Origin of the sequence: Paraburkholderia sp. HP33-1 (genome assembly GCF_021390595.1) — a bacterium.
Classification (GTDB): domain Bacteria; phylum Pseudomonadota; class Gammaproteobacteria; order Burkholderiales; family Burkholderiaceae; genus Paraburkholderia.
In genome coordinates this window covers 575,446-633,116 of the sequence record NZ_JAJEJR010000003.1, presented here as the reverse complement: position 1 = coordinate 633,116, position 57,671 = coordinate 575,446, and the positions used below count along the sequence as shown (strand labels likewise).

The window sequence follows — 57,671 nt, the reverse complement described above, 5'->3', positions numbered from 1 at the left end:
AACCCGCCGCGCTCCACCAACGCCGACAGATCGCAATTGGCCGCCGCGACCAGCCGGACATCGGCCCTGATGCTTTCGGGTCCGCCCAATGGTCGGTAGTGCTGATCTTGCAGGAAGCGCAATAGCGACACTTGCGCCTTGAGCGGCAACGCGTCGATCTCGTCGAGAAAGAGCGTACCGTGACGCGCGTGCGCAACCAGCCCGAGCTGTTCAACGTTGGCGTCGGTGAAAGCCCCTCGCTTGTGGCCGAATAGTTCGTTCTCCACCAGATCGCCGGGCACTGCGCCGCAATTGACCGGCACGAACGGTCCATCGCGCCGGCTTCCACCGTAATGGATCGCGCGGGCCGCGAGTTCCTTGCCCGTGCCGGTTTCTCCTTCAATCAGCACGGGCGCCTCGCAGCGCGCGATTCTCTCGATGAGCCTGCGCGTGTGGACAAAGGCTGACGATTGACCAATCATCGGAGGTCGCTCCCGCTATTGGGCTCGTCCGTCCCGCCTTGCCGCCCATTGCATCGGACCGTTCGAAACGCGCGAGTTAGCGTGAATTATTCTGGCCCGGAACTTTACGTGGACAACCGCTCCGTGCAATCTTCTTTTTGCCTCCGCCAACACTCGCAATTGCCCATGCGGATGGCAAAATCAGTCTAGTACGCAAATTTGCGATTATCCAGCAAGTCCGGCCTTCCCGAGAAATCGAATCGAGTGGAAATCCCGATACGAAGACGAGCTGACTCTGGAGTTTTTTAACGCGGTCACCGGTGAATTGATGGCATCTGCACGGGGCATTAGCGGGAATCCGCCAATCCGTTGTTTATCTGGCCTTGATTGCCTGGCCATGCGTATCAACGGGGTCCGATGCGAGTGCGGCGCAGCGCAGCGCAACAATCAAACAACGAAAGGAGCGAATCGCCGGGCAGTATCACGATAGAAGCGCTTCCATCCATCGCTGCGCTAACCTTAAGCAATACCCGCGCATTTTATGACTGCATTTTCTGACACATTTCTTTGCCACATTGTCCCGTGCCTTTAGCCTTGGCGCTTACGGATGAACTTCGCGGCGACCATCCCGGATGCTATTTGATCGGAAATGCAGTGACCACCTGGCTATTTGCATCCACCACGACTCGCATGCCGAACAGAGGTTTGCCTTTACTATCTGCATCCGTCTGTCTGTTTCCCTGACTTGTATTGGTAACTGCGGTGGCCTATCGTTCAAGGAGCCATGCGATGTGCCGATGCTTTCATCTCCGCACGATTCGCCGGCCTGGTAATTTCAATGTTCGGCGCCCGCATGAGAGCGACACGGCGTTTGTCGATCCGGGTTGTTGTAGTGCGCGCGGCATTGGATGCTCGACCTCGCTCCTCGTCTCTGCACTCGGCCGATAGCGAGTGGTCCGACCTCACGGAATTGGGCGGAGATCTGGCGCCCGTGGTCATGAGCAATGATGGACGCCCGTAGGAGTTCGATTTCATGCATGTCGCGCCGATGCTAAAAAAGCAGCCCGTGGTTGCACCGAGCGCGGCACTAGCGCGCCGGCGGCAAGACAGCGCGGCGGTGCGGCGCGATCCTTCGAACCGGGATGCGCAGCAGGCCGAATGGCCGTTCTTCGACGACCGTGCGGCAAGTGACTCCCGTTGCCTGCAGCGCAAGCTGGCGATCGGCGCGGCCGACGATGCACTCGAACAGGAGGCCGATCGCGTTGCCGAGAGGGTATTGCGCACGCCGGTGCGCGACTGGGAGCCGCGTCCGGCACACCCGCGAGTCGCCCGTAAATGTGCGGCGTGCGACCTGGAGGATGAAAAGCTGCGCAGAAAGGAGTCGGCGGCGGGCGCAATGGCCTTGGGCGATGCGCCTTCCATCGTGCATGAAACGCTGCGCTCGCCCGGACAGCCGCTCGACAGGAAATCGCGCGATTTTTTCGAGCCGCGCTTTGGTTACGATTTCAGCGGCGTGCGCATTCACGCCGGCAGTCAGGCGGCCGAATCGGCGGGAGCAGTGAACTCGTACGCCTACACGGTGGGGCGAGACATCGTGTTCCACCAGGGGCAGTACGCGCCCAATACGCCTCACGGAAGGCGCTTGCTCGCGCACGAACTCGCTCACGTGGTGCAGCAGTCCCATATGAGCCGGCGGATTCAGCGTTTCTCGTACGCCGAATTCAAGGAAAAGGCCTACGAGCACCTGATCAACGGACTACGGGCAGCGAAAAAAGCCGCGCTCGACGCGCTGCGTGCCCGCGTCGGCGATCTGCCGCCGAAATGGTATGGCGCCGCCAACACGATCATCAGTGTGATAGACGAAGTCCTGGGCGTAATCGAAACGCTGATTCTCGCCATCATCGGGTTGGTGGTCGGCTTTGGCGAGGGCGCGGTCGGTCTGGTGACCGGAATCATCAAGCTGGGCTACGGCATTCTCAAACTGCTCTACGACCTGGCCATAGGGGCCTTCACCAATTTCGAGGCTTTGAAGCAGGATTGGGACGCTTTCGCGAAGGCTCTACTCAACCTGCCCACCGCGCTCCGTAACCTGGTGACCGACTGGCTGGACCACTTCGAGAAGGCGTCGCTAGAGCGGCAGTCCCTGATGATCGCGGAGTTGGTCGGACAGATCGAAGCGCTCATCGCAAGCTTTGGCGTGGCCGCGTCGCGCGCAGGAAGTGCAGCGACGCTTACGGAGACAGGCAGCGAAGTCGCGGGCGCTACAGCGCGAGCCACGGCGGGTACGGCGGCTCAGGAAGCGGCAGCGGCCGGCACCCAGGCAACGCGGCCAGCACTAACCGTCATACAAGGCGGTGGTCGCGGAGCCGCGCGCGCGGCGCAAGCCAGCGCAGGAGCGTCCCGGGGGAATCTGGCGCTGAAACTGGCGCCCGCAATCGAGGATGCACCGGCTGTGTCGCCCGTGCGATTGGTGCCGCCGCTTCCCGCTGCGCAGCCTGCCGCTGCGGCAGCCAACACAGCTGCGACGGCCGCGGCATCCGGCGCGCGAGCGAAGATCGTAGCCACGGTCGCGGTAGGCGCGCCCACAACCGCGAGGCAGCTGAAGGATCCCTGCGCGGACTGTTCCAAAGCAAACTGGCGGCGGTTCAACAGGCAGTTCATGAATGCGAAGCTCGCGCAGATTCAGTCCGTGCCGAACCATCCGCTCAGCTTCCTGATTACCAATGGGGCATGGGCGAACCGGACGTCGATGAACGAGGTCGGCGTGCATGCGGGTCATCGGATCGGTCGACGCGGCTGCGAATGGGGCTTCGGCCTGCTGCGGCTGGCCGTGGAAAGAGGCTGGGAAAACCTGTACGACTCCGATACGGAGAGAAACGCTGCGGTTCTAAAGGAAACGGTCATGATCGAAGGAGTCGAAGTCGATCTTGGATCGGCGATCGAATGGCAGAAGGAAGGCCATCTTCAAGGCATCGATCTGAAGGCATTGAGCAAGAGCACACCTAGCGAAGGCTGGAGACCCGGCATCTGTTTTTGAAGGCGGAGTGCCGGCAAACGAATTGCGATTCGACGATCCGCACTTTCACGCCAGACGCGAAGACTAGTGCGGAACGCAACAGCGAGAAGCGGCTTCACTGCGATTTCAGCGAAAGCCTCGATGCCTTTTTGGCTCTCAATTTGGTTACTAAGAAGTCGGTGCTTTAGCGCACACTCTTGGGTCCACTGTATGTTTGAAGCCGCCAGGGGTAACTTCTGGTTGGTCCTTTTCAGGTGGCGCTATATTCACGCTCTCGACGTGCTCGACGATTCGCACCCCTTTCGAAAGATTCCCGCCAACGGATCGACCATGTTTATCCAGGAACGTGGTTTGAGTGTTCACCGTAAGGATAACGGGGTATTCGCCTGTGGCGCTACGCCAGTTCGCCCACATAGAATATGGCCCAATCCTGGTACCGCCTAGTGCCTTCGATTGAACGTTTCCTATCCGAGTCCCAATTGGATCGCTAACGATGTCAAAGCCGCAAAGGACGAATTGTCTCAGTGTAGGGTTCTGATTCAATAACGGCACAATCGAAGAATTAAAGTTAACGGAACCAGTTCACTCAAGGGAAAACGAAACAACCGGCCAAAGCAAAATGAGCAGGAACAATCGTTTCATGTCAGGTACCAGGAAATTTGACACGCGCGTTTTGAAGATCGCCACCGGATGCTCGCCATGCTTCTGTGGCCGCACTTCCGGGGCCGCTGAAGTGATCAATGTGATTGCCCCGAATTCCGCCCCCCGTACGCCTATCGCGCGCGATGACCGGGGAGCGCCCGTGACAATTGCACGCCCATCCGTAACCCTGGGCTTCTGCCATGTCGTAGCCGGTCGAATACGACCGAAGCCTATCCTGCGGAAAGAATTCGCCGGTTTCGACGTTCATAGCCATTGCGGATGGCATCGACGGAACAGTGGAGAATATTTAATATGTGATGCGACATAGATGACACTCCTCCCTGCCTCCGGTACCTTCCTGTTTCTGTTGCTCCATTCGATCTCTCCTCGTGGTGGTGAACCGGTTCTGTGATGGCATCGTGCCAACGCCGGACGAATATCGGGCCGCTATGGAACAGGCGGATAAAGCCCACAAACGTGAAGAAGTGCTACGGCTACTGGAAAAGATCGCAACAGAACGGAACAAGTGGCGTCGTTACGGGTCGCCCCAACGTGTCAATCGCTGGAATCAGGCGTAACGGCAAAAGGCCCGCTCGCGGGCCTTTTCGCAGCAAAAAGCCCTGCCGAAGCCGGGTTGACTCACCACTAAATATCCGAATAGTTGGAACACGACCGGACTACTAATTTTCTTTGGGCGGCTCAATCTCTATGGAATCCAAAGTCTCTCTGATTGATATTGTTTTTCTCAGATCACCACCAACAATCTCTCGATGGTGGATGTCAAAAAATTGAGTTTTTGTATCTATTATGAGGGTAACAGGAATGTCGCCTTTTTGGCTATGCCAGATCGCATTAAATCTATATGGTCCCATGCGGGCGCCACCCATATTCGGCATTGTCGGGCTGTCTATCCGAATTCCCCATCCCGTATCGGCAATTGAAAATGATTGGGTTATGAATTGCTCAAAAATTGGGCGCCCCTTCATCATCGGAGCGATATCCGATGTAAAGCTAACGGAACCATCAGCATAGGCAAACGAGATTGGGACTGTACTTAGGCAGCCTGCTATCATTGCGCGTGAAAGATATTTAGTAATTCCCATTTTCAACCCCCGAAGCCAATATATTTAACCTTTCGTTGCGTGTTATTTACCGGTCCGTTTTCCCATGCTTCCTGTATGGCTGCGCCAGCGCCGACAAAATTGTCTATATGATGCCCGATGATTGCGCTTCCTGTATCATCCGCAAAACGATTGCCGACCATTTCGATAGTGACATGAGCACGCTTTGGAATTACGTTGGGATCAACGGCGATTGAGTGACTCTCTCTGACGGCACCATACGCGCCTTGCACCGAGTCTGTATAAGTAAATGCCACACCTTCCGGATTGTCGAGATAGTCGCGATTACCACGATTGTTGCGATGCCAGCCCGAGTTTACCTGCGTTGGTCGAATGTATCGACCATTTGACGCTTTCCCTGTGCCTTGCATGACTACGCCACGCGCACTGTATAGAAAGTCTCTCTTATGGCAATCATTCGTGCCCCGTGCAAGTACCTGCTTTCCTGTGAAATCGCTTTCAAAGCAAACGTGATATCCAGTAATCAAGAAGGTACTTTCATACCATGCCTCTTTCAGCGTTATGCGCAAAGGCAATGCCGTTATGTCGTCATCCTCGACTGATAACGTCAAGTCGCCCGGCTCGCGCGATTCGAGTATCACCATTGCACAGCCGCTTAAATCGGTCGGGCGTGAAACCCGCACAGTATCGTGCACACGATTGCTCTTGACGGATAGAGTACGACCGGCGAGAGGAACGCCGGCACGGCTTTTTACTGTAGCTTTGATCGGCAGACGGTAGAGAATCTTTCCGTGCTGCACACGCGCGGACGATGGAATTACAGGCAACTTGTCGCCATACTTGTTATCCGGAATTTCCCATGACAACAGGTTCGATGCAATCCTGACTTCAACGCATGAGTCCGGATTTGTGTTTGTACATGCACTGTCGTGAACCGTTACCCAATTTCTACTTTCCGGCATTCCGACTGCTCCAGTTGAACTTCAAGGCTTGATGCTCTGCGCGTAGCTTCGCACTCAGTTTGTCCGCTCCCGCTCATGATCCTCGCTATCTCTCCTTCTTCGTCAACAACGATCCTGTCTCGCACATATGCGAGCGAGCGGCGTACTTCATCGAACAGGGTAAATTGCTCGTCATAGGGCGCTGCTTGTGCGGCTTGCCGTGATGAATTCGCATCACGTTCCTCTACCAATTTCAAGTGATAGCCCCCGCGCGTCTTTGGTGGTGATTCGCTGCGTGCGGCCCTCCTCGTCCGTGACGCCACTTGCGATTACGTTCGGGCCAACACGCACCCGATAGTGAGCGTTCGTGAATGGTCTCCCCGCACCATCTCTCAGCACGAACTGTTCATCGAAACGCTGCCGTGAGCGCTCGCGACAATTGCATGCCCACGCGTATCCCAAGGCCTCGGCCATTTCGTAACCGGTTGAATACGAATGAAGCGTATCCATCGGAAAGAAATCGCCGGTTTCGACGTTCAAAGCCATTGCGGACGGCATCGACGGGAAAGTGGAGAATATCGAATATGTGATCCGGCAAAGATGGCACTCCTCCTTGCCTTCGGTGCCTTTCTGTTTCTGCTGCTCCATTCGTCCTCTTCTTGTCTATCAGACAACACCCGACAAATTAACCATCCAGACGGGGTCACGGTCAACAGCTTTAAATTGGGATAGAACCGTTTTGACAAACATTTACGACAATTCCGGGTATCTCATTTTAAGATGCATCTTTCCGGTTCGCGGCTCAACAAACATTGATGCGCTGGTAGCCCTCACTGATCCGGATCATGACCTCGATCATGTTCCGGTGTTCGTGTCTTTCCCCGACAGTTACAGCAGGACTACTGAACAGAATATCGAGAGAAACGCGAGATCCTTGTCCTCGATCCGCGTCCGCGCCCTAGCGACCATGCGCATACCGAAGACACACATCGCCTTTGCGCCTGGCGATGGCCGCGCTCGTCGCAGCAAAGTTTTCGGAGAACGCTCGCTGCGCGAAACAGGGCGCCGAATTCGCGAGCAGTGCATCGACCTGCGCGTACTGTTTGTCGAACACCCAGGGCCTGCGCGCGAGCGTACGATCGTTGAGCCAGTAGGGACTCCAGTCCCGGGTCGTCTCGATGACCTCGCGCGCGAATTCCGGCCCATACTCGAGCGCGCCCTCGATCACCACATCGACATACGATTGAACCAGCGGAAACCTCGCGTCAGGCACTGGAAGCCCTTCGCCCGGCGGCTCGCCTTCGGCCTTCGGCACGTAGACCCAGACAGTTCCCTTCGCCGGCAGCGGTTGCCATGACACGGCCTCGATGAGTGCGTGCGGCACCTCGACGCGCACGTATCCCTTCTCGCGCTCGTCGAACGCGGACATGTCGTTGCCGGCAACGGGATAGATCACTCCGTTGATCGTCATCGGCGCCTCGCCCTCGAACGGCCGCCGCAGGCCGAGCGCCGTGAACCCTGAACTCGCGCGGTCGCTCCAGCTGCGCACGTAGCCGAACGCCGCCGCGACGCGCACCGGAATCGCCGCAATCGGCTTGCCGGCCGTCGCGTCGCGCGATGACGTGTTGATGAGCGAGCCGTAACCGAAGATGAACTGCGTCGGCTGATCGGGGAGGCGCGTTCCCCAGAAGTCGGTGGTCTGCGCGCGCACCGCCGAGCCAAGAAGCGCCAGTGCCACAACGAATGCTCGAATCTTTGCCATCGCCGACATCGTCAGATCTCCGTCCAATGCATTGCGGCAGATGATCGCCTTAACTGGGCCGCCCGGCAACTGCCCGCGTCAGGCAGCCGCAAGAACGGCAGATTCATTCAGGTACCGTTCATATACGGAATCTGTGAAAGATTTCGCTTCGATTCCAGTAGTTGAATCACCAATAGGTCGCGCTGGCGCAGCATTTCTGGAAAATCGTACGACTGCAGTTCCGTATCGACGGCGCTCTCAATCCACACAGACATGCACCGCTATCCGTCCTTCACCTCGTTTTTCAAAGGCTCATTCTTCTCGAAGGCGGTGATGCTTTTCAGCGTGGTTTCGCAGATGGTCGTCAACGCCTCACGCGTCAAGTAGGCCTGATGCCCCGTGACGATCACATTGGGAAACGAAACGAGGCGCTGAAAGACGTCATCGGTGATGATGTCGCTGGAGAGATCGCGGAAAAAGAGATCCGCCTCCTGTTCGTAGACATCGATCCCAAGCCCGCCGAGCTTCCCGGACTTCAGCGCTTCGATGACGGCTTCGGTATCGATCAGCCCGCCACGGCTCGTGTTGATGAGTATCGCGCCCGGCTTCGCCTGCTCGAGCGTCTCGGAATTGATGATGTGGTATGTCGCGGGCGTGAGCGGGCAATGCAGCGAAATAATGTCGGCCATCTCGGCGACCTCACCCGGCTTCGCGTAGTCCAGACCGAGCGCCTCGAATTCCGCGGAGCGATAGGGATCGAAACCGATCACCTTGCAGCCGAAGCCGAGCATGATCTTCGCGAACACGCAGCCGATCTTGCCCGTTCCGACCACCGCGACCGTCTTGCCACAAAGGTCGAAGCCGGTGAGCCCGTCGAGCGAGAAGTTCGAGTCGCGTGTGCGGTTGTACGCGCGGTGCACCTTGCGGTTGATTGCGAGCAGCAGCGCGACCGCGTGTTCCGCGACGGAGTTCGGCGAATACGTAACGACGCGCACCACCTTCACGCCGAGCCTTGCTGCGGCTTTGAGGTCAACGTTGTTGAAGCCGGTGCAGCGCAATGCGAGCAGGCCCGTCCCGCCCTTGCGCAGCGCTTCCAGCACCTGTGCGTCCGCCCTGTCGTTGACGAAGATGCAGACCGCGCCGTAGCCCGCGGCGAGACCGACGGTGTCCATCTCCAGCAAGACGTCGAAGTAACGCAGCTTGTGCTGCTCGACCTTGTTGGCCTCGTCGAGATACTGGCGTTCATAGCGCGTCGAGCTGAATATCGCCACTTCCATCATGTACTCCTCTGCAACCTGGATTTCGACTTCCGTTCGCGTGCGGCGCAGGCCCGTCTAGCTAGCGGCAATCGCGATCGCGATCTGCACGAAAAGCACCTTGACGATGGTCATCGACGGAAAAATCATCGCGTACATGATGTCGGGCTGATCCGTCGGCGCGATGCGGTTGGCGAAGGCCAGAATCGCCGGATTGCCGGTCGCGCCGCAGATCACGCCGACCGACGTATCGAAAGACAGCCTGAAGACCCACAGGCAGCAGATAGCTGTGACGCCGACGAGCACCAACAGCGTGATCGCACCAAAGAGCAGCAGCATCGGCCCGGCGGTGCCCACGGTCGTGATGAACTTCGGTCCGCAAGAAATGCCGACCTGCGCGAGGAAAATCGTGAGCCCGACATTGCGCAGGACGAGATTCGCCGAAAGCGGCATCACCCATACGAACGGTCCGTTGCGGCGCGCCTTGCCGAGGCACAGAGCGACCAGCAGCAACGCCGCCAGACCCAGGCTGAACGCGCCGAGACCGGGCACGCGCAGCGGAATCGCGCCGACGAGCAGCCCCGCGGCCGCACCGATGCCAAGGCAGATGAAACTGAGGTCGGCCGTGCCCTTGATCGAATCGCCGAAGAACGCGCGGACCCTAGCCTGGTGCGCGGGATTGACGATCAGGCCGACGCGGTCGCCCGCTTCGAGAACGAGGTCTGGCGTCGATAGCAGATCGGCGTCGCCGCGCCGCACATGCGCGATCTCGCAGTTCACGCCGTCCGGGAAGCGGAGATTGCCGAGCGCCATACCGACGACCAACGGATTCGACGCGAACACACGCATATAGTCCAGGTCTTCCCGATGACTCGTGATGCGGCCGGGTTGCAGTTCGCCGCACAGCGCCGTTGCTTCGTCAAGCAGGCGGCGGTCGATGGCGGTGGCGAGAAGGACGTCGTCGGCGCGCAGCGTGAAGTCGTCGGTGGGCAGCTGGTTGTGGTGCGCGCGCCGCACGGCCGCGATCGCCACCCCGGCAGGCAGGTGGCCCCGCAGTTCCGGCAGCCTGAGACCGAAGAGACTGGCATTGCGCAGCGCGATTTCCGCGGTCTCCATCAACTTCGCATCTGGCTTCCGGATCTTGACTTTCAGAGCAGCGTTCAGCGCGTAGAGGAACAGGATCGGCCCCGCCACGCCGAACGGATAGGCGACGCTATAACCCACGGCGGCATCGTTGCTCTTCATCGACGAGATCGCAACCTGCAAGCTCGCCGTGCTGGTGCCGCTACCCGCGAACATCCCGAGCGCATCGGCGAGCGTGATGCCGGAATGGATGAAGGCGCACGCCACGAGACCTGAAACGATGACGCCGAGACATGCGGCCGCATTGGCCTTCATGCCCTCCCGGCTCGTGAGCCCGCGAAAAAATTGCGTGCCGTACTGAATGCCGATGCCATAAAGAAACAGCAGCAGACCGAGCGTGCCCAGCACCGCCGGTGGCGCGGATTTCGGCGCGAACGCGCCGAGTGCCAGTCCGACGAACAGCACGGCCCCGGAGCCCAGAGCCACTCCCTTGATGTTGATTTCGCCGATCAGATAGCCGACCGCAATGGTCAGAAAGAGCGCGAACAGCGGCTGATTCTCGAGGAAAGCTCTGACTGCATCCATGTCGCCCCCCTATGGGTGGCCGAATCAACGCCCTATCGCATCGCGCCCGCGAGATTTGCCGCATCGAGGCCCACGATCAGATCGAGTGCGCCGTTCTTCAATGCCTGTGTCGCGGCCACGCCCGATGCTTTCAGTGCGGCCGCATCGATTCGCGACGCGTCCAATAACTCGACACGCAGCCGCGTAGCGGCCAGCGCGTCGAGCTTCCTGATGTTCGTCGCGCCGCCCAGCGCCGCACGAATCTGTTCCGCGCGCGCCGTCTCTTGCGGCGAGTTTTGCGCTGTGGCGACGAAAGCCGCTGGAGCCGTAGCAGTCGCCGCTGCCACGCCAGGCGCGCCGGCCGGCGGCAGATCCGCGTCCGCGCCCGCTGTCTTCAGATACTCCTGCATGTCGGTTTTCATGTTCTCCGACAACGGCCCGAAGATCGCCTGCACACCGTTGCCCACTCGCACCACACCCGCGGCGCCTAGTGCCTTGAGCTTGTGTTCGTCGACGCGCGCCGGGTCTTTCACGGAGATGCGCAGCCGCGTGATGCATGCGTCGAGACTCGTGATATTGGAGCGGCCGCCAAAAGCGAGCACGAGTTCGCGCGACCGTCCCCCCTCGCCGCCCGCGGCAACCGCCGCCGTGTCCTCCGTGTCGTCCTCGCGGCCGGGTGTCTTGAGGTTGAAGCGGGTGATCACGAAGCGGAACACCCCGTAATAGATCACCGCGTAGATCGGACCAAGGATGAAAACGTACCAGGCGTGCGTGGCCTTCCCGCCAATCAGGTTGAACATCAGAAAGTCGATGCCGCCTTGCGAGAACGTGAAGCCCATGCGCATGCCCAGGGTGTTGGCCACGAACTGCGCCGACGCCGCGAGGCAGGCGTGAATGAGGTAAAGGACCGGCGCGACGAACAGGAATGCAAATTCGATCGGCTCGGTGATGCCGGTGAGGAAAGAAGTCAGCGCGGCCGAAACCATCATGCCGCCGACGGCCACCTTCTTCTCCGGCTTCGCGCAATGCCAGATCGCAATCGCGGCGGCAGGCAGGCCGAACATCTTGAACAGGAACGCGCCTGACAGGATGCCCGCGGTTCGGTCGCCCGCGAAATATCGGGTGATGTCACCGTGAACCGTGTTGCCGGTCGTCGGATCGACATAGCTGCCCATTTCGAAGAAGAACGGCACGTTCCAGATGTGATGCAGGCCGAACGGAATCAGCAGGCGCTCTACGAAACCGTAGATGGTGGCGGCGGTGCGCGGGTCCGAAACCGCCGCCCAATGCGAGAAGGCCTTGATTGCGCTGCCGATCGGCGGCCACACGAAGGACAGGATCGCACCGAGCACGATTGCGCCGATCGCCGTCACGATGGGCACGAAGCGCTTGCCGGCGAAGAAGCCAAGATACGGCGGCAATGCGATGCGGAAGTAGCGGTTGAACATCCAGGCCGCCAGACCACCGGCGAGGATGCCGCCGAACACGCCGGTCTGGATCGACGGAATGCCCATGATCATGTCGGGTTCGAGGCCCTCTATCTTGGCGATCACACCCAACGTCGCCGTCATCACGAGAAACCCGATCGTTGCGGCGACGCCCGATACGCCATCGTTCTCGGTGAAGCCGAGCGCGACGCCGATGGCGAAGATCAGCGGCAGGTTGGCGAAGATCACGTCGCCCGAGTTCTTCATCAGTGCGAGCACGATGGCCGGCACGTAACCGTGAAAGTCGGTGGAGCCGAGACCGAGCAGCAGGCCGGCCACGGGGAGCACGGCGACTGGAAGCATCAGCGATTTGCCGATTTTCTGGAGGACTCCGAAGGCATGCGAGAACATGGCTGGTCTCCTGTTGATCCGCTCAATCGGCAAAGCGTGACAGATGCGCACGGACTTCGGCGGCAGTGCCCAGACGCAGCACCTCGGCGGCGAGTGTGCGTGATTCGTCGAGCGTCACGCGTGCAAGCTGGGCCTTGATCGAACCGACTGCGGGAATGCTCACCGAAAGCTCGTCGATGCCAAGGCCCACGAGTACCGGCACCGCCATCGCATCCGAGGCGATGCCGCCGCATATGCCGACCCATTTGCCGTGCTGGTGCGCACCATCGACCGTCATGCCGATCAGGCGCAGCACCGCCGGGTGGAGTGCGTCGGCCTGCTTCGCGAGTTGCGGATGGCCGCGGTCCATCGCGAGCGTGTATTGCGTCAGGTCATTCGTGCCGATCGAGAAGAAGTCGACTTCGCGTGCGAGCGGCTCGGCGATCAGCGCGGCGGCTGGAACCTCGATCATGACGCCCACCTTCACGCTCGCCGCGTGATCGCCGGCTTCCTCGAGCAGGATTTTGCGCGCCGCCCGCACTTCCTCGACCGTGGCGATCATCGGGAACATCACGTGCAGATTGCCAAGCGGCGCCGCGCGCAGGATCGCGCGCAGTTGCGTGCGGAAGATGTCGGGACGCTCCAGACTCACGCGCACACCGCGCAGACCGAGAAACGGGTTGTCTTCCTTCGGCAGCGGCAGATACGAGAGCGGTTTGTCGCCGCCGACGTCGAGCGTGCGGACCACGAGCGGACGCTCGCGGCCCAGCGCAGTTGCGACGGCGCAATATTCGGTGGCCTGTTCGTCTTCGGATGGCGCGGTGTCTCGCGCGTCGAACAGGAACTCGGAACGCAACAGACCTACGCCTTCGGCGCCGGCCTCGACCGCGTCGCGCGCTTCCTGCGCATTGCGGATGTTCGCGACGACTTCGACCCGGTGGCCGTCGGCCGTCATTGCGAGCTTGCTCGCCGCGAGCTTGTCGTCTTCGCGTTTGGTGGCCTGGCGTCTGATGCGTTCGCGCGCCTTCTCTAGTTCGTCGGCGCTCGGGTTGCGCCGCAAGCTGCCGCGCGAACCGTCCAGCACGACCGGCGTGCCGTCGGCGAGTTGCAGCGCGCGTGGGTCGATACCGCAAATCGCCGGAATGCCAAGCGAGCGCGCGAGGATCGCGACGTGGCTCGTCGCGCCGCCGGTGGTCGTGCAAAAGCCGAGCACCTTGCTGCGATCGAGCGATGTCGTGTCGGACGGCGAGAGTTCCTCGGCGATCAGAATCGACTCGTCGGGCACGTCGATCGGCGCCTGCTTCGCGCCGGCGAGCAGCGCGAGCACACGACGGCCGACATCGCGGATATCGCCGGCGCGTTCGCGCAGCAGCGGATTGTCGAGCTTTTCGAGCATGCTTGCCTGCGTCTGGAACGCATCGCGCCACGCGAACCCGGCGCTCTTGCCTGCGCTGATGCTACCGATCGCGGTGTCGTTCAGGTCGGGATCGTCCAGCAGTTCGAGATGCGCCTCCAGAATCTGCGCCTTCGACGGATCGGTGAGCGTCGCCTTGAGCGCTTCGATCTGCTGGCGCGCCTGATGTCGTGCCGCTTCGAGTTGCGCGCGTTCGCGTTGCGGCGACTCGCCCGCTTCGTTCACCTCGATGACCTGCTGGCGGAACTGCACGATCTTGCCGACGGAAAGCCCAGGCGAAGCGGATACGCCGATGTATTCGTCGGCGTCGGCGGGAGCCGCCTGGCTTGGCGCTGGCACCGGCGCAGCGGGCGCAGGTGCCGCAGCCGGCGCAGGTGCGTCGCCGGGCTTTTCGCCCGAGCCCTCGGCCAGCAGACGCGCGACGCTGCTCGCCGCCTCACCCGCGTCGGGACCGCGGGCCTCGACGCGCAGCTTGTCGCCAAACTTCGTTGCGAGTCCCATGATCGCGACGACGGACTTCGCATTTACGCTATCGTCGCCGCGCAGGAGCCGAATCTGCGACTGGTATTTCTTTGCTTCGACCGCGACGAGCGCAGCGGGCCGCGCATGCAGTCCCGCCGGATTCGGCAGCGTGATCTCGTCGGAGAGGATGGCGCCGCTGGTGCCGGCCGTATCCTTGTCCTCCATGCTCCCGACCATTTCGACGTATAGCGCGACGTCGGTGCCGGCGACGACAAGGCCGTGCGCGGGAACGTAGCGCGTGACGAGCTCGCCGTTGGCGATCACCATTTGCGTGAGCAGGCTGGCTGCCTTTGCGCCGACCACGATCGGGTCGAAGCGGATCAGCGGCGTGCCCGCCGCGACGGCGTCGCCTTCCTTGACCAGCGGCATGAAGCCCTCACCGCGCAGCAACACCGTGTCGAGCCCGATATGCAGCAGCACTTGCAGACCGTTGTCGCCGGTGATCGTGATGGCGTGGCCGGAGCTATGAAGTTGCGTGACCTTGCCGGCAAGCGGTGACAGCAGTTCATCCGAAGTCGGATCAATCGACACGCCATCGCCGACCATCTTCTGGGCGAAGACCGGATCGGGCACGCTATCGAGAGGCACCAGTACGCCCGAGAGTGGCGCCATCAACTCGACGCGCAGAGGACGCTGAGGAGCTTGCATCTCCAGGACTCCTTATATATTGATGTTCGCGCCGTTCACCGACACGCGAGCGGCGCACATCACCAACGCGTCAGTGACAGAAACCTGATTTCATGATTGCGGAAGCGGTACGCCAGCATTTGAATCAGCCACGTCTAGCCATTTCGCATACTGGTTGAAGATCGAGTCCACCACTCATGCGAACGCTTCACGGGTGAACGGAGACACGTCAGGCGCGCTGCGACGGCGCTGTTTTGCTTTGCCGGGACGCCTTGCGCCTGTGGGCACTCCCTTGCACCGTGGTTCCGGAAAAAGAACCTTAAACGCGCTCTGCAAATGAGCATATGTTACTGAGCGCAGATTGCAAGACGAGGCGATCTCGCACATGAGTTCCTGAACTTTTCGATTTCTCGGCCGGAGATGGGCATGGTCTTTTGCTGATTGGCGTGAATCGTCTCCTTTAACTTTTTTGTCTTATACGTTTAGCGAAGTCTTGACGCAATCAGCGCCGCCTGACTGCGAGCCCACGTGCCCTCAGGCTACGGTGGCCTTCTGTCAGCAGCTTCAACAGCCGATCGCGGCTATCGTGGATATGCCTCGCGACGAGGGCCGCCGCCTGCGGTCCATCGCCATTGCGCAATGCCGCAAGAACCGCACGATCACAGAAGGAAGATACCCGGTGCGCGACAAAAACCGCCGCGACACCGTCTTAGCCGTGCAACCTGTCATGGTCATGCACCGCGTCTTTGACGCGCTGCATCCATCCGGTCGGCGCAGACGGCAGATGCCCCGACGTCAGAAGTCGATCGACACCCAGAACACGCAATACGTGATCCGTGTCGCCAGGCACGAGGTGGAGTTGTGCGGAAAATCGCACGTGCAAAACCGTGGCAAACGTGCGCTCGAAGGCGTCCGGATTGTCGCCGGCGGGCATGATCGCCCCGAGCGCCTTTGCGAAGCCCGCTGCGCCTTCGATGTCCGCCCTGCTGAAAACGCCGCTCCCCGGAGAAAAGACGCGCTGCACGTCGTCCTTCAGCTTCTGAATGGCCGCTTCGACCTTTTCGTACACCTGATCAGGCACTCCAACATGGCCCTGAAGGCCGACTGTGTGCATCGCCGGCATACACGCGAGCGCGTTCCTGTTGATATCGTGGTGCGCGGCGAGGGTCTTGAGGTAAGCAACATCCGCGGGGCGAATGGCGTCGCGCCCGCAACAGCACGCGTGCGCGCGCGCAGCGCCCTGCATCGCCCACGCAAAACACGGGAAGTCCCGGAAGTGCAAATGCCTGGCCGCACAGTCTAGAACTGCGTCAGGTGGCAATCGCAGTTCGTGGGCCACCGACAGGCTCGTCTTCATCACGATCAGGACAAGCTCACTCCACTCGTCCTGACGACAATGTTTTATCGAGCTCTGGTACATCGTAGGCCCCTGTATGCACGTCGCATAAAGCCATACTACGCCGCGCAGCCTGCCCGCGGCGATACCAGGGCAGCCCCTGGCTCATGGGACCGCGAGCGCTTTGTGCACCGTCTTTTCGTCCGCATTGGCGGACCATTGCGAGCGGATCTTCGTCACGACCGGGTCTGGGAGAGGGACGTAGTCCAGCGCGCTGATCGTCGGTCCGCCATGACTGAACGCCCAGTCGAAAAACTTCAATGTGGCTTCGTCGTGGCCCGGCTTGACCGGCGTTGCGGGAAGCAACACATAGGTCGCGCCCATTACCGGCCAGGCATCCTTGCCCGGCTGGTTGGTCAGCAATTGAGAGAGTGAGCCCGACCAGTCGGCACTCGCCGCCGCTGCCTTGAACGTTGGGGCGCCTGGCTGAACGACGTAGCCCGCCGCATTGGTCAAGGCAAGGTACCTCAGGCGATTCTGTTTCGTGAAATCCCACGCGACATAGCCTATTGCGCCAGGCAGATAGCCGACGTACGTGGCAACGCCCTCGTTGCCTTTGCCGCCGATGCCGAGCGGCCATCGCACGCTAGTGCCCTCGCCGACCCTGCGCTTCCATTCCGGACTCACCTGCGCGAGGTAGTGAGTCCAGATGAGCGTCGTGCCCGAGCCATCCTGGCGACGCACCACCGCAATCGGATAATTGGGCATCTTGATCTTTGGGTTCAGCCGTACGATCGCGGGGTCGTCCCAGAACTGAATCTTGCCAAGAAAAATTTCGGCGATGACCGGCCCCGTCAGCATCACTTCGCCGGCTTTGAGCCCCGGAAGATTGACGACCGGCACCACGCCGCCGATCACGGTCGGAAATTGCCGCAAGCCGTTTTGGGTCAGTTGATCGTCGGTCAGTGGCGCGTCCGATCCTGCAAAGTCGACTTCCCGGGCGATGACCTCTTTGAGTCCAGCGGATGAACCCGTGCCCTGATAGATCACTTTGCTTCCGCCCGACTTCTGGTAGTCGGCGGCCCACCGCGTGTAGAGAGGAGCGGCGAACGTACTGCCGGCTCCCGTAATATCGGCTGCATAGGCCGTGGCGGCGCATGAACAGCCAATCAGAACAGCCATGACGGCGCCCAATGCTTTCACAAATGTCTCCCGTCGGTTCTTGTACCGGGACATCGCTGAATACGGCCCATTACAGAACGTTGACAGGTCGAATTCCAATTGAATCGTGCTATCGATTGCGTCGCGTTTTGCGTGTCGTCCGGACGGTTTCGCGATTGAACGCGCAACGACCGCGCTGCCCAGCTAGCGCGGTGGTGACAGGCGTCTGAAACGCTTCCATAGTTTCTTCAGAGTCCGATGATCCGCAGCGACGCGAGAAGCGAGAAAGCCTCGCACAAAGGCCGCGCCTGACACCGACTCGGGGGAAGTTCGCGATAGCGCCGTCAGAAGCTGATGCGCGACAACCGCGTCGTTGCGCCAGCCCAGATCATCCTGAAGCGCGCTCAGCGCGTCGACATAGTGGCAGACGGCCCGCCTCGGGAACAGCGACGCGAAAAACTCGGTGGCATAGCGAACTTTCTTTGCTGCGATGCGGGCGCGATGACGAAGATGATCGTCGAGATCCGCGAGGCCCTTGCCGCGCTTGATCAGTTTCCTGTGCCGGCGACGCAGAACATCCTCGGCGAACTGCTTCGCTGGGCTGCCGATCTCTTCGCGCTGTTCGTCGGACATGCCGTCTCGCCAACCCTTCCGGTTCAACCAGAGCGCGAGCTGGAGCGCAAGCCGCGTGTAGCGAACCGACTCGACCGCGGCAGCGGCGCGCTCGCGGTTGTCGACGGCAATCTTTTCGCACGCCTGCCTGACAGGCAGGATCTCGTCCGCATTGCCATTGATGCCGGCATGATCAAGCGTCGATCCCGCCAGCACTTCCCAATCGCGCGCGGCACCCAGTTCCGAGGCAATCCAGCGCAATTCCTCGTCTAGGCCGGCAGATGCGGGAATGACCTTCGCAAACAGGTCAAAGGCCGAACGCAAACGACGAAGCCCCACGCGCATCTGATGAACGCTCGACGGATCGTGGCCGGACACGACTCCGCATTCGTTCGCTTGAACCTGATCCAGACAGTTGCGCGCGATAGCGGAGAATGCGTCCTCGACAGAAGCACGTTTGTCCAGTTGCACCGGTTGCGCCTTGACCGCCTTGCCGTGCCCGGTTCCAAGCAGTGCGTATCCGAGATCAGCCTTGCTGAGATGATCGATGCGCAGCGGCACGGCTTCGAGCAACTCGAGCGCGACGTTGTACAGGCTTTCCGGCTCTCCCTGCTTCAGTTCCAGTTCTACCGCAGCGATGGGCACCGAACCCGACTTCGCGTCGACGGTCCCCTCGTCGAGCGCGATCTCGAGTTCGTCACCGGACGGTATGCGCAGAGGAAAGACCGATCGGTTGATTCGCGTGACAAACACTGGTTCCAGCTGCGCGGCAATGCTTTCGTCGCGAATCAGCTTGCCGCACTCGGTGTCAGCAGGAACCTGATCGTGCAGTCGCTTGAGATCGGGGACGTCGCTCTCGACCGGCACCTCGAACTCGTCCCTGTCGAAAAGTCCCACGTGCACCGCCCTCTCCACCTTCAACGTCTGCACTCTGTCGTTGCCGACGGTACGCACCCGCAGCGAAGCCTTGATCCCATGAAACGCGAGCGCGGGCGTGTCGAAATACGTGCTCGTCAGCAGTTGAGGAGCCTCGGGCGCGCTGTTCGCTTTTGCGAGCAGAGGCGCGTGACGCAACGCGTCAAGACCTTCTTTCGCGACCCTTAGCTTTAGCTCCCGCTCCATAAGGATCCCCGTGTACGCTCGGAACTATCACACTACATCAGATCCGCGCGGCTGCCGACGTTATGCCTTTGCCCGTGACGCAAGGCGCGTAATCATCCGCTCAGCCATTGCGCGGTCGATGACCGTGAAAGAGCGGCTCGCGCGCTCATAGGCATACATGTCGCCAGTCGCAATGTCGAACCACCAGCCGCTCAGTACCAGTGCCCCGGCAGCGACCTGCTGGCGGACGATCGGGTATGTCATCAAATGCTCAATCTGCACAAGCACGTTGAGTTGCGACAATTGATCGTGCGGCTTCAGACTTTCGTCGAGCGGACCTTCGTGTTCGAGGCGAAACGCTGCGTTGTTGGCGTGGTACAGCCATTTATCGAGGTTCGGCGCTTTCAGCTTGGCGTTGCGCGTATACACGGACTTCATTGCACCGCACTCGGAATGCCCGCACACAACAATATTCGCGACTTTTAACACCAGCACTGCGTACTCGATCGCGCTCGCCTCGGAAAGATCACCAGTAGAGACGCCGTCCGCAGTCGCCGGTGGTATCAGGTTGCCGACGTTGCGCATCGTGAACAGATCGCCCGGATGGGTCGAGGCAAGCAGGTCCGGCACAACCCGGCTGTCCGAACACGTGATGAAAAGAGCATCAGGTGTCTGCGCGAGCGCCAGTTCGCTGAACCTCTGCGCGTATTGGGGCAGCATTTTCTCGCGGAATTCGACGATGCCCATGATGAGTTTGCGCATGGTATGTCTCCGAAAGGTCAGGGGACCGCTCCACGATCGACGTATCATCTGAATAGTATGCGGCCGGCAGCCGAACTCGTATGTCTCCTTTCACACTGTTCAGAAGTCTCCACGCCGGTATCAGCCGGAGTACGAGCGGAGTACGAAATGGACGATCCCTATGACCTTCAGCGCTTTGTCGATGCCCAGGATCCGGTGTATGCCCAGGTATGCGACGAATTGAGGCATGGACGTAAGCGAAGCCACTGGATGTGGTTCGTGTTTCCTCAAATACAGGGGCTCGGAACCAGCGCAATGGCGCAGCGATTCGCGCTTGCGTCGCTAGCCGAAGCGCAAGCCTATCTGCACCACCCGATACTCGGTCCACGGCTGCGCGAAACGACGCAACTGGTCAACCTCGTCAGCGACCGCTCCATCGAGGAAATTTTCGGGTATCCGGATGACCTCAAGTTTCGCTCGTCCGTCAGCCTGTTTGCACGCGCCACGAACGACAACGAAGTATTCGTCGAAGCTTTGCGCAAGTATTTCGGCGGAGAAGCCGATCCGCGAACACTTCAGCTGCTGTAGGCCGTTTTTGCGTCGTCACTGCCCTCTCACATCGGCCACACGGGACCTGTAGAGCAACAGGTGATCGGTACCCGACTCGGACAGCCACACCTCGCCCGGACGGCCCATCATCTCACGCACGTTCGCGTGGTCACGCGGCAGCGGCAACACGTCGAACCGCTCGGCACGCGGGTCAAAGCGCACTAGCGCGTTAGCGCTCCATTCACTGAGCCAGACGATATCCTGGTCGTCGACAAAAATCGCATACGCGTGCGGATCGTCGCCGGGCAGTCGCCATTCGCGCCATTGATGCGTGGCGGGATCGAATACGCCGACCTTGCCGGCGTTCCACTCGCTGACCCAGACGCGCCCCCTGGAATCGGACCAGACGCGGCGCGCGCCCTGCTTCGACGTTGGCGGGTCGATGACCTGCGCCGCACCCGTCGCGGGGTCGATGTGACCGAGATAATTCCCCGCCAGTGACGCGAAATACAGCTCCCCTGAGCGGGTCACGCAGATACCGTAGGCCCCTGGGCCGCGTGGTGCATCAAAGACGCGCATTCGGGCTCGCTCGGGATCGAGCTCGCCGTAGATGCCACTTTGCCCGGTAAACCACAGATGCCCCTGCTTGTCGAACACGGCGGTGTTCAGATTGGCATCCGGCCGGTCCTTGGGCAGCGGAAAACGCGTGACGGCGAGCGTCTTCGGATCGACGCGCACAATCGCGTTCAGGCCGCCGTCGGTGACCCACGCCGCGCTATCGGGACCGACGATAACACCATGCGGGGCCGATCCGGCGCCGAGCGCAATTTTGTCGATTTTGCCGCTGCGCGGGTCCAGTCGCCCGAGCGCTCCCTGCGCCTGCGCGGTGTACCACACGGTGCCGTCATGCGCCGGCGCGACGTCATGCGGCGCACTGCCGGTCGGAACGGCGAAGCTCTCGAACGACGGCGGCTGTGCTTGTGCCTGCGCGAGGCCGATGTTGCCGGTGGTCATCGCGTAACCCAGGGCGTATATAGCCAGGGCAATCAGAATCCCGACAGTCGATCGCCGCATGGTCGTAGGTATCAAGCAAGAAGACTAAAGTGCCGCGTTCCTGCGCTCGCGGGCCGGCTGCTTCGCCACTTAAGTCTAAACCTGTGCCGATGGGAGCGCCTCGGTTGAATACGAAAGGGTTCCGAACTATTGAACTTGAGCTTTCGGCCCGCCGGGCGTGGCCGAATAGCCGACACCCAGCCGTGCCGATTGACTGACTAATGCTGATGACGATGGTGAATATCCGGGAAATGCGCGTGCGAATGCGTGATGGGCAGATGGACGTGGGGATGGGTGTGGGGCTCGTCACCGTCATACGGAAAATCGTGTTCGTGCTGGTGATGTTCGTCATGCCGGTGCCGGTGCGAGTGCTCCATCAGTTCGTGCCTATGCTCATGCTCGTGCCGCTCGCGTACATGAAGCCAGATGCCAAGCGCCATCAACGCCGCGGCAATCCAGAAGATGACGGACGGCTGCTCCGGCCAGATAAGCAGCGAAATGCCGACCCCAAACAACGGCGCAACCGAGAAGTAGGCGCCGGTCCGTGCCGTCCCAAGCTGACGAAGCGCGACGACGAATAGAACAAGACTCACTCCGTAGCCGGCAAGCCCTGTGAGCATGGCAGCACCCAGTGTGATGGCTGGCGGCAGTGATGCTCCGGTCGCAAAAGCGATCACAAGATTCACGGGACCGGCGATCAGACCTTTCAGGCAGGCGATCACCATCGCGTCATTCGCGGACACCTTGCGCGTGAGATTGTTGTCGACCGCCCAGCACAGACATGCTCCGACGATCAGCAGCGCACCGGCAGGCACACCCGCTTCTCCGGGTGTCCAGGACAACATCACTCCTCCGGCGACGATCGCAACCATGCCGAGAAACACTTGCAGGTCGACGTTCTCCCGGAACACCACCCACGCAATGACGGCAGTCAGCACGCCTTCGAGATTCAGCAGCAGCGAACTCGTTGCGGCCGGGGTGCTCGATAGACCCAGCATCAGCAGCGCCGGTCCGGCGACACCGCCGGCGACGATCGCGCCGGCAAGCCACGGCAACTCATCTCTGCGAATCCGGTGCTGATTCGCGGCTTGCGCCGGCGGCCGTCGCATCCGGCGGGTGATGATGCCGACGCCGAGGCCAAGGCCGCTCCCGAGGTAGAACAGGCCCGCGACCATGAACGGTGACATCGAGCCGAGCAGGGCTTTGGCCAAGGGCGTCGCGGCGCCGAACAGCGCCGCGGCGGTGAGGGCAGTCAATACCGCGCTAAGTCTCGAATTCATGGTCAGGTGGATGTTCGATCAACGCGAGAGGAAGGCCGCAGCCGCCCTACCCGCCCCCTCACTCATCCGCCAGAAAATTCGGATGACTGGTCCTGATCTGATCGATCTGGTTCAGCGTCCCCGACAAATGCTTGCGCAGCGCCGCCTGCGCGGCCTCGACATCGCCCTTGCCGATTGCATCGACGATCTCGGTATGGTCTCGCACTACCGCCATCGTCTTGCCCTCCACCGGCAAATGGAGGCGCCGCAGCCGGTCGATATGACCGCTCAGCCGACGCACCAGATCCCATAGCTGCGGCACACCCGCCGCCTCGTACATCTGCCGATGAAACGCCTGATCGAGCAGCGAGAACTGCTCGTAGTTCTTCAGGTCGAGCAGTTCCGTTTGCCGCGCAATCGTAGCGCGCAACTGGGCGATCAGCGCCGCGTCGCGCTGCTCCGCGAGCGTACGCACCACTTCCAGTTCGATCGAGCGGCGCAGGAAATGCGCCTGCAACGCGGACGTCACGTTGATCTGACTAACGACCGTCGCGTGCTGCGGATAGATGTCGACAAGACCTTCCTCGCCGAGCTTCATCAGCGCGTCGCGCACGGGCGTCTGGCTCAAGCCGTACTGGTTCGCCAGTTCCGTGCGCGAGAGCACCGTGCCCGGCGTCAGTTCGAGGGAAAGGATCATTTCGCGCAGTCGTTCGAATACTTGCGGCGCGGCGTGGCGGGAGCGGTCGAGCCGCTTCACCACCGACGAGGTAGCGTGGTTTTTCATGGCAGAAGCTGAAGCATGGAAGCAGGCGGAACCGGCGTGGCCGCCCGCTGAGGCACTAGTACTATAGCCGACGCCTGCCCCTTCCAGCGGGCTCGCGAGCGCAATTCCACCAAAACGGGAGATGCGTATTTACCCCACTAACGCACTAATACATTAGTGCTTTACCATCGGCGACATCGTATTCCCCTTGTTCCCTTGCCGATTGCCATCATGACTCGCGACATCACCATCACACAGGTGCGCATCACCCCGATCGCCTTCCGCGACGGCCCGCTGCTCAACGCCGCCGGAATCCACGAACCTTGGGCGCTACGCGCCATCGTCGAGCTGGAGACGAGCGACGGCCGCGTCGGCATCTCCGAGACCTACGGCGACGAACCGATGCTGCGCGTGCTCGAACAGGCGAAGTCGCTGGTGCTCGGCCTGTCGCCGTTCGACCTCAATATCATGGAAGAGCGCGTGCGGGCCACCATCAAGGCGAGCCCAGGCGCGGTCGAATTCGAGCTCGCGCCCGGCTCGCATTCGGCGAAGAACGCGCCGAAAGTCATCAGCACGCTCGAAGTCGCGATGCTCGATCTGCAAGGGCAGATCGTCGGCGCGCCGATCGTGGATCTGCTCGGCGGCAAGGTGCGCGATGCGGTGCCCTACAGCGCCTACCTGTTCTTCAAATACGCCGAGCACGTCGACAAGCCCTACGCGCCCGACGCATGGGGCGAAGGCCTGAGCCCCGAGCAGATCGTCGCGCAAGCGCGCCGGATGATCGAACTGTACGGTTTCCAGAGCATCAAGCTGAAGGGCGGCGTGTTCGAACCGGCACACGAAATCGCTTGCATGCGCGCGCTGCATCAGGCGTTTCCGGGCGTGCCGCTGCGCCTCGATCCGAACGCCAACTGGACGCTCGAAACCAGCATCGCGGCCGCCCCGGAACTCGACGAGCTGCTCGAGTACTACGAAGATCCGTGTCCGGGTCTCGAAGGGATGGCCGAACTGGCGAAGCACACGCGCTTGCCGCTCGCCACCAACATGGTGATCACGACGATGCAGGACTTCCGGCGCGGCGCCGGGATCGGTTCGGTCAAGGTGCTGCTGTCGGACCATCACTACTGGGGCGGCCTGCGTGCGACGCAGACGCTCGCCCGCATGTGCAAGCTGTGGGATCTCGGCATGTCGATGCACTCGAACTCGCACCTCGGCATCAGCCTGATGGCGATGACGCACGTCGCGGCAAGCATCCCCAACCTGACCTACGCTTGCGACACGCACTACCCCTGGCAGGAAGAAGAAGTGATCAAGGGCGGCCGCGTGAAGTTCGACAACGGTTCGGTGCGTGTGCCCACCGCGCCGGGCCTCGGCGTCGAACTCGACCGCGAGCGCCTCGCCGAGCTGCACGCGCAGTATCTGTCGTGCGGCGTGCGCAATCGCGATGACCTGACGCAAATGCGCAAGTACGAGCCGGGCTTCACCGGCAAGAACCCGCGCTTTTAATTCGCGCTTATGATCCGCGCCTACGCGCCGCAGGGAACAACGGCTCGCAGCGTGTGACCCGCGACGCGCCACGCGCGTCGTCATCGAAGGAGACAACCCCATGAGCAGTCCGATTGCCGATGCGGCACGGCCCGAGCGCGCCGACGCGCTGGCGGGCGCGGTGCGCAAGATCAAGTGGCGCGTGCTGCCGCTGTTCGTCGTGATGTTCGTCGTCAACTACATCGACCGCGTGAACATCGGCTTCGTGCGCCAGCATCTGAGCGCCGATCTCGGCATCGGCGCGGCGGCTTATGGGCTGGGCGCGGGTCTCTTCTTCGTCAGCTATGCGATCTTCGAAGTGCCTTCGAACATCCTGCTGCAGCGCTTCGGTGCGAAGCTGTGGCTCGCGCGTATCATGCTCACCTGGGGTTTGGCCGCGGCCGGCATGGCGTTCGTGCGCGGCGAGACTTCGTTCTATGCGATGCGGCTCGTGCTCGGCGCGGCCGAAGCGGGTTTCTTTCCCGGCGTCATCTACTACTTCACGCAATGGCTGCCGAGCAACGAGCGCGGCAAGGCAATGGCGATCTTCCTGAGCGGCTCGGCGCTCGCGTCGGTGCTATCCGGGCCGATCTCCGGCGGGCTGATGCTGATCGAAGGCGCGGGGCTGCGCGGTTGGCAGTGGATGTTCGTGATCGAAGGCATGTTCTCGGTCGTGCTCGCCGGCTTCGTCCTGCTGTGGCTCGACTCGAAGCCGCGCGACGCCGCCTGGCTTACTCGCGCCGAGCAGGACGCGGTGCTCGATGCGGTGGACGAAGAGCAACGCCAGCGCGCCGCCGCGCACCCGCTCAAACCATCGCTGGGCACGCTGCTGCGCGATCCGCAAATCCTGATCTTTTGCCTGATCTACTTCGCGGTGTCGCTGACCATCTACGGCGCGACCTTCTGGCTGCCCAGCATCATCCGCAAGATGGGCCGTTTCAACGATTTCCAGGTCGGCCTGTTCAACTCGATTCCTTGGCTGATCTCGATCGCGGCGATGTATCTGTTCGCGACGCTCGCGGCGCGCTTCAAGTTTCAGCAAGCGTGGGTCGCGTGCGTGCTGCTGATCGCCGCGCTTGGCATGTATGCGGCCGGCCAGGGCGGCCCGCTGTTCTCGTTCGTCGCGATCTGCTTCGCGGCGATCGGCTTCAAGGCGGCCTCTTCGCTGTTCTGGCCGATTCCGCAGGGCTATCTCGACGCGCGGATTTCCGCGGCGGTGTTGGCGCTCATCAACTCGATCGGCAATCTCGGCGGCTTCGTCGCGCCGGCGACCTTCGGCTTCCTCGAACAGAAGACCGGCTCGATCGAGGGCGGCCTCACTGGACTCGCGGTGATGTCGGTGGTGGCAGCCGGCGTCGTGTTCTTCTCCCGCATGACCCCGCGCGAAGGATTGCCCGCCTCCGCGCATTGATCGTACCGAACCGAATCGACACCATTTCCAAAAACCTTCAGGAGACTCGATGAAAACACTAGACGCCACGGCGGCCGCCGCAAGTACGGCCGTCGGTCGATACCGATGGACGATCTGCGCGATGATCTTCGCCGCGACGACGATCAACTACATGGATCGTCAGATGCTCGGGCTGCTCGCGCCGCTGCTGCAAAAGGATATCGGCTGGAATCAGGTGCAGTACGCGCAGACCGTGATGGTGTTTACGGTCACCTATGCGGTGGGCCTCGCCATCTTCGGCCGGATCGCGGACCGCTTCAGCACGAAGAAGGTCTACGGCAGCGCGATGGCGATGTGGAGTCTCGCGGCGATGCTGCACGCGGTGGCATCGACCGTGCCGGGCTTCGCGGCTGTGCGCGGTCTGCTCGGTTTTGGCGAAGCGGCCAATTTTCCGGTTGCGATCCGCACGACCGCCACGTGGTTTCCGAAGAAGGAACGCGCGCTGGCGACGGGCTTCTGGAACATGGGCGCGACGATCGGCGGAATCGTCGCGCCGGCCTTCGTGCCGATCGCCGCGGTCATGTGGGGCTGGCGCGCGACGTTCATCGTGGGCGGCGCGACCGGCTTCATCTGGCTGGCCGTCTGGATGCTGGTTTATAGGCAACCTTCGCAGCATCCGTCGGTGACGAAGGAAGAGCTCGACTACATCAATGCGGATCGCGAAGAAATCGTCGAACAGAAAGTCAGCTGGTTGTCGGTGCTCAAATACCGTGAGACGTGGGCGTTTGTCTTCGGCAAGCTGCTGACCGATCCGGTGTGGTGGTTCTATCTGTTCTGGCTGCCCAAGTGGCTCAACGAGTCCCGCCATATCGACATCGGCAAGATGGGCCTGCCGCTGATCGCCATCTATACAATGGCATCGGTCGGCAGCGTGGCGGGCGGCTGGCTGTCGTCGCGCTTGATGGCGCGCACCAACAGGCCGAATTTCGCGCGCAAGCTCACAATGCTCATTTGTGCGTTGTGCGTGGTGCCGATCGCCACCTTGTCGTATTTCCAGAGCCTGTGGTACGCCGTGTTCGCGGTTGGTCTCGCTGCAGCAGCGCACCAGGGATGGTCGGCGAACCTCGTCACGACGGTCGGCGACGTGTTTCCGAAGCGGCTGGTCGGCACGGTGATCGGTATCGGCGGCGTGGCAGGGATGGTCGGGTCGTTCTTCTACTCCGGCGTGATCGGCGAGACCTTGCAGCGCACCGGGCAGTATTGGGCGCTCTTTACGGTCGGCGCATCGGCGTATCTGGTTGCGTTGGGCATCATTCATCTGCTGATGCCGCGCATGACGGCGGTGAAGCTGCGGGATTGAAATTGATCAACGCCGCGGGCTCTCGCGCACAATAGCGAAATCCTTGCACCCTGAGCCCGCGCTTCGCCCCGAACGCGGTCACCACGAGAGCCCTCATGACCATCGATCCCTCCGTCGTCGCCGCGTTCACGCCCACGGGTAAGCTGCGCGCGTCGATCAATCTCGGCAATCCGATCCTCGTCAATCGTCACGCCGACTCCGGCGAGCCGTGCGGCGTATCAGTCGATCTCGCGCGCGCGTTCGCCGCCGCACTCAACGTCGAACTGGAGCTGGTGGTCTTCGATACAGCCGGCAAATCGGTGCAGGCGGTCAGCGAGGAACGCGCGGATTTCGGCTTCTTCGCGATCGATCCGTTGCGCGGCGAGACGATCGCGTTCACGGCGCCGTATGTGTTGATCGAAGGCTTCTATCTGGTGCGCGACGACTCGCCGGTGCGATCCAATCAGGATGTGGATCAGGCGCACAACCGGGTCGTCGTCGGCAAAGGCAGTGCGTACGATCTGTTTCTGACGCGCGAGCTGAAAGCCGCGCAGATCGTGCGCGCACCGAGCTCGCCGAGTGTCGTGCCGACGTTCATCGAGCAGCATCTGGAAGTGGCGGCAGGCGTGAAACAGCAACTCGAAGCAGATGCCAGGCAAACCGCCGGGCTGCGGCTGCTCGACGAGCGCTTCATGGTGATCCGGCAGGCGATGGGCGTGCCGAAGAGCCGAGGCGAGGCCGCGGCTCACGCGTTGCACGCGTTCGTCGAACAGATGAAGGCTTCGGGTTTTGTTGCGCAATCGCTTGCGAAGCATGGGATTGTCGGGGCGTCGGTTGCGCCTGCGGCGTAGCCCTGTACAACCTCGTTCATGAGCCAGTGCGTGCCGACCGGCCTCACACGCCAAATGGAAAAGTCTGCGCCGTGCTGTCCTTTTCGTCGGCGGAAACGGGCAGCGCAGTGACCGCGCTCGTGCGATCGAACCACACGAACGCATCGAACTGCCCGGCCAACGACGCTTGCGCGTAGTGGCAATCCCGGTCGGTCTCCGGACGATAGATGACGCCGATGAAGCGCTCCAGCAGCGGCACGCGCAACCGTTCGCGCGCCGCGTCGTGCACGCCGGGCCGCAGATCGAGCAGGAAGCGCGCGAGGCCCGTGCCGTGCATGCTGAATTCGACGCTGCCCTCGAGCGACGGCAGCACACTTTTCACCTCCATCGGTCCACCCCACTCGCTCGCCGCGGCGACCGTGCCGCTGTGCGTGCCAAACCCGATCAGCGCCGCCGCGTCGCCGAAATGTGCGCGGCACAGCTCGCCCAGATTGAGCTCGTCCTGCTCGCGGCCCATCTGCGTGGCACTCGCGTCGCCGATATGCGAGTTGTGCGCCCACACGACCAGACGCGCTTGCGACCCGTGCCTGTCGAGCGCAAGACGGAGCGTGTCGAACATGTGCGTCTCGCGCAGATTCCAGCTTTGCGGGTCGCCGTAATACATCGCGCGATAGTAATGCCTGGCGATCGCGACGAGCCGCGAGTTCAGCGCCGCGTCGAGGGGGCATTCGCCGTCTTTCTGCGCATAGTCGAGCCGGCTTTTGAGCAGATCGACGAGCTGCGCGACCACGTGTTCCTCGCACTGCGCGTAGCCGCCGCTCAATGCGGCCCGTCCATACACGGCCAGATCTTTCTGCCACGGACTGAGGCACGCAAAGCGCGCGCGAGCGATGCGCGCCGCCGCCGGGTCGACGCTGTCGAGGTAGTGCAGCACGGCATCCAGCGATTCAGACAGGCTGTAGATGTCGAGCCCGTAAAAGCGTATCTCGCGCTCGCGGTGCGCTGCATTGTGCGAGCGCAGCCACGCGACGAATCCCATGAAGTCCGTGTTGCGCCACATCCAGGCCGGAAAGCGGCAAAACGGTCGGGGCCGCTCGACGGGCATCGGTCGAGCGCGCACATGCCGGTCGATGATCGCGGCGTCGGGCCAGTCGGCCTCGACCGCGATCATCGAAAAGCCGTGTCGCTCGACGAGGCGTCGCGTGATCGCCGCCCGCGCGCGATAAAACTCCGACGTGCCGTGAGTGGCCTCACCAAGCAGCACGACCCGCCGCTCGGCGAAGCGGTCGATAAACCCCGCGAATTCCGGGGAATCGATGTCGGGCAACGGCTCGGCCGCGTCGCGAATCGCAACTTCCAGCGTGGGCGTTGGCGCAGGCCGCGAATTCGCGCGCGACGCGCCCCTTGGCTCCGGCCAGCCATCGTCGCCGACGAGAGGCACGAAGCGCACGTCACACAACGTTTGTTCGTCGTAGTCGTGTTCGCCGCGCCGCACGATCTTGACGAGCCGCTGATGGTTCAGGCTGCTGCCGACCGGCATCACGAGGCGCCCGCCCGGCGCCAGTTGCGCGCGCAGAGCCTGCGGCACATGCGGTCCGCCCGCCGCCGCGATGATCGCGTTATACGGCGCATGCGCGGCAAGACCCACGGTGCCGTCGCCGACATGCACTTCGACGTTCTCGTAGCCAAGCCGCTGCAGGCGCTCGCGCGCGCTCTCGGCGAGGCTCGCGTCGCGTTCGATCGAATCCACCCGGCCCGCAATCTCCGCTGCAAGCGCGGCCGCGTAGCCGGAGCCAGTACCGATGTCGAGCACGCGATCGCCAGGCTGCAGTTCGGCGGCTGCGAGCATCTTCGCGACGATGAACGGCTGCGAGATCGACTGCTCGCCGCCGATCGGCAGCGGCGTATCGTCATACGCGAAATCACGCAGATCGGGCGGCACGAATGCTTCGCGCGGCACGCGCCGCATCGCCGCGATCACGTAGTCGTCGCGCACGCCGCGGCGCACGATCTGTCGCTCGACCATCCACGCGCGCGCATCGTCGAAATCGCTCATTGCAGCCTCCTCGCGAGCGCAGCAGCCCGCGCGACACCCAATGGGGCAGCGCCGCGCGGGACCGCTGTCTTCCACGCTTCAGCAACGAGCATACCGCCGGCCGGCATCCGCGGCGAGTCTTCGTCAGTTAGTCGCCATCGGGCAAACTGACTATCCCGAGCAACCATTGAGAGTACACTCGAATGGGGTTTACCTGCCCCGGGTTTACATCACGTCATTCGATGTGTCCTGGAGAGCATGGAACCCAAATATCAGTTTCCAGGAGGAGCCGACCATGAATGAATTACGGTATCCAAACGAAAGCAGGGAGTATCGCGATGCGCGTGACTTATTGCTTAAAGAAGAACAAGAACTTGTCGACAAAGTGAGATCAGTCGCGAAACAACGCCGTGATCTTCCTCAGGGCGGGCAGTTGAAAGAGGACTACGTCTTCCAATGGGCCAACGATGGGAAAGTGGGCAAGAGCGTGAAATTCTCCGAGCTATTTGGAGATAAAAACACCCTGCTCATTTATTCATTTATGTTCGGTCCGAACTGGGACAATCCCTGTCCATCGTGTACGTCGCTGGTCGATGGGTTCGATCGCACGTGGTATCAGGTCACTCAACATGCTGCGTTCGTAGCGATTGCCAAAGCCCCGGCTGATCGAATCAATACATGGGCCAAACAGCGTGGTTGGTCGCAGATTGCACTGGTTTCTGGATCGGGCTCCGCCTATCAGGCCGATTACAAATGCCAGGGAGACTCTGATGATATGCAATGGCCAGTGATGCACGTATTCAGGAGACTGGTTGGAAAGATTTTTCATTTCTGGGGAACTGAATTGTCAGGGAATCATGTTGACACGGTGTGGCCGTATTGGAATCTCATGGACTTTACGCCGGAGGGTCGACCCGACATTCCCACTCCGCCACAGAATTTCAGGTCAGAATTTCTTGAAAAAAACTATCTGAATAAGGAGTAGTCTGTTGCCTGAGCGTGCTGACTTGAATAGCGAGGCGATTTGCGGACCAACTTCGCCGTGAGCCGCCGTTCAAGAACGTTCGCCGTTCACCGGCGGCAGCTTTGTAGCGTCATGGCTCAGCGCGTACAACCGGCCACAAGCGGCCTATTCTCGCTCGCTGATCGATGTCTGCTTGCCTGACGATTGTGTTGAAAAAGTCGCCCGGCATGCGGATTGTTGGGTATCCTGGAAGCCATCGATCGACGGGAGTGATTCGTCATGATGGGTCAACTGGGCAGCGGACAGGACAAACTCTTCTACTCGTTCAACCTCGATAGTCACGTCCCTCGCGAGCACCTGTTGAGAGGCATCGATCACTTTCTTGATCTGCGTGATCTACGCCAGCATCTTGCGCCGTTCTACAGTCCCATGGGACGGCCATCGATTGATCCGGAGCTCATGATCCGCATGTTGATTGTGGGCTACTGTTTCGGCATCCGGTCCGAGCGCAGGCTATGCGAAGAAGTGCATCTGAATCTGGCGTATCGATGGTTCTGCCGCCTGGGCCTGGAGGACGCCGTACCCGAACACTCGACATTCTCCAAGAACCGCCACGGTCGCTTCCGCGATAGCGATGTGCTGCGCCATGTGTTCGAGTCGGTACTGGGTCGGTGCATGTCCGAAGGGCTCGTAAAGGGTGAAGGATTCGCGATTGACGCGAGCATCATCAGAGCCGACGCGAGTTCTGTACGCGGTGTTCCGGGTTCTGAACCCATCGACTGGGGTTGTGTCAAGGGCCAAAGCCGTGCCGTGCGGGAGTATCTGGAAGCGTTGGAAGAAGCGAATCCAGCAGGCACCGAAGCGGCGGAGATGACAGAGTCATCGACGCCTCCAAAGAGGATATCCCTGACGGATCCCGCTGCGAGCTGGACAGCCGCCAAGGGTGGCTTGCCGTTCTTCGCCTACTCGACCAATTATCTGATTGACCTGCAAGCAGGGATCATCGTTGACGTCGAGGCGACGCCCGCGAACCGTTCCCACGAAGTGGAATCAACCAGGACGATGATTGATCGCGTTGAGCAGCGGCGCGATCTCAAACCTCGACGTCTTGCAGGCGACACCGCGTATGGCTCAGCAGCGATGCTTGCCTGGATGATCGAAGAGAAGGAAATTGCACCACATGTTCCGGTCTGGGATAAAACGACGCGCAAGGACAATACATTGTCCAGCAGCGAGTTCCGATGGGATGAACTCGCTAATGAATATCGCTGTCCTACCGGGCACGCACTACGCAGTGATCGGCGCAAATTCAGGAATCCGCGCTCGCGCATCACGAAGGCAGACACGATCATCTATCGGGCAAGCCCGCTCGACTGCGGGAGCTGTTCGATGAAGGAGCGCTGCTGCCCGAATACACCATTCCGCAAGATTGCCCGCAGCATCCATGAAGCTGCACGCGACGAGGCCAGGCGTATTGCGAAGACGCCTGAATACAAGCGATCTTGCCGTGAGCGAAAGAAGGTGGAAATGCTCTTTGCGCATCTCAAACGCATCCTGAAACTGGACCGTTTGCGACTGCGAGGTCCAAGCGGTGCTCATGATGAGTTCCTGATGGCAGCGACTGCGCAAAACCTGCGAAGAATGGCCAAGCGGTTCATGCCTGGAAGCAAGCAGATGAACCAGACCGTTGCATGACGAGCAACGGGGGACCGTTGCCTCGTTCAAGGTCGCCGCTTCGCCGATCGCCACAACTCGAAAACGTGCTGCGAACTCCTGCGTCTCCGACCAAAACAAGACTTTTTCAACACAATCCTGACGACGCCTGCCATCCAGTCTAAGTGAGCACCGCAACTGTGCTTTTCGACCAATAGCGGAAATGCTTTCAAGCCTTCGCGGCATATGGCGGACCATCAACGTTACGACTATCAACGACTCAGACTTTTCGTCCAGCTCTCTTTTTTTGAGCGTAAATCAAAGCACCCGTCTCTACCGGAACAAAGGGCGCCTGAAAGTGGTCGATCAAAAAATCAATGAATGCCCGGGCACGTGCCGTCTGGTTTCGCTGGCTGGGGTAATAGACAAACAGGTCGGCCGAAGGCAACCGAGTATCCGGTAACACAAGCTTCAACCGGCCGCTCTGAACATATTTCGCCAGATCCCATTCGGACCGAATCAAAATTCCATGACCGTCGAGCGCCCACCGCAACACTATATCGCCGTCGTTGCTTGAAAGCGCTCCCGTAACTTTGAGCGTTTCAAGGTGATCGTCCCGTATGTATCTCCAAACGCCATATGCGTCGTCATTCTGGCGATGGATGATGCAACGGTGCTGAACCAGATCTTCGACCCGCTCGGGCGTCCCAAAGCGCTCCAGGTACTTCGGCGAGGCGCAAAGAAACCGACGGTTAGTCATGATGCGCCGAGCGCTAAGGCGGCTGTCCGGCAGTTCACCGAAACGGATCGCCATATCAAACCCATCAGCAACCAGATCAATGGGGCGGTCAGTCACTTCGAACTGGATCTCCACCTTGGGAAATCGCCTGGCGAAATCAGACACCAAAGGCGCGATGGTTGTGCGCCCGAATCCCAACGTCGCGTTGATACGCAGAAGACCGTGAGGATCGGTACGGGTCCCCGATATCTCCTCCTCCATCTGCCGGACTTGTCCGACGATTTGAGTCGCGTAGCGCAAATACGTTTCGCCTTCGGGCGTCAGGCTGACGTTCCGGGTTGTCCTGTTGACCAGCCGCACCCCGAGTTTCTGCTCAATCAGGCCTAGCCGTTTGGTCGCAGCCGGTGGGGTCAGATCGAGTGCGCGGGCCGCACCAGACATGCTCTTCAACCGGGCAAGAAGAATGAAAAAATCGAAATCAGATGCAATATCAGTCGCCATCTTCGCTATTCACCCAGGGTAAAAATTGAAATGAATTTAGGCGAAGTATAGCGGCAGATTTCGCGGATAAGCTACGTTCCATTGCAGCCCCCAACACATGCAATACGTGCCAAAACTCAGGAGACACCGTCATGAGAATCGTTGAAATCCGCGAAAAGACCGTTCCGATCAGCTCCCCGATCCGGAATGCCTACATTGACTTCAGCAACATGACGCTGAGTCTCGTCGCCGTGGTGACGGATGTCATCCGGGACGGCAAGCCGGTGGTGGGTTACGGCTTTAACTCCAATGGTCGCTACGGCCAGGGCAAGCTCATGCGCGAGCGCTTCATCCCGCGCATTCTTGAAGCTGATCCCGCCAGCCTCGTCGACGACGCAGGCGACAACCTCGACCCCCACAAGATCTGGGCAACGATGTTCACCAACGAAAAGCCCGGTGGTCATGGTGAGCGTTCGGTCGCGATCGGCACGATCGACATGGCTGTCTGGGATGCCGTCGCGAAAATTGAAGGCAAGCCGCTGTTCCAGTTGCTCGCCGACCGCTACGGCAATGGTCGACCGAACCGTAAGATCTTCGTGTACGCAGCAGGCGGCTACTACTACCCGGGCCAGGATCACGGAAAGCTGAAAGACGAAATGCGCAGCTACATCGACCGGGGCTATACGGTCGTCAAGAAGAAGATCGGTGGCGCTTCGCTCGATGAAGATCTGCGCCGCATCGACTCAATTCTTAGCGTGCTGCAGGATGGTCAGAAGCTTGCCGTCGATGCGAATGGCCGCTTCGATCTCGACACGGCTATCCAGTACGCAAAGGCGCTGTCGCAATACGACCTGTTCTGGTACGAGGAACCGGGCGATCCGCTCGACTTCGAGTTGCAGGCGACGCTGCGCAATTACTACGACAAGCCGATGGCGACGGGTGAAGACCTGTTCTCGATGCAAGACGCCCGCAACCTGATCCGCTACGGCGGTATGCGCCCCGACCGTGACTGGCTGCAATTCGATTGCGCGCTGAGCTACGGGCTCGTCGAGTACCTGCGCACGCTCGACATGCTGCATCAGCACGGCTGGTCGCGGACCCGCTGCATTCCGCACGGTGGTCACCAGATGTCGCTGAATATCGCTGCCGGACTCGGTCTGGGCGGCAACGAATCGTATCCGGATCTGTTCCAGCCGTACGGCGGCTTCCCCGATGGCGTAAAGGTGGACGGCGGCTATATCACAATGCCCGATCTGCCCGGCATCGGCTTTGAAGGAAAGGCCGATCTCTACGCCGAGATGCAAAAGCTGTCTGCATAAGCGGTCAAGCGGCAAACGCGCCGACAAAGCGTCGGCGCGGCGTTCATAAAAACAGATCAATGGAACGCAGGCGAAATGAGGGCCGTGCTCGCCGCAGCGGTAAATGTCGCTGCGGTGCTCGACCTGACTTCATCAAAAGATGCCAGGCATAGATAGGAGACGGTCATGCTGGTTTCAAGAATCGGAAAATCTCTTTCCAGGCTTTACGTACAGGTTTTGATTGGAATTATCGCTGGTGTGCTCGTCGGCCATTTCTACCCTGACATCGGTTCTCAACTTAAGCCACTCGGCGATCTGTTCATCAAACTGATCCGGATGCTGCTTGCGCCGATCATTTTTGCGTCGGTCGTAGTCGGCATCGCCCGCATGAGTGACCTTCATGAGGCCGGCCGGGTTGGTGTGAAGGCGGTCGTCTACTTCGAAATCGCCTCGACGATTGCGCTCGCTGCCGGTCTTATCATCGTCAACGTCATCAAGCCAGGCAGCGGTATGAACATCGACCCGGCTCATATCGACAGTTCGGCGATCTCCACCTACACCCACGCAGCACAACAACACGGCATGCTTGAATTCCTCATGAGCATCGTTCCCAACAGTATTGTTGGAGCGTTTGCGAATGGAGAGATCTTGCCGATCATATTCTTCTCGCTGCTGCTCGCGATTGCTCTCGCGAAGCTCGGCCCCCGCACCGCGCCTTTAGTTGACATGCTCGATATGTTCCTTCAGGGCATGTTCGGGGTCGTACGAATCGTGATGTATGTCGCGCCTGTCGGTGCGTTTGGCGGCATGGCGTTCACCATCGCGAAGTACGGAATCGGCACGCTGGCATCGTTTGGTCAGCTGATGCTGTGTCTTTACCTGACCTCAATCTTCTTCGTGGTTGTCGTGCTCGGTCTCGTCATGAGTCTGAGCGGGTTGTCGTTGTGGAAGTATCTTCGCTACATCAAGGACGAGATTTTCATCACCCTCGGTACGGCCTCTACCGAAGCGGTTCTCCCCCAGATGCTCATCAAGATGGAAAAGATGGGTTGCTCGCGCCCTGTTGTCGGGATGGTGTTGCCAACGGGCTATACGTTTAATGCTGATGGCACGGCAATCTACCTGACGATGGCGTCGATCTTTGTCGCACAGGCGATGAATATTAATCTGACGATCTGGGATCAGTTGCTGTTGCTTGGCGTGTTGCTGCTGACCTCGAAAGGCTCGGCTGGTGTGGCCGGAGCGGGATTCGTTGCACTGGCGGCTACGCTCGCCACGATGCACAAGATTCCTGTGTCCGGGCTGGTGCTGCTGCTGGGAGTCGACCGATTTCTCAACGAGGCGCGTGCGGTTACCAATCTTATCGGCAACGGGGTGGCGACCATTGTGGTTGCGCGTTGGGAGGGTGCGCTCGACATGAATCAAGCCCGTGCGATGCTCAATCGTTCTGACACGAGCCTCGAAACACTGGAGTCCATCGACGACGGACCGGCGGGCCTCACACACCCGAACGACGTCATCATCCGGCCCCACACGCACTGAATCGCCGAGCCAACCTTATTCTGAATCGCCGCCATGACAAACCAATCTGAGACAACCGGGGTGTTTGACGGCGAAGCGCCGATTCGTCTCATTCGCTCCCACGTCATGGCGTCCTTTTGACTGCGCCGCCGGAGCGTGCGTCGCCATAGATCGGTGACGTGATGCCGGAATGCGAGGAGTGCCCGCGAGTTGGTAGGCACCGCGTGATACGCGAAGTATCCGCGAACCACCTGCCTGAGCCATTGCCCTTGCACTGGAATCGGTTCGTGCATGCGCTTCCGTAGCGCCTCCTTGAGATGCCGTGAAAACGAAACTCGATTGATCGGACTGGCGACCTCGTCTCCGGCAAAGAAAACAGTTTCCACACGGCCGCATTCCGCAGAAGCCGTCTGGGCGTCACACCGTGTTCTTCGGTCTGATCGTGTAGCGCAGCATCCTTTCGCGCGATGCTTCGAGCAGCCGCGTCATCGCGGCGGACGCGGCCTGTGCTTCGCGCGAAACGATCCGGCGACGCACGGCGTCATGCAATTCGATATCTTCGCTGGGCCGCGCCGCCTGCCGCAGCAGCATCTCCGACGACACCCGCAACGCCGCCTTGATCGCACTGCCGATCGTGATGAACATGCCGTTCTGCGACATTGCGATGATCGCCATATGAAACTCCAGCACCGCCTCGCCCACCGCGCGCACATCCGACTGCACCGACGGCGATGCATACGCGCTGGCCAGCTCGCGATAGCGGCGCTCGATTAACTGAAAGTCGTCGTCACTGCCGTGCCGCGCCGCCAGAAAGCTCGCGCGCGGCTCGAAGCAGAGGCGCATCTCGAAGATGTCCTCGACGATCTTCGAATCGAACTGCGCATTGAGCCGCCACGCGAGCACGTCACGGTCAAGCAGATTCCAGTCCGAGAACGGCAACACGCGCGTGCCGATCTTCGGCGTCACTTCGATCAGGCGCTTGCCGGTAAGCTGTTTGATCGCCTCGCGCACCGTCGTGCGACTCACGCGGTACTCGGTGCACAACTCGCTTTCGACAGGGAGCAGATCGCCTGGGCCGAATTCGCCCGAGACGATCCTCATGCCGACGATCCGCGCGACCTGCGCGGTCATCGTCCCTACGACGGGCTCACGCTCGAACATCACCCCTCCTTCGTAGACGTCCCGTGCGAGCCATCTAGCCGCGCTTTGCCGCGGTCGTGACGATCACGTTCCACGAACCGGGTTTCAGACGCGCCGTCAGTTTTTCGCCATCGACCGAGACATTCTCGTTGGTCGCGGGAACGACCGTCAGCGGCGCTTCGCGCGTATTCACCGCCTTCATGTTCGGGTGGTGAAGTTCGAGCGCGTGATCGAGCGTGCGCTCCACGCCGAGGCCGCGCAATTCGATGCTGAGGTCCATCTCGTCGGTCAGGTGCCGGTTCAACGCGAAGATCGTCGTGGTGCCGCTCGCGCGGTCGTCGACCACGGCGGCGCACAGGTAGGCGATCTCAGGGAAGGTTTCGGCCGCGTAGGCCGGCGATTCGATCACCGGCTTGAGCACGCGACCATGCCCGAACTTCGATGCCTGCGAGAACGGATAAAAGATCGTCTGCCGCCAGGCGGCACCGCCCGGCTCGGTCATGATCGGTCCAATCACGTTGACGAGTTGCGCGAGGCAAGCCGTCTTGACGCGATCCGCGTTGTTCATCATCGTGATCAGCGCGCCGCCGACCACCAGCGCGTCCTCGGCGTTGTAGATCTCTTCGATCAGGCGCGGCGCGGTTGGCCAGCCCGGCTTGCGCAGATCGTTGATCGTGCGGGCCTTGTACCAGACGTTCCATTCATCGAACGACAGCATGATGCGTTTGGTCGAATGCTTGCGCGCCGCCACACTGTCCGCGACGGCCACGATCTCCTTGATGAACAGATCCATCACGTCGATGTTGCCGAAGAATTCCGCGGTCGAGTCATGACGGTTCTCGAAGTACGTATGCAACGAGATGAAGTCGACCTGATCGAAGCAGTGTTCGAGCACGCGGTCTTCCCACGCGCCATAGGTCGCCATCTCATGGTTCGACGAGCCGCACGCCGCGAGCTGGATGGTGGGGTCCACCGCGCGCATCAGCTTGGCCGTTTCGAGCGCGGTGCGACCGTACTCGTCGGCGGTCTTGCGGCCGATTTGCCAAGGCCCGTCCATCTCGTTGCCGAGGCACCAGAACTTGATGTCATGCGGCTTCGCATAGCCGTGTTCGTGACGCAAGTCCGACAGCGTGGTGCCGCCAGGATGATTGCAATACTCGACGAACCGGCGCGCTTCGTCCGGTCCGCGCGTGCCGAGGTTGACGCCGTACATCGGCTCGATATCGAGTTCGCGGCACCAGTCGATGAATTCGTTGGTGCCGAACTGATTGGTCTCGACCGAATACCATGCGAGATCAAGCCGCTTCGGCCGCTGCGCTTTCGGGCCGACGCCGTCCTCCCAGTTATAGCCTGACAGAAAGTTGCCGCCAGGATAACGGACGATGGTCGGTCCGAGTTCGCGGGTCAGCGCCATCACGTCTTTTCGATAGCCACACTCGTCCGCATCGGGGTGATCCGGCTCATAGATGCCGGTATAGACGCAACGGCCCATATGTTCGACGAACGTACCGAACACGCGCCGGTCAAGGTCCGCGACGACGAAATCCCGGTCGACGACAAGGCGGGAAGCAATCATTGTGATAGGTCCTGTTGAAGATGCCTGCGCGTGCCGCCCGACGCGGCACGCCGGCTATTGAGTTCGCTTGGTTTCGATCGAATTCGGTCGAGTTTGCGGCAGCCGCGCGGCCACTACCTCGACAACAGCTTGTTGACACGGTCTTGTGCGTCTTGCTCGACGGCGGCAATCGGCTTGCCTGAGGTCAACATGTTACTGACCTCGCTGCCGACGATTTCCTGAATCGCGAACTGACGCGGCACCGTGTTCGGCAGCGCATAGCCGGTGGACGAGATCTCCTTGATCTCCGCGCGGTGCGGCAATGCGTTGAACGCCGCACTATCGATCACCGACTGCCGGGCCGGCAGATGCCCGGTGCGGGCCCAGTCGGCGTCGTGGTCGTAGAGGAACTTGAGGAACACGAACGCGGCATGGCGGCTCTTGTCATCCTTGGCACCGCCCTTGAGCATCACCCATGAGTGGCCATCGGCCCATACCGCCTTCTTCTGGAACAGGTTTGGGAACGGGACGACCTCGTAGCCATTGTTGGCGAGCGGCGAATCCGTCTGCTTCGCCAGATTGGTCAGGTCCTCGATCATCCATGTGCCGCAGATCAGCACGCCTGCCTTGCCGTTCATGAACGCCTGATTCGATGCGCCGTAGTCAAGGTTCGGAGTGATGTCGCCCGCCTTCATCAGCCCATCCAGCAATTGCAGTGCATTGGTGACGGGCGTGACGCGCGGATCGATTTTTGTCGGGCCTGACGGAAAGAGCGTGCCGTTCTGCTGATAGACCATCGTGTACAGCGAGCGGGTCTGCGCGGCGCTCTCGTTGGCGATCGGCATGGTGAGATACGGCAGGCCGGTCTTGTCCTTGAACTGCTTCGCCTGTTTGAGCAGTTCGTCAGGCGTGGTGGGCAGGATCGGCTTGCCGCTCGCGTCGACGAGACCCGCCTTCCTGAACAGATTGATGTTGATGTGCCAAAGCCACGAATGCGTGTCGAACGGCAATGCGTAGGTTTTGTCGTCGAACGTGACACCGCGGCGCGCGTGGCCCGTGAAGTCCTTCGTATCGATTCCCACCGATCTGAAGCCGTCGTCAAGCGGTTCGACGAGCTTGCGCTTCACATAGTCTCCGAGTACCGCTTCGTGCATGACCGAAATCGTCGGCACGTCGTGACTCAGAATGCGCGCGTCGATCTGCGTATAGTACGGAGCCCATTCGATGATCTGCGGCTTGACGACGATGTCTTCCTTGTTCGTCGCATTGAACTGGTTGACCAGTGTCGTGATGATTCCGCACTCCCCCGCGGCCTTGTTCACGTCATTCACATTGCCGTATTCAGCGTCGCAGGCGCCGAAAAAGCGCGACAACGTAATTTCGGTTTTAGCCTGGGCCGGCGCTGCGAGGCCGACCGCCAGACTTAGCAAGGCAAGCGAAAGCGCACCGCGTACGAGCGATCTTTTCATGATTGTCTCCTGTGTCGATGGGAGTTAGTGCTTTAGCACTTACTCCCATCCCGTCAAACGATGTCGATGGGAGTTAGTGCTTTAGCACTTACTCCCATCCCATCAAACGATGTCGATGGGAGTTAGTGCTTCAGCGCTTATTCCCACCCCATCAAATGACGCCGATGGGAGTTAGCGATTCAGCGTGTCGATCCGCAATTGACGCATCAGCGCCTGCTTCGATCCCACCAACGATGGTCAGTAAATGAGCCGCGTATTTCCAATCGCCACCGTGCGGCCGCTTATTGGTCAACATCTTGACCGGTTCTTCTCAACAAGGCGCCGATGCCGTGAAACATCGGTATTCCAGCGATTCATCGCACCGTGGTGCCAGCCACGGCGGCCACGATGTACTTCTGGAAAAACAGATACAGCACGAAAATCGGCAGGCCGGCGAAAACAGCTTGCGCCATCAGATAGCCGATGCCCTCGGATTGCGCGAAATTGCCTTGCGTGGACGCGAGGCCGATCGTCAATGTATACATCTCCGGCTTCGATGCCGACACGAGCGGCCACAGGTAGTCGTTCCAGGCGCTGAGGAAGGTGAAGATCGCGAGCGTCGCCTGTGCCGGCATGGACAGCGGCAACACGATGCGCAAGAACACCTTGAAGCGCGACGCGTTGTCGAGCAGCGCGGCTTCCTCGATGTCAACGGGCACGGCCTTGAAGTACTGCGTCATCAGGTACACGCCGAACGGTGACGCGAGCCGCGGCATGATCAGTGCGCTGTACGTGTTGTGCCAGTCGAGCGAAGCGAAGATGCCATGCAGCGGAATCACGAGCGCCTGCTCGGGAACCGCGAGCCCCGCGAGGCAGATCACGTACAGCCAGCGCTTGCCCGGGAACGTCGTGCGCGCGAAGCCGTAGCCCGCCAGCGACGCGATGACGAGCGTCAGCAAGGTCTGGCCCAGCGCGACGATCACGCTGTTGATCAACCAGCCTCCTACAGCAGAGGTGCCGATGATGCTGATGTAGTTCTGCAGCGTGAACGGCGCCGAGAAAAGCACATCAGTATGCTGCTGCAGGAAAGCGTTCGGCTTGAACGACAACGCGAACACCCAGACCAGCGGCGCGATCCAGACGAGCGCGAGCAGCACCACGGCGCCGAGCATCACGCGCTCGCCGAGACGGCCGGTCAACGACCCGCGCGAACGTTCGGGGCCGAGGGGACGCTGAGCGGACTCCAGTGCGGTGGTACTCATACGGGATCCTTTCTGCGTACGATCCATGCCTGCACGGCGACACCTAGCAGCATCAGTGCGAACAGCACCTGGGCCGCGGCAGCCGAATAGCCGAACAACCATTGGCGAAAGCCGGATTCGTAAATGAACTGGACAAGTGGTCGCGACGCGTTGTTCGGGCCACCGTCGGTCAGCAGTTGCGCCTGACCGAACAACTGGAACTGGAACACCGCTTCGATCACCGCAACCAGCGCGACAGTGCGCCGGATCGACGGCAACGTGATCGATACGAACGTGCGCCAACGGGTTGCGTTATCGAGCGCGGCCGCTTCGTACAACTCCTGCGGGATCTGTTGAAGCGCGGCAAGAAACAGCATCATCGGCAGACCGACGATCCACCACACGGTGACGATTGCGATCATCGGCAGCGCCGTGGCTTCATGAACGAGCGGCACGTACTCGGGAATGTTCAGCGCGTGGCTGACATCGGCGAGCAGTCCACGGCCCGGCATCAATACCAGCTTCCAGACGAGCGTGACGATCGTCACCGACAGCACCGACGAACCGAAGAAGATCGCACGCAGCGCGGCGCAGAACCGGCCTGGCCGGTTGAGCACGAGCGCGAGCGCAAGACCGAGCGCGACGAACATCGGCACGGTCATGAACACGAAGTAGAACGTGTTGCGCACGGCGCCGCGAAAGATCGGATCTGACGCGAGGTCGACATAGTTCCTCAGACCGATAAACTCGGTAGTGCCGGCGAGCAGATCGACGTTCTGCAAGCTCAGCCACCAGCCGTACGCGAGCGGCACGACCAGCAACAGCACGTAGACGGTCACGAACGGCAACACGAACAGCCCGTTCGACCAGGACGCGAGGGGGTAGTCGAAACGGCGTTGCCGCGCTTTCGGCAGAGCGCCCGTCAGCGAGCGCTCAGTCGCCATGATGGGCGATCCCGTTGGCGTCGAACAGGTGCAGATGGGCGGCGTCGAGACTCATACGCAGCGGGTCGCCGGGCTGCAATTCGTACTCGCGTGGAATCTCGATCACGATCATCTGATTGCTGGCCAGACTCACGTGCGCCAGCGAACGATCGCCGAGGCGCTCGATGAATTCAGCGCGACCGTTGAGCGCACCGCCGGCGTCGATCACCACATGCTCAGCGCGGATGCCGAGGGTGAATTGGCCCGGCGGCAATCTGCCGGCCGCGATCGTGGTCGGAATCACGACGTTGTCGACCGGCAGGCGCGCGAGCAACCGGCCGCCGCTTTCGCCCGCCGGTTCGACATCGATGAAGTTCATTGCCGGTGCGCCGATGAAGCCGGCTACGAAGCGCGTGGCCGGACGCCGGTAGATATCGAGCGGCGCGCCGATTTGCTCGATGCGACCGCGGTTCATCACGACGATGCGCGTCGCGAGCGTCATTGCTTCGATCTGATCGTGCGTGACGAACACCATCGTCGAAGTGAGGCGCCGATGGATGCGCGCCAATTCGACCCGGGTGCGGGTGCGCAACGCCGCATCGAGGTTCGACAACGGCTCGTCGAACAGAAACGCTTGCGGTTCCTTGACCACCGCGCGGCCGATCGCGACCCGCTGACGCTGACCGCCCGACAGTTGCGCGGGGCGGCGCTTGAGCAGTGGATCGAGTTCGAGCATGCGGGCGGCTTCGGTAATGCGCCGGTCGATCTCGCTCGCGACGACACCCGAGTTGCGCAATCCGAACGCCATGTTGTCGTAGACCGTCATGTGCGGATAGAGCGCGTAATGCTGGAACACCATCGCGACATCGCGCCTGGCTGGCGGCAGATGGGTGACCTCCCGGCCACCGATGCTGATCTGCCCTTCGCTGACGCCCTCCAGCCCGGCGATCATGCGCAGCAGCGTCGACTTACCGCAACCGGATGGACCTAGAAAGACGAGGAATTCGCCCTCGTGGATATTGAGGTCGAGACCGGTGATCACTTCCGTCTCGCCATACCGCTTTGTCACGCCGTTGAGCTGAATGCCCGTCACCGTGCCTCCTTGGGATATGTCCCGGAACTGCCGTCTCTGTCTGTATTTGTCTACTTTGATATTATGAAAATATAGTAATGCCGATTAGTTTTATCCGTCCAATCCCTATTTCGGTATTGATGTATTCAGATTCGGATATTAGGGAATGCGAATTGCATTGCGCGGCAGACTCGCAATTCAGGCAGAGATGTCTGCCTACACAGAAAGTGAAAGCTGTGCCAAATAGGTGAAAGACTACTGACTCAATTCACGAAAAATCCGGGCGTCCGACACTTCGTGCCATCATCTCGGTCGGGTTATGCCTTTTGACTGATACGCGCTCTGGACGCGATCATTGCGCCCGGCTGTTGGACTCAGTGCGGGCCATGAGCGGACAGTCGACATCGCATGGTTGGGCGTTGCCGCCGGCGCGTGGCGGCAGGAGGGAATCAATTCCCTCGGCCAGGGAAAAGACTCATTCGATTCCATGGCGCAAGCGATCCAGGCGAGCGCAGGCGTACTGTGAGGCATTGGTCGACTCGCAGGTTGAATGACGTGATCACGCCGTTGGTGCTGCTTCGACCCTTCGCTGAAACGCCTTCCCTTCGCTGTCGAACAAATGGCAATGCTCGGACGTCGCACCGAGCTTTCGCGCATTGCCCTTCTCGTGCGGCTCAAGAGGCGGGATCCGTTCAGTCCCCTCGATAGTTCAGCCAGACCTTCATGGGTCCGCTTTCGCCGTTATGCCAGGCGAAGTAAGGGATAGCGATCACAGTGGCATCGTCGCGCTGCGTTGCATCCGCCGCGTGATTCAGCGGCCGGTAAAGTGCCCCCGACCAGCTCGAATCGATTTCGCGTTTCTGCGCAGCGCCCTTGAGCACTACGACGCCATCGAGTTGATCTTCTCGCCATTCCTCTTCGAGTTGGTGTGGATCGACATACAGCTCGTCGAGATCGACGCCTGGCATGTCGGCGCGTTCGACGCAGTACAGCAGGGGCCCGCGACTCAACGCGATCCGGCCGCGGTTGTCGGGAACCTTCGGGTGACTTTGCCAGGCGCGCAGGCTCATGGGCAACGTCATCCGGACCACATCTGCGGGTTGCCATAATCGCCTGATCACAATGTGGCCGCTCGCGTCCGGGTTTGCGTCGACCGGTTGGCCGTTGACGGTCAGCCTGATCGGCGCATGCGTTCTCGTTGTAGCCGCTGCGCTATCGCGAGGCGTCACGAATCCAGCCGCGCCGTCGACCCATCCGGGGACCCGCAACTTGAGCGCGAACTCGCCCTGCGCATCAACGCCGATTTCAATAGCGCCGTCCCACGGATACCGCGTGCGCTGGCGCAGTGCCACCGTGCGCCCGTTGAAATCGATCTGCGCATCGCTCTCCATGTACTGTTGCACGTAGATCGAGTCGGCATCGATCCCATAGACGTAGCCGGGCAGCGACGCAACCGTGCGCGCGACATTCGGCGGGCAGCACGCACAGTAGTACCAGGGTTGCCGGCGATGGCCGCCGTCGTCCTCCAGCGGATTCACGTAGTAATACCCTTGCCCACCAAGCGACCAGCCCGGCAGCATGCCGTTGTACAACGTCCACTCGAACAGGTCGGCGTAACGTGCGTCTCCCGTTGCGGCAAACATCCGGTGGCACCACATCATGCTGCCAATCGCCGCGCAAGTCTCGGTATAAGCCTGGCCGTTCGGCAACTCGAAGTCGGCCCCGAGCGATTCGCCGTCGTGCCGCGCGCCGACGCCGCCAGTAATGTACATGCGACGCGCGACCAGCCGGTCCCACAGCGTTTCAAGCCGCGGTAGCAGGCCTGCTTCGCCGGTCTCCAGGTAGAGATCGGTCACGCCGCACGACATGTACAAGGCGCGCACTGCATGCCCAGCCAGTGTTTCCATTTGCTCGAATGGCACCTCGTCCTGGAAATACGCGTCGCCGAATCGGCCGCCCGCGAGCAGGCCGCGACCGCGCGCCTTGATAAAGAAGCGCGCCAGCGCGAGATACCGGTCATTGCCCGTTTCGCGCGCGAGTTCGATGAGCGCCATTTCGATTTCCTCGTGCCCGTCGATAGCCTCCATCTTCCCTTCCGCCTCGGGGCCGAAACGATCGCACAAGAGATCGGCGAAACGGGTCGCCACGTTCAACAAGCGGCTCTCTCCGGTCGCCCGGTGGTGCGCGACCGCAGCCTGGATCAAATGGCCTGCGCAGTACATCTCGTGCAGGTCGCGCAGGTTGCTCCAACGCTCCGCCTTCCGTTCCACGCTGAAATAGCTGTCGATATATCCGTCTTCGTCCTGCGCGCGTTCGATCAGGGCAATGCCTTCATCTATGCGCTTCTCCAGCAGCTCGTGAGGTCCGCTTGCCACTGCCCACGACGCGGCTTCGAGCCACTTGTACAAGTCGGAGTCGTTGAAAAATATGCCTTCGAAGGGGCCGTCATGGTCGCCGGACACCCGGCGGAAATTGTTCAGCCGCCCGGTGCTTTCAAGCAGGTCCCACTGGCTCGGCAGGGTCTTTTCGATGTTCGTCGCAAACCGTCGCCCCCAGAAGTCGCCGCGCAGTTCGACTGCGGTGACGGCGACGGGTTTGACGCGCGCGTAGCGGGTAGACGCGGAATCGACTACTACAGGCTGTCGCAAGGTTCTTGTGTCGTTCATGATGTATGGGAAAGGGTTATGCCTTGACCGCACCAGCAATCAGACCATTGATGTAAAAGCGCTGCAGCAACAGGAAAAGAATCGCGCACGGCAGGATCGAAATCGTGATGCCGGCCTGCATCAGTCCCCAGTCGATCGCCCCGAGCTGTCCGCTTTGCGCGTTCAACAGCATGACCGGGAGGGTGTAGTGTCTGGCGTCGCCGAGCAGGATCAGCGCAGCCAGCAGTTCATTCCAGGAACCGAAGAAGGCGAACAGGCCGGCCGTCACGAGCCCAGGCAGCACCAGCGGCAACATGATCATGCGCAGCGACTGAAGCGAACTGCATCCATCGATTAGCGATGCATCCTCGATTTCCAGCGGAACCGAGTCGAACGAGTTGCGCATCATGAACACGGCAAACGGCAACTGGAACGTCGTGTAGACGAGTGCAAGCCCAAACAGCGTACCTTGCAGATGCAGCCAGCGCAGCAACACGAAGAGCGGGTTGAGGATCGACTGGAACGGAATCATCAGCGTCGCCAGGATGACGACGAAGATCAGATTGCGCCCCCGGAAGCGGAATCTCGAGAATCCGTAACCGCCGAGCGTCGACAGTACGAGGGTCATCGCTACCGTCATCAGCGCCACGGACGCACTGTTGCCGAGGTAACGCCAGATCCCTTCGCCGTAACCCGCGAGGTTCTGGTAATTCTCGACCGACAGACGGGACGGAATCCAGCGTGGCGGGGACGCGCTCGCATCGGCAGGCGAATAGAACGAGGTGAGCGCGGACCAGGCGATCGGAAATAGAAAGAGCAGCGTGACGACTCCGCAGACCAGGTAGTAGAGAACCACCTGGAGCCGCACCTTCAGTTGCCGTGCGTGGCCGGCATAGTGCAAGGCGGGCACGCTGGCCTGCATCGGGGTTGGCGGCGGCAGCTGACCGAAACCAGTCTCGGCGGAGCGTAGCTTGTTACTCATCGTCGTCTCGCAGAAGAACCATCTGCATCACGCTCAGTGCGAGCAACACGATCAGCAGCACCACCGACATCGCCGCGCCGTAGCCCAGCTTGAAATACGTGAACGAAGCCCGATAGATCCAGTGCACCACCGTGATCGTGCTGTTCATCGGCCCACCTCGGGTCATCACGTAGAACTGCTCGAATGCCAGGTAGGAACCGATAACCGCCATGATCAGCGCGAGCGCGAAGGTGCGCCGCATCATCGGCAGCGTGATGTAGCGCTGTTGCGCCCACCACTGCGCGCCGTCGATACGGGCTGCCTCGTAGAGATCCCGCGGGATGGCCTGCATACCGACCAGAAGGATCACCATCGTGAAGCCGCAGGCTTTCCACACCACCATGACGATCAGCGAGGCAAGGGCCGAATGGGTGTCGCCGAGCCACTGCACCGGCTCGCTGACGATACCCAGTTGCATCAGGATCGCACTGAAGATGCCGACCTGATCGTTGAACAGCCATACCCACAGCAGGCTCGCCGTCGTCATGCCGATGACGACCGGCAAGAAAAACGCAGTCCGGAAGATGCCGACAAAGCGGCTTGCCTGATTCACCAGCAACGCCAGCGCGAAAGCCACCACGAAGATCGCTGGCGTGACGAGCAGCGTGTACTCGGTCGTAAACCACAGCGCGCCCCAGAACGACGCGTCGTGCAGCAGGTCGAAATAGTTGCGAATTCCCGCAAACGAGGGCACGCCCATCAGTGGCCAGTGGTAGAACGACATGCCGATCGTCATTGCCAACGGCAGGAGAAAAAATACCGCCGTAAAGGTCAGGCAAGGCAGCACGAACCAGTATCCAGCGCGCCCGCGGCGGCCCGTTCCCCCACGCTGCTTCCGGAGCTTGCCCGGCGGCGCGAAACGGGTGCCGCCGGGCGGCGCTTCGTTCAGCACGTCCATTGTCTTAGCGCCTCCTACTGGGCGTTCAGGATCTCGGTGAAGCGTGCCTGCGCAGTCGAGACGGCCGCATCGACGCCCTTGCCGAAAACCGCCTCCTGAATCATGGCGAGCCAGGGGCCGTTCGGATCGTTGATCAACTGATTGAACTTTGCGCTGTACGGCGTGCGACCTTTGCTCATCGCCGTGGCGGCGAGCAGATAGCGGCTGTCCAGCTTGCTATAGGCGTTGTCGGCGAGGTCGACACGCACGGGAATACTGCCGTTCTTCGCAAACTGATCGACCTGGACTTGTTCGCTGAGGCTCCACTTGATGAATTCGAGCGCGTCCTGCTTGTGCTGCGAGCCCACCGGGATGGCGATCGAGTCACCACCGGCGAAGCTCGCCCAGCCGCCATTCTGTCCGGGCAGATAGGCGAGGCCGAAGTCGATCTCAGGATGCGTTTTCTTCAGGATGCCGATTGAAAATGCACCGGAACCGACCATGCCGATCTTGCCAGTCAGGAACGCGTTGATGAAGTTGGCGCCGCTGTCCGTTTTCGCGCTCGCTGGAATATCGCCCGCTTCCCACATACGGCGATACATGGCAAGCGTGCCTTCGAGCGCGGGATTATTGAGCGTCGCCGTCTTGCCGTCTGCTGAGAACAGGTCGCCACCGGACGCCCAGACATAGGGCGTCATCGTAAAGATGTTGCAGCCGCCGCACGCACCGGAAAAATAGAAACCCTTGACTCCGTTGCCGAGCGCGGTGATCTTTTTGGCGTCGGCTTCGAGTTCGGCCCACGTCTTCGGCGGCTGGTCGGGATTTAGTCCTGCGCGTTTGAAGAGGCTCTTGTTGTACAGCAACATCGAACTTTCCGCGCTGAAAGGCAACGCATATTGCTTGCCCTGGTAACTCCCGAGCCGAAGATGAGAGGGACTGAGGGTCTGGTAGAAAGGCAGCTTTTTGGCTTGGTCCGTAATGTCGGTCAACTGGCCCGCCCGCGCAAATTCGGGCACGAAAATCAGGTCGATGGCGATCACGTCGGGCGCGGCGCCTCCTGCCGACGCGGTGCCGAACTTGGTGACGAAGTCATCGCTCGGGATGATGGTCAGATTCACCTTGGTCGGATGACCTTGATTCCATGTGGCGACCAGCGGAGTGACGAACCCCGCATCCGCTGCCCGCACCCAGAAGGAAATGCCATCGTCGGCCCGTGCGTGGGTCGCGACGAACACTACCACGCATGCCAACCGCCCAAGCCACCGCTTGCATCGATTCATGGATGTCTCCTCTTGTTATCGACACGCGTCTTGCGACGTTCTCCGAGCCCTCATGCTGGCTTCGCCGTTCGCGACGTGCCGCCAAACTCCGGGAAAATGTGCTTTTTTCGATCTTTGTGCGTTGCAGCAGCTTTTACCGGGCTTCCGCGAACACCCAGTCCGCAGAGATTGACACGCCCCGTTTGCCATCGCAAGATGAAGAATCCGCAGTAAAACAGGACAATTCCGACTTTTCTGCCCATGTCAGATTCTGCACTCCGCCTCGCCTGGTTGCCGCCTATCGAAGCCAGTAACGGCGGCCTTTTCGTATCGCGCGGCCTGGGTGTGCATCCGTCGCGGAGAATCCAGTCATACGAACTGATCTATGTCCGGCAGGGGTGCCTCAAGCTTCATGAGGACGGTCAGCAATTCGAGGTGAATGCGGGGGAAACATTGCTGCTCTGGCCTGGCCGGTTGCACGGCGGCACGTCACCGTTTGCCCCCGAACTCAAGTTTTACTGGGTGCATTTCACCGTGCCTGAAACGCCTTTGGCCGAATCGGCTTCCCGTGTGCTGTTGGAAATTCCACAGCACGCACGGGTCGAAAGGCCAGATCACCTGTCGGGGATGTTCCAACGCCTGCTGAACGATCAGCAAATCTATGGCGTCCAATCATTGCCGGACAGCCTTACGATCCTGCAGATGCTCTGGGAACTGAAGCGCTCGCGCGTCGCCGCTACTGCTGTCGACGGGGCGCCCCAGCAGTTGGCGGCTAGCGCCGACCGATGGATCCGTACGCACTTTCATGAGGCGATCAGTGCCTCGTCGATTGCGGCGCACCTCGGCTGCAACGCGGACTATCTCGGACGCGTGTATCGAGCCGTCTATGGCCACACGCTGACCGACGCTGTCCATGAACGTCGCATGCTGCATGCCGCGATCGTTCTTGCCGAAGACCGGTTGACGATCGCGCAGGTCGCCTACGAATGCGGATTCGAGGACAGCGGATATTTCCGGAGACTTTTCAAGAAAAGTAAAGGTATGACGCCGAATGCATTCCGACGGCTGCATTTACGGGTTCATGTCAATACAGCCTGAGAGGACGCGCGGAAATTTTCGCGCAGGTTGTCACTTCAACGATTAGATATTAGGCACCCGCTCTCTGCTGGTCGCGGAGTGATGGGGTTGCCGCCGCGCCTGCGGCGCAGATACGACGAAAGGTTGACCGACATCCGTGCGAACATAAATCGGGCGGCCGAAGTGGGCGACAGGAGCGGCACGGTCGCTGGACGATCAAGCAAAGAAACTGCATACAGGCATGAGCAGTTTCAGGTTGTAGGTTCGACACGCTGTTGGCGCGCGCCGGTCTGACTCGCTTCCCTGCGTTGCGCGAGCGAACGGTATTGCCTCGATGCGCATACGCGCTCAACGCACCGTGGCTCAAGCCTGCATAAGCTGAGGAGGTGCTCGCTCCCGCTGGCAAAGCGATGACCGCTCTACGTTCGATTGTGTTGAAAAAGTCTTGTTTTGGTCGGAGACGCAGGAGTTCGCAGCACGTTTTCGAGTTGTGGCGATCGGCGAAGCGGCGACCTTGAACGAGGCAACGGTCCCCCGTTGCTCGTCATGCAACGGTCTGGTTCATCTGCTTGCTTCCAGGCATGAACCGCTTGGCCATTCTTCGCAGGTTTTGCGCAGTCGCTGCCATCAGGAACTCATCATGAGCACCGCTTGGACCTCGCAGTCGCAAACGGTCCAGTTTCAGGATGCGTTTGAGATGCGCAAAGAGCATTTCCACCTTCTTTCGCTCACGGCAAGATCGCTTGTATTCAGGCGTCTTCGCAATACGCCTGGCCTCGTCGCGTGCAGCTTCATGGATGCTGCGGGCAATCTTGCGGAATGGTGTATTCGGGCAGCAGCGCTCCTTCATCGAACAGCTCCCGCAGTCGAGCGGGCTTGCCCGATAGATGATCGTGTCTGCCTTCGTGATGCGCGAGCGCGGATTCCTGAATTTGCGCCGATCACTGCGTAGTGCGTGCCCGGTAGGACAGCGATATTCATTAGCGAGTTCATCCCATCGGAACTCGCTGCTGGACAATGTATTGTCCTTGCGCGTCGTTTTATCCCAGACCGGAACATGTGGTGCAATTTCCTTCTCTTCGATCATCCAGGCAAGCATCGCTGCTGAGCCATACGCGGTGTCGCCTGCAAGACGTCGAGGTTTGAGATCGCGCCGCTGCTCAACGCGATCAATCATCGTCCTGGTTGATTCCACTTCGTGGGAACGGTTCGCGGGCGTCGCCTCGACGTCAACGATGATCCCTGCTTGCAGGTCAATCAGATAATTGGTCGAGTAGGCGAAGAACGGCAAGCCACCCTTGGCGGCTGTCCAGCTCGCAGCGGGATCCGTCAGGGATATCCTCTTTGGAGGCGTCGATGACTCTGTCATCTCCGCCGCTTCGGTGCCTGCTGGATTCGCTTCTTCCAACGCTTCCAGATACTCCCGCACGGCACGGCTTTGGCCCTTGACACAACCCCAGTCGATGGGTTCAGAACCCGGAACACCGCGTACAGAACTCGCGTCGGCTCTGATGATGCTCGCGTCAATCGCGAATCCTTCACCCTTTACGAGCCCTTCGGACATGCACCGACCCAGTACCGACTCGAACACATGGCGCAGCACATCGCTATCGCGGAAGCGACCGTGGCGGTTCTTGGAGAATGTCGAGTGTTCGGGTACGGCGTCCTCCAGGCCCAGGCGGCAGAACCATCGATACGCCAGATTCAGATGCACTTCTTCGCATAGCCTGCGCTCGGACCGGATGCCGAAACAGTAGCCCACAATCAACATGCGGATCATGAGCTCCGGATCAATCGATGGCCGTCCCATGGGACTGTAGAACGGCGCAAGATGCTGGCGTAGATCACGCAGATCAAGAAAGTGATCGATGCCTCTCAACAGGTGCTCGCGAGGGACGTGACTATCGAGGTTGAACGAGTAGAAGAGTTTGTCCTGTCCGCTGCCCAGTTGACCCATCATGACGAATCACTCCCGTCGATCGATGGCTTCCAGGATACCCAACAATCCGCATGCCGGGCGACTTTTTCAACACAATCCGTTCGAAAGCTGTCGTCGGCGTCTATGGGATGCAACGGACGGAGTGGGTCGGCGAACTAAACCGCTCGCGCGGTAGGGGGCTCCGTCGTTGCACAGCAGTCCATGAAGACCTGCACGGCGCGGTTGGCCGGCTTGGTGCCGGGCCGCCATGCCTACTGGACGATCCTTTTCGCCTCGTCGCGCCAGTAGTGTTGCTGTTTCCACCCAAGCAGGCGCTTGAGCTTCTCGTTGCTGAGCAGGGTCTCGAACTCGCCTAGTTGCTTTTTGAGCGGCACGCCGGGGTAGTAGCGTTGGAGCAGTTCCGCGGTGGGTACGTCGGACGACACGTCGTCGGCCGCGACGTTCATGACCTGAAAACCGAGGCCGTCCTTTTCGATGGCGAGCCGGCACGCGCTCGCGAGATCGCGGCCGTCGATATAGCTCCACGCAATCCTCTTGCGCAGTGCTGGATCCTTGAGCCACTCCGGAAACTTCGCGTAGTCGCTGGGTTCGAGCACGTTGCCAATACGAAAGCAGTAAATGTCAGAGCCGGTGCGCGCGTGGAACGCCTTCGCCGTCACTTCGTTGATAACCTTTGACGTTGCATAGCTGTCCATCGGGTTCACCGGGTATTCCTCGTCGAGCGGGAAGTACTCTGGACTGCGATCCCGGTGCGCGAACACCATACCGTATGTGGTTTCGCTCGATGCGACGATCACCTTGCGGATGCCAAGCTTCGACGCTGCGTCGAGGATGTTGTACGTGCCCATCACGTTGATCCGGTAGACCTCGTTGTCAGGCGTTATCATGATGCGAGGGATCGCCGCAAAATGCACAATCGCGTCGATCGGCTTTGGTTCGAGGTCGTCGACGAATTCTCCCGGCGCCGTGCTCGATGCCAGCGCATTGAATACCTGGCCCGCATCGGTGATGTCCGTGATCAACGTGCGCGCCGTGCGCGCTGCCATGGGTACGCGATCAAGATTCATCACCTCGTAACCGTGCTCGACCAGGTTCTGGACGACCCATTTTCCGGCCAGGCCGCTGCCACCGGTCACAATCACTCGCTTCGCCATGTGCTCCTCCTTTCCTGTTTTTCCCACTTGTCCTGGCGCTTTTCCGCGCGCGTAGCGCGGCCTCATTCCATCGTGGGATCGTTGCGCTCCGTGTCCTTGATTCGGCAGTGGTCGCCGTTGACGCAGAATTGACTTCGATTTCCCTGCTATTACATTGTAGAACAAGCGACCACGGCCTCTCGTTCAACCATGCGTCTTCTTCTCAAATCCAGATCGTTAGCGGTGTCACGACGACCGCCACTGGCTCATATCCATTCGTGAACGGGCAGTCGCGACGTTGAGTTGTGCGACTCCAACTGGCCGAGAGCACCAGTTCCGTGCACGTTCCACGGAGTTGACGCTGGAGTCTTCAACGGCAGCTTTCCGGCGAGGTGGGTGAACGCGTACTGTCGGCCACTTCCTGCCGTTCGTCACCGCGAGAATCAGTACATTCGAGCCGCTGCTTTGCTGAAGATAGCGGTCGAAACGTATGGCCTGGTCAACGACCAGGCCGGCTGCAATGCGACCTAAGACCGTGCCATCTAACGCCCCGGTCTTTTGACAACTCCGGCAAGCTCCAGGAATGCAGCTTCGCGAACGGCGACTTCGTCAGCACGGAAGACTAGCCACATCGCCGACTTGGCCTGGCTATCACGCAACGGTCTAAAGGTCACTTCGTTTGCCTCGATGCGCTGGAATGATTCCGGCACCAGCGCTACGCCCAGTCCAGCCGCAACCAGACCGACCATCGTGGGGGCAGAGAGAGCTTCCTGGACGACCTGGGGGGCGAAGCCCGCATGGCGGCATAGCGACATCACCTGCTCGTATGCCCCCGTGCCGCTGTCAGCCGGATACATGACAAATGGCTCATTGGCCAGGGCCTTTACGGAAAGCGGGCCTTTACCATCGGCGCATGGGTGCCGGGGCGGAAGCGCGGCAACAAAAGCGTCTTCAAACAAGCGCACCGCGCCAAACGCGGGCGGCAAATCCGGCGCAACTGTTCCACGAATAAACGCAAAGTCGAGGCGTCGCTCAAGCATTGCGGTTAACTGTCCCTGTGTCGTCAATTCGTGGATGCTCAACCGCACCCCCGGCCAATCACGACGGTAGGCAAGTATCAGGCGCGGGATCACGTGTGTCAGCGCCGCCGCGCTGGTGAAGCCAATTCGAAGCTCCCCTAGCTCGCCACGCTCAACACGCGCGGCAATCGTACTTGCCTTTTCTGCTTGGGCCAGCAGCGCGCGCGCTTCTGGCAGCAGTGCCATCCCCGCCGCCGTCAATTCAACGCGACGATTGCTCCGATCGAACAGGCGCGCGCCAAGTTCCTCCTCCAGCACGCGAATTTGATGGCTGAGAGGCGGCTGCGCGATATTCAGGCGCAAAGCCGCACGGCCAAAATGCAGGGTTTCGGCCAGAACCACAAAGTATCTGAGTCTGCGGAGATCCATGATACGAATTATGTATCAATCAGAGACAAAACGATATTGGACACGAGATGACCAGGAGCGGAGCATAGCGCTCATGCCGTGCCAGCGCGGCGTTCAAGGTTGGGGGCGAAGGATCACCAGTCAGTTCAGCCCCTCCGCTTCATAATCAGAGTGTTCAACATGCAATTCTCGACAACGTCGACGACCCAGCCCACGCCTGCAGAACAACGCGAGGAAGCGTTACATACCCCCAAGATTGGAAAGGTGTTCACTGACCATATGGTGACGATTCAGTGGACAAGCGAAGACGGATGGCACGACGCCAGGGTTCGTCCTCGTGAACCGTTTTCGCTCGACCCAGCTTCTGCCGTCCTGCATTACGCCCAGGAAATCTTCGAGGGCATGAAAGCCTACGCGCAACCGGACGGTACCGTAGCCTTGTTCCGACCTGCGGACAACGCGCACCGGTTCAACGCCTCGGCAACCCGAATGACGATGCCGACGATTCCGGAAGCCGTCTTCGTCGAGGCCATCGAGCGACTTCTCCGCGTAGACAGCGCATGGGTTCCCAAAGGCGAAGGAACGAGCCTGTATCTGCGCCCCTTCATGTTCGCCACTGAGTTATTCCTGGGCGTGCGCCCGGCTAACCGGTTCACGTTTTGCGTGATCGCCAGTCCCGCTGGCGCCTATTTCAAGGGCGGCGCCAAGCCGATTACTGTATGGGTCTCGGAGCACTACACGCGGGCGGCAAAAGGTGGCACGGGCGCAGCCAAATGCGGCGGAAACTATGCTGCGGGATTGATCGCTCAGGCAGAAGCCACCCGTCACGACTGCGACCAGGTTGCATTTCTCGACGCCGCCGAAGGTCGGTGGCTCGAAGAACTCGGCGGAATGAACGTCTTCTTTGTTGTATCCGGCGTGCTGGTGACCCCTTCGCTCGGCACAATTTTGCCCGGCATCACACGTGACTCCATCATCAGCATTGCGAAAAAGCGAGGCCTCCACGTCGAGGAACGTCCTTACTCCTTCGATCAATGGCGAGAAGATGCTGCAACTGGCCGCCTGACCGAAGCATTCGCCTGTGGAACAGCAGCGGTGATCGCATCGATCGGCAAGGTCCGGTTCAAAGACGGCGAATTCCCGATTCCGGGGGGACCATTGACCGATGCACTGCGAGACGAATTAGTAGGTATTCAGCGCGGCGTGGTTGCGGATGATTTCAACTGGACATGGCGCGTGAAATGAACACGAGCACGGTGTTGGAAAATCAGGCGAGCACGCCAAGGCACCAGGCTCCGGGTGAAGCCGCGGCACAAGAGGAAATGGTTTCGACCGCACGACGACGCATGTGCATGGCGGCATTGATGACCGCGGCGATTCTCGCGGCACTGGACACCACCATTGCAAACACGGCGCTGCCT

Annotated in this window: 45 protein-coding genes and 1 pseudogene (2 of these 46 only partly in view); 13 read left to right on the top strand and 33 right to left on the bottom strand. The window is 60.6% G+C overall.

Annotated features, from left to right (window positions below; genetic code table 11):
• Positions 1-461 carry the beginning of a sigma 54-interacting transcriptional regulator gene (locus L0U81_RS29860; protein ID WP_233809194.1) on the bottom strand. It extends 496 nt beyond the left edge of the window, so only the first 461 of its 957 coding nucleotides appear in the window; its start codon is at positions 459-461; its stop codon lies beyond the left edge, outside the window.
• A 1,012-nt stretch (positions 462-1,473) separates the two neighbouring features.
• Between L0U81_RS29860 and L0U81_RS29855 the strand changes: the two genes are divergently transcribed.
• Positions 1,474-3,477, top strand: coding sequence for an eCIS core domain-containing protein (locus tag L0U81_RS29855; RefSeq protein ID WP_233809192.1), 2,004 nt, complete (start codon positions 1,474-1,476; stop codon positions 3,475-3,477).
• A 1,301-nt stretch (positions 3,478-4,778) separates the two neighbouring features.
• Here the strand turns inward: L0U81_RS29855 and L0U81_RS29845 are convergent.
• From L0U81_RS29845 to L0U81_RS29785, 13 genes are all read right to left on the bottom strand, one after another.
• Entirely contained in the window at positions 4,779-5,201 is a 423-nt protein-coding gene (locus L0U81_RS29845) for a hypothetical protein (RefSeq protein WP_233809190.1), read from the bottom strand.
• 2 nt (positions 5,202-5,203) lie between these two features.
• Complete coding sequence (locus L0U81_RS29840; protein WP_233809189.1) at positions 5,204-6,142, bottom strand: 3D domain-containing protein; 939 nt, start codon at positions 6,140-6,142, stop codon at positions 5,204-5,206.
• A gap of 213 nt (positions 6,143-6,355) precedes the next feature.
• The gene (locus L0U81_RS29835; RefSeq protein WP_233809187.1) at positions 6,356-6,769 is read right to left on the bottom strand and encodes a hypothetical protein; all 414 of its coding nucleotides are present in this window, start codon (positions 6,767-6,769) and stop codon (positions 6,356-6,358) included.
• 310 nt (positions 6,770-7,079) lie between these two features.
• On the bottom strand, positions 7,080-7,892 hold the full coding sequence (locus L0U81_RS29830) for a gamma-glutamylcyclotransferase family protein (protein WP_233809185.1): 813 nt from the start codon (positions 7,890-7,892) through the stop codon (positions 7,080-7,082).
• A 98-nt stretch (positions 7,893-7,990) separates the two neighbouring features.
• Positions 7,991-8,137, bottom strand: coding sequence for a hypothetical protein (locus L0U81_RS29825; protein WP_233809183.1), 147 nt, complete (start codon positions 8,135-8,137; stop codon positions 7,991-7,993).
• 6 nt (positions 8,138-8,143) lie between these two features.
• Positions 8,144-9,139, bottom strand: a complete 996-nt coding sequence (locus L0U81_RS29820; RefSeq protein WP_233809181.1) for a 2-hydroxyacid dehydrogenase — start codon at positions 9,137-9,139, stop codon at positions 8,144-8,146.
• Positions 9,140-9,196: 57 nt separating this feature from the next.
• Positions 9,197-10,786: an aspartate:alanine exchanger family transporter gene (locus L0U81_RS29815; RefSeq protein ID WP_233809179.1), complete on the bottom strand. Its 1,590-nt coding sequence runs from the start codon at positions 10,784-10,786 to the stop codon at positions 9,197-9,199.
• A 32-nt stretch (positions 10,787-10,818) separates the two neighbouring features.
• A complete protein-coding gene (gene ptsG, locus L0U81_RS29810; RefSeq protein ID WP_233809177.1) occupies positions 10,819-12,603 on the bottom strand; it encodes a PTS glucose transporter subunit IIBC in 1,785 nt (594 codons plus the stop codon).
• A gap of 22 nt (positions 12,604-12,625) precedes the next feature.
• Positions 12,626-15,166 carry a phosphoenolpyruvate--protein phosphotransferase gene (ptsP, locus tag L0U81_RS29805; RefSeq protein WP_233809175.1) on the bottom strand — a complete coding sequence of 847 codons (2,541 nt, stop codon included), beginning with the start codon at positions 15,164-15,166 and terminating at the stop codon, positions 12,626-12,628.
• A gap of 688 nt (positions 15,167-15,854) precedes the next feature.
• Entirely contained in the window at positions 15,855-16,565 is a 711-nt protein-coding gene (locus tag L0U81_RS29800) for a hypothetical protein (protein WP_233809173.1), read from the bottom strand.
• A gap of 81 nt (positions 16,566-16,646) precedes the next feature.
• Positions 16,647-17,663 carry a phosphate ABC transporter substrate-binding protein PstS gene (gene pstS / locus L0U81_RS29795; RefSeq protein ID WP_233810049.1) on the bottom strand — a complete coding sequence of 339 codons (1,017 nt, stop codon included), beginning with the start codon at positions 17,661-17,663 and terminating at the stop codon, positions 16,647-16,649.
• Between the two features lie 183 nt (positions 17,664-17,846).
• A complete protein-coding gene (locus tag L0U81_RS29790) occupies positions 17,847-19,376 on the bottom strand; it encodes a CYTH and CHAD domain-containing protein (protein ID WP_233809171.1) in 1,530 nt (509 codons plus the stop codon).
• A gap of 60 nt (positions 19,377-19,436) precedes the next feature.
• A complete protein-coding gene (locus tag L0U81_RS29785; protein WP_233809154.1) occupies positions 19,437-20,117 on the bottom strand; it encodes a carbonic anhydrase in 681 nt (226 codons plus the stop codon).
• Between the two features lie 147 nt (positions 20,118-20,264).
• On the opposite strand from L0U81_RS29785, the gene L0U81_RS29780 reads away from it, so the two are divergent.
• On the top strand, positions 20,265-20,684 hold the full coding sequence (locus L0U81_RS29780; protein ID WP_233809152.1) for a DUF1810 domain-containing protein: 420 nt from the start codon (positions 20,265-20,267) through the stop codon (positions 20,682-20,684).
• Positions 20,685-20,699: 15 nt separating this feature from the next.
• Here L0U81_RS29780 and L0U81_RS29775 read toward each other — a convergent pair whose 3' ends face one another.
• The 3 genes from L0U81_RS29775 to L0U81_RS29765 form a co-directional block, all read right to left on the bottom strand.
• Entirely contained in the window at positions 20,700-21,659 is a 960-nt protein-coding gene (locus tag L0U81_RS29775) for a Vgb family protein (RefSeq protein WP_233810047.1), read from the bottom strand.
• Positions 21,660-21,916: 257 nt separating this feature from the next.
• Positions 21,917-22,978, bottom strand: a complete 1,062-nt coding sequence (locus L0U81_RS29770) for a DMT family transporter (protein WP_233809150.1) — start codon at positions 22,976-22,978, stop codon at positions 21,917-21,919.
• 58 nt (positions 22,979-23,036) lie between these two features.
• Entirely contained in the window at positions 23,037-23,741 is a 705-nt protein-coding gene (locus L0U81_RS29765) for a GntR family transcriptional regulator (RefSeq protein WP_233809148.1), read from the bottom strand.
• Between the two features lie 210 nt (positions 23,742-23,951).
• Between L0U81_RS29765 and L0U81_RS29760 the strand changes: the two genes are divergently transcribed.
• From L0U81_RS29760 to L0U81_RS29745, 4 genes are all read left to right on the top strand, one after another.
• Positions 23,952-25,226: a glucarate dehydratase family protein gene (locus L0U81_RS29760; protein ID WP_233809146.1), complete on the top strand. Its 1,275-nt coding sequence runs from the start codon at positions 23,952-23,954 to the stop codon at positions 25,224-25,226.
• Between the two features lie 100 nt (positions 25,227-25,326).
• The gene (locus L0U81_RS29755) at positions 25,327-26,655 is read left to right on the top strand and encodes an MFS transporter (protein ID WP_233809144.1); all 1,329 of its coding nucleotides are present in this window, start codon (positions 25,327-25,329) and stop codon (positions 26,653-26,655) included.
• A 49-nt stretch (positions 26,656-26,704) separates the two neighbouring features.
• Entirely contained in the window at positions 26,705-27,994 is a 1,290-nt protein-coding gene (locus L0U81_RS29750) for an MFS transporter (RefSeq protein WP_233809136.1), read from the top strand.
• Between the two features lie 95 nt (positions 27,995-28,089).
• Positions 28,090-28,824 carry an ABC transporter substrate-binding protein gene (locus L0U81_RS29745; protein ID WP_233809134.1) on the top strand — a complete coding sequence of 245 codons (735 nt, stop codon included), beginning with the start codon at positions 28,090-28,092 and terminating at the stop codon, positions 28,822-28,824.
• Positions 28,825-28,867: 43 nt separating this feature from the next.
• On the opposite strand, the gene L0U81_RS29740 is transcribed toward L0U81_RS29745, so the two are convergent.
• Positions 28,868-30,859 (bottom strand): protein-L-isoaspartate(D-aspartate) O-methyltransferase, encoded by a 1,992-nt coding sequence (locus tag L0U81_RS29740; protein ID WP_233809132.1) that lies wholly within the window; start codon positions 30,857-30,859, stop codon positions 28,868-28,870.
• 274 nt (positions 30,860-31,133) lie between these two features.
• On the opposite strand from L0U81_RS29740, the gene L0U81_RS29735 reads away from it, so the two are divergent.
• Both L0U81_RS29735 and L0U81_RS29730 read left to right on the top strand, forming a co-directional pair.
• The gene (locus L0U81_RS29735) at positions 31,134-31,823 is read left to right on the top strand and encodes a DUF899 family protein (RefSeq protein ID WP_233809130.1); all 690 of its coding nucleotides are present in this window, start codon (positions 31,134-31,136) and stop codon (positions 31,821-31,823) included.
• A gap of 258 nt (positions 31,824-32,081) precedes the next feature.
• Positions 32,082-33,497 carry an IS1182 family transposase gene (locus L0U81_RS29730; protein ID WP_233805282.1) on the top strand — a complete coding sequence of 472 codons (1,416 nt, stop codon included), beginning with the start codon at positions 32,082-32,084 and terminating at the stop codon, positions 33,495-33,497.
• A 238-nt stretch (positions 33,498-33,735) separates the two neighbouring features.
• Here L0U81_RS29730 and L0U81_RS29725 read toward each other — a convergent pair whose 3' ends face one another.
• A complete protein-coding gene (locus L0U81_RS29725; protein ID WP_233809128.1) occupies positions 33,736-34,695 on the bottom strand; it encodes a LysR family transcriptional regulator in 960 nt (319 codons plus the stop codon).
• A 131-nt stretch (positions 34,696-34,826) separates the two neighbouring features.
• On the opposite strand from L0U81_RS29725, the gene L0U81_RS29720 reads away from it, so the two are divergent.
• Positions 34,827-35,993, top strand: coding sequence for a mandelate racemase/muconate lactonizing enzyme family protein (locus L0U81_RS29720; protein WP_233809126.1), 1,167 nt, complete (start codon positions 34,827-34,829; stop codon positions 35,991-35,993).
• A 165-nt stretch (positions 35,994-36,158) separates the two neighbouring features.
• Positions 36,159-37,514 (top strand): C4-dicarboxylate transporter DctA, encoded by a 1,356-nt coding sequence (gene dctA, locus L0U81_RS29715; RefSeq protein ID WP_233809124.1) that lies wholly within the window; start codon positions 36,159-36,161, stop codon positions 37,512-37,514.
• 396 nt (positions 37,515-37,910) lie between these two features.
• On the opposite strand, the gene L0U81_RS29710 is transcribed toward dctA, so the two are convergent.
• The 11 genes and pseudogenes from L0U81_RS29710 to L0U81_RS29665 form a co-directional block, all read right to left on the bottom strand.
• Entirely contained in the window at positions 37,911-38,654 is a 744-nt protein-coding gene (locus tag L0U81_RS29710) for a FadR/GntR family transcriptional regulator (RefSeq protein WP_233809115.1), read from the bottom strand.
• Between the two features lie 34 nt (positions 38,655-38,688).
• Positions 38,689-40,209, bottom strand: coding sequence for an arabinosylfuranosidase ArfA (arfA, locus tag L0U81_RS29705; RefSeq protein WP_233809107.1), 1,521 nt, complete (start codon positions 40,207-40,209; stop codon positions 38,689-38,691).
• A gap of 113 nt (positions 40,210-40,322) precedes the next feature.
• Positions 40,323-41,657 carry an extracellular solute-binding protein gene (locus tag L0U81_RS29700; protein WP_233809105.1) on the bottom strand — a complete coding sequence of 445 codons (1,335 nt, stop codon included), beginning with the start codon at positions 41,655-41,657 and terminating at the stop codon, positions 40,323-40,325.
• Positions 41,658-42,010: 353 nt separating this feature from the next.
• Complete coding sequence (locus tag L0U81_RS29695) at positions 42,011-42,898, bottom strand: carbohydrate ABC transporter permease (protein WP_233809103.1); 888 nt, start codon at positions 42,896-42,898, stop codon at positions 42,011-42,013.
• Complete coding sequence (locus L0U81_RS29690) at positions 42,895-43,821, bottom strand: carbohydrate ABC transporter permease (RefSeq protein ID WP_233809101.1); 927 nt, start codon at positions 43,819-43,821, stop codon at positions 42,895-42,897. Before L0U81_RS29690 ends, L0U81_RS29695 begins: the two co-directional genes overlap by 4 nt.
• Positions 43,811-44,893, bottom strand: a complete 1,083-nt coding sequence (locus L0U81_RS29685; protein WP_233809099.1) for an ABC transporter ATP-binding protein — start codon at positions 44,891-44,893, stop codon at positions 43,811-43,813. The genes L0U81_RS29690 and L0U81_RS29685 overlap by 11 nt, the downstream gene beginning before the upstream one ends.
• Positions 44,894-45,431: 538 nt before the next feature.
• Positions 45,432-45,563: pseudogene (locus L0U81_RS33735) on the bottom strand (ABC transporter ATP-binding protein); the annotation flags it as partial.
• Between the two features lies 1 nt (position 45,564).
• On the bottom strand, positions 45,565-47,538 hold the full coding sequence (locus L0U81_RS29680) for a glycoside hydrolase family 127 protein (RefSeq protein WP_233809098.1): 1,974 nt from the start codon (positions 47,536-47,538) through the stop codon (positions 45,565-45,567).
• Between the two features lie 16 nt (positions 47,539-47,554).
• A complete protein-coding gene (locus L0U81_RS29675) occupies positions 47,555-48,499 on the bottom strand; it encodes a carbohydrate ABC transporter permease (RefSeq protein WP_233809089.1) in 945 nt (314 codons plus the stop codon).
• The gene (locus L0U81_RS29670; protein WP_233809087.1) at positions 48,492-49,436 is read right to left on the bottom strand and encodes a carbohydrate ABC transporter permease; all 945 of its coding nucleotides are present in this window, start codon (positions 49,434-49,436) and stop codon (positions 48,492-48,494) included. Before L0U81_RS29670 ends, L0U81_RS29675 begins: the two co-directional genes overlap by 8 nt.
• A gap of 14 nt (positions 49,437-49,450) precedes the next feature.
• Positions 49,451-50,695 (bottom strand): ABC transporter substrate-binding protein, encoded by a 1,245-nt coding sequence (locus L0U81_RS29665; protein WP_233809085.1) that lies wholly within the window; start codon positions 50,693-50,695, stop codon positions 49,451-49,453.
• Between the two features lie 240 nt (positions 50,696-50,935).
• Here L0U81_RS29665 and L0U81_RS29660 point away from each other — a divergent pair, with 240 nt between their 5' ends.
• The gene (locus tag L0U81_RS29660) at positions 50,936-51,772 is read left to right on the top strand and encodes an AraC family transcriptional regulator (RefSeq protein WP_233809083.1); all 837 of its coding nucleotides are present in this window, start codon (positions 50,936-50,938) and stop codon (positions 51,770-51,772) included.
• A gap of 523 nt (positions 51,773-52,295) precedes the next feature.
• Here L0U81_RS29660 and L0U81_RS29655 read toward each other — a convergent pair.
• The 3 genes from L0U81_RS29655 to L0U81_RS29645 all read right to left on the bottom strand — a co-directional run bounded on the left by L0U81_RS29655 (position 52,296) and on the right by L0U81_RS29645 (position 56,271).
• Entirely contained in the window at positions 52,296-53,711 is a 1,416-nt protein-coding gene (locus L0U81_RS29655) for an IS1182 family transposase (protein WP_233805282.1), read from the bottom strand.
• A gap of 230 nt (positions 53,712-53,941) precedes the next feature.
• Positions 53,942-54,844 carry an NAD-dependent epimerase/dehydratase family protein gene (locus L0U81_RS29650; protein WP_233809081.1) on the bottom strand — a complete coding sequence of 301 codons (903 nt, stop codon included), beginning with the start codon at positions 54,842-54,844 and terminating at the stop codon, positions 53,942-53,944.
• Between the two features lie 521 nt (positions 54,845-55,365).
• On the bottom strand, positions 55,366-56,271 hold the full coding sequence (locus L0U81_RS29645) for a LysR substrate-binding domain-containing protein (protein WP_233809079.1): 906 nt from the start codon (positions 56,269-56,271) through the stop codon (positions 55,366-55,368).
• 159 nt (positions 56,272-56,430) lie between these two features.
• Between L0U81_RS29645 and L0U81_RS29640 the strand changes: the two genes are divergently transcribed.
• Together L0U81_RS29640 and L0U81_RS29635 are read left to right on the top strand one after the other, a co-directional pair.
• Complete coding sequence (locus L0U81_RS29640) at positions 56,431-57,495, top strand: branched-chain amino acid aminotransferase (RefSeq protein ID WP_233809070.1); 1,065 nt, start codon at positions 56,431-56,433, stop codon at positions 57,493-57,495.
• A protein-coding gene (locus L0U81_RS29635) for an MFS transporter (RefSeq protein WP_233809068.1) crosses the window boundary here: on the top strand, positions 57,492-57,671 show its start. 1,245 nt of this gene lie beyond the right edge of the window; only the first 180 of its 1,425 coding nucleotides appear in the window; its start codon is at positions 57,492-57,494; the stop codon falls past the right edge of the window. The genes L0U81_RS29640 and L0U81_RS29635 overlap by 4 nt, the downstream gene beginning before the upstream one ends.

Excerpts from the sequence above, each read along its gene's own strand:
- L0U81_RS29780 (WP_233809152.1), top strand. The coding sequence starts at position 20,265 with ATGGACGATCCCTATGACCTTCAGCGCTTTGTCGATGCCCAGGATCCG.
- L0U81_RS29645 (WP_233809079.1), bottom strand. The coding sequence starts at position 56,271 with ATGGATCTCCGCAGACTCAGATACTTTGTGGTTCTGGCCGAAACCCTG.
- L0U81_RS29770 (WP_233809150.1), bottom strand. The coding sequence starts at position 22,978 with ATGAATTCGAGACTTAGCGCGGTATTGACTGCCCTCACCGCCGCGGCG.
- ptsG (WP_233809177.1), bottom strand. The coding sequence starts at position 12,603 with ATGTTCTCGCATGCCTTCGGAGTCCTCCAGAAAATCGGCAAATCGCTG.
- L0U81_RS29700 (WP_233809105.1), bottom strand. The coding sequence starts at position 41,657 with ATGAAAAGATCGCTCGTACGCGGTGCGCTTTCGCTTGCCTTGCTAAGT.
- L0U81_RS29690 (WP_233809101.1), bottom strand. The coding sequence starts at position 43,821 with ATGGCGACTGAGCGCTCGCTGACGGGCGCTCTGCCGAAAGCGCGGCAA.
- L0U81_RS29760 (WP_233809146.1), top strand. The coding sequence starts at position 23,952 with ATGACTCGCGACATCACCATCACACAGGTGCGCATCACCCCGATCGCC.
- arfA (WP_233809107.1), bottom strand. The coding sequence starts at position 40,209 with ATGATTGCTTCCCGCCTTGTCGTCGACCGGGATTTCGTCGTCGCGGAC.
- L0U81_RS29650 (WP_233809081.1), bottom strand. The coding sequence starts at position 54,844 with ATGGCGAAGCGAGTGATTGTGACCGGTGGCAGCGGCCTGGCCGGAAAA.
- L0U81_RS29845 (WP_233809190.1), bottom strand. The coding sequence starts at position 5,201 with ATGGGAATTACTAAATATCTTTCACGCGCAATGATAGCAGGCTGCCTA.
- L0U81_RS29750 (WP_233809136.1), top strand. The coding sequence starts at position 26,705 with ATGAAAACACTAGACGCCACGGCGGCCGCCGCAAGTACGGCCGTCGGT.
- L0U81_RS29785 (WP_233809154.1), bottom strand. The coding sequence starts at position 20,117 with ATGCGCAAACTCATCATGGGCATCGTCGAATTCCGCGAGAAAATGCTG.
- L0U81_RS29725 (WP_233809128.1), bottom strand. The coding sequence starts at position 34,695 with ATGGCGACTGATATTGCATCTGATTTCGATTTTTTCATTCTTCTTGCC.
- L0U81_RS29655 (WP_233805282.1), bottom strand. The coding sequence starts at position 53,711 with ATGATGGGTCAACTGGGCAGCGGACAGGACAAACTCTTCTACTCGTTC.
- L0U81_RS29730 (WP_233805282.1), top strand. The coding sequence starts at position 32,082 with ATGATGGGTCAACTGGGCAGCGGACAGGACAAACTCTTCTACTCGTTC.
- L0U81_RS29830 (WP_233809185.1), bottom strand. The coding sequence starts at position 7,892 with ATGTCGGCGATGGCAAAGATTCGAGCATTCGTTGTGGCACTGGCGCTT.
- L0U81_RS29755 (WP_233809144.1), top strand. The coding sequence starts at position 25,327 with ATGAGCAGTCCGATTGCCGATGCGGCACGGCCCGAGCGCGCCGACGCG.
- L0U81_RS29680 (WP_233809098.1), bottom strand. The coding sequence starts at position 47,538 with ATGAACGACACAAGAACCTTGCGACAGCCTGTAGTAGTCGATTCCGCG.
- L0U81_RS29710 (WP_233809115.1), bottom strand. The coding sequence starts at position 38,654 with ATGTTCGAGCGTGAGCCCGTCGTAGGGACGATGACCGCGCAGGTCGCG.
- L0U81_RS29775 (WP_233810047.1), bottom strand. The coding sequence starts at position 21,659 with ATGACCACCGGCAACATCGGCCTCGCGCAGGCACAAGCACAGCCGCCG.
- L0U81_RS29790 (WP_233809171.1), bottom strand. The coding sequence starts at position 19,376 with ATGGAGCGGGAGCTAAAGCTAAGGGTCGCGAAAGAAGGTCTTGACGCG.
- L0U81_RS29855 (WP_233809192.1), top strand. The coding sequence starts at position 1,474 with ATGCATGTCGCGCCGATGCTAAAAAAGCAGCCCGTGGTTGCACCGAGC.
- L0U81_RS29660 (WP_233809083.1), top strand. The coding sequence starts at position 50,936 with ATGTCAGATTCTGCACTCCGCCTCGCCTGGTTGCCGCCTATCGAAGCC.
- pstS (WP_233810049.1), bottom strand. The coding sequence starts at position 17,663 with ATGGCTGTTCTGATTGGCTGTTCATGCGCCGCCACGGCCTATGCAGCC.
- L0U81_RS29670 (WP_233809087.1), bottom strand. The coding sequence starts at position 49,436 with ATGGACGTGCTGAACGAAGCGCCGCCCGGCGGCACCCGTTTCGCGCCG.
- L0U81_RS29735 (WP_233809130.1), top strand. The coding sequence starts at position 31,134 with ATGAATGAATTACGGTATCCAAACGAAAGCAGGGAGTATCGCGATGCG.
- L0U81_RS29695 (WP_233809103.1), bottom strand. The coding sequence starts at position 42,898 with ATGAGTACCACCGCACTGGAGTCCGCTCAGCGTCCCCTCGGCCCCGAA.
- L0U81_RS29765 (WP_233809148.1), bottom strand. The coding sequence starts at position 23,741 with ATGAAAAACCACGCTACCTCGTCGGTGGTGAAGCGGCTCGACCGCTCC.
- L0U81_RS29740 (WP_233809132.1), bottom strand. The coding sequence starts at position 30,859 with ATGAGCGATTTCGACGATGCGCGCGCGTGGATGGTCGAGCGACAGATC.
- L0U81_RS29665 (WP_233809085.1), bottom strand. The coding sequence starts at position 50,695 with ATGAATCGATGCAAGCGGTGGCTTGGGCGGTTGGCATGCGTGGTAGTG.
- L0U81_RS29825 (WP_233809183.1), bottom strand. The coding sequence starts at position 8,137 with ATGTCTGTGTGGATTGAGAGCGCCGTCGATACGGAACTGCAGTCGTAC.
- ptsP (WP_233809175.1), bottom strand. The coding sequence starts at position 15,166 with ATGCAAGCTCCTCAGCGTCCTCTGCGCGTCGAGTTGATGGCGCCACTC.
- L0U81_RS29720 (WP_233809126.1), top strand. The coding sequence starts at position 34,827 with ATGAGAATCGTTGAAATCCGCGAAAAGACCGTTCCGATCAGCTCCCCG.
- L0U81_RS29640 (WP_233809070.1), top strand. The coding sequence starts at position 56,431 with ATGCAATTCTCGACAACGTCGACGACCCAGCCCACGCCTGCAGAACAA.
- L0U81_RS29800 (WP_233809173.1), bottom strand. The coding sequence starts at position 16,565 with ATGTACCAGAGCTCGATAAAACATTGTCGTCAGGACGAGTGGAGTGAG.
- dctA (WP_233809124.1), top strand. The coding sequence starts at position 36,159 with ATGCTGGTTTCAAGAATCGGAAAATCTCTTTCCAGGCTTTACGTACAG.
- L0U81_RS29815 (WP_233809179.1), bottom strand. The coding sequence starts at position 10,786 with ATGGATGCAGTCAGAGCTTTCCTCGAGAATCAGCCGCTGTTCGCGCTC.
- L0U81_RS29840 (WP_233809189.1), bottom strand. The coding sequence starts at position 6,142 with ATGCCGGAAAGTAGAAATTGGGTAACGGTTCACGACAGTGCATGTACA.
- L0U81_RS29835 (WP_233809187.1), bottom strand. The coding sequence starts at position 6,769 with ATGGAGCAGCAGAAACAGAAAGGCACCGAAGGCAAGGAGGAGTGCCAT.
- L0U81_RS29675 (WP_233809089.1), bottom strand. The coding sequence starts at position 48,499 with ATGAGTAACAAGCTACGCTCCGCCGAGACTGGTTTCGGTCAGCTGCCG.
- L0U81_RS29820 (WP_233809181.1), bottom strand. The coding sequence starts at position 9,139 with ATGGAAGTGGCGATATTCAGCTCGACGCGCTATGAACGCCAGTATCTC.
- L0U81_RS29745 (WP_233809134.1), top strand. The coding sequence starts at position 28,090 with ATGACCATCGATCCCTCCGTCGTCGCCGCGTTCACGCCCACGGGTAAG.